The following is a 55,221-nucleotide window of genomic DNA, read 5'->3' on the forward strand; positions in this document are numbered from 1 at the left end:
TCAGGTCGCATGCCCGGTCGCGCCCGCGAGGGGCTCGGGCACCTGCTCCAGCAGCTCACCCACCCCTGACCCGGCCCGGTCGGTCGGTCGCGGCCGCTGCCTCACTCCGCCCGTCCTCCGCCCGTCCTCCACCCGCCGTCTCGGCGTGCGTCCTCCGTCTCGGCGACCATCTCCCGTCTTGTGCGGCAGCCCGAGACGGGGAGCGGCAGCCGAGACGGGGAGCGGCAGCCGAGACGGGGAGCGGCAGCCGAGACGGGGAACGGCAGCCGAGACGTCGGCGGCAGGCCCAGACGGGCGGTGCCGCCATACGAGCAGGCCGCGGACCGGCCGCACATCGACCGGCCTGGGGCACATCGACCGGCCTGGGGCACATCGACCGGCCTTCGACACGTCGACCCACCCTCGACACATCCGCCTGGCGGGCGAAGGCGGGTGGATGTGACTACCTGAGGTAGGTCGGGGGTTTGTTCCATCGTGGAAGTGGTATGGCGAAGGTCATGAGCAGCGCAGCCCAGACCGTCATGTCCCCGACGACCGACTCCGCCCGCGACCTCATGGGCGGGCAGCAGCCGGTCGCCCTCGTGGCCGGCGCCTCCCGCGGCCTCGGCCTGCTGGTGGCCCACGAGCTGGGCCGCCGCGGCTTCCGCGTGGCGATCTGCGCCCGTAACCAGGACGAGCTCGACGACGCCCGCGCGCAGCTGACGGCCGAGGGCGCCGACGCGCACACCTATGTCTGCGACGTCACCGACCACGAGCGCGTCGAGCAGATGATCGCCGAGGTCGAGCGCGAGGTCGGCCCGATCACGGTGGCCATGCACGTCGCCGGGATCATCCAGGTCGGGCCGCTCGAGGCCACCGACCGCAGCCACTTCGAGCAGGCGATCGACGTCATGCTCTGGGGTCCGATCAACCTCTCCCTCGCCGTGCTCCCGGCGATGCGCGCCCGCCGCCGCGGTCGCATCGGCGTCGTCACCTCCATCGGCGGCAAGATCAGCGTGCCGCACCTGCTGCCCTACAGCACGGCCAAGTTCGGGGCGGTGGGCTTCACCGAGGGGCTGCACGCCGAGCTGGCCGGCACCGGCGTCACCGCGACCGCGATCGTCCCCGGCCTCATGCGCACGGGCTCGCACCTGCAGGCGCAGTTCATCGGGGACCAGGCCAAGGAGTACGCCTGGTTCGCGCCCGGCGCCTCCCTGCCGCTGGTGTCGATGAGCGCCGAGCGCGCCGCCGCGCAGATGGTCGACGCGACCCTCGCCGGCGACCCCGTCGCCCTGCTCTCCCCGCTCAGCAAGGTCGGCGCGCGCGTCGCCGGGCTCCTGCCCTCCACCACGGTCCGCGCGCTCGGTCTCATGTCCCGCATCCTCCCGTCGGGCACGGGCGACGGCGAGACGATCACCGGCCACGAGGCGCGCCGCCGCCTCAGCAACCCCGTGGTCGAGGTCCTCACCACGCTCGGCACGCGCGCGGCCCACCGCAACAACGAGCACCACCGCGCATGACCCTGCCGTATGCCGACCTGGTCGCCGCCTCGCACGCCGTGGCGGCGACGAGGTCCCGCACGGCCAAGACGACCCTGCTCGCCGAGGTCCTGCGTCGCGCCGACCCCGAGGAGGTCGGCGTCGTGGCCGCGCACCTCGCCGGCGTGCTGCCGCAGGGCCGCGTCGGCGTCGGCTACCGCGCGATCAGCACCCCGCCGTCTCCGGCGGCCGAGGCCAGCCTGACCGTGCAGGACGTCGACCGCGCGGCCACGCAGCTCGCCGGCCTGTCCGGGGCCGGGTCCGCGGCCGCCCGCGCGCAGGCCCTCACCACGCTGCTCGAGACGGCGACCGCCGACGAGCAGGAGTTCCTGCGAGCGCTGCTCGTCGGCGAGCTGCGGCATGGCGCGCAGGACGGATCGCTCGTGGCGGCCGTCGCGGCGGCATACGACCTCCCCGAGGCCGTGGTGCGCCGGGGCGCCATGATGGCCGGCCACCTGGGTCCGGTGGCCGAGGCCGCCGCCACGGGTGGTGCGGAGGCCGTCGAGGCGATCGGGCTCGAGGTCGGGCGCCCGGTGCGGCCCATGCTGGCCGGGTCGGCGCCCAGCGTCCCCGAGGCCTTCGACGAGACCGGCGGCGAGCGCGTCGTCCAGTGCAAGCTCGACGGCATCCGCATCCAGGTGCACCGGGACGGCGACGACATCCGCGTCTACACCCGCAGCCTGGACGACATCACCGGCCGCGTGCCCGAGGTCGTCGAGGTCGCGCGCTCGCTCGACGTGCGACGGGTCGTGCTCGACGGCGAGGCGATCGCGCTGCGCCCCGACGGGCGTCCCCACCCCTTCCAGGTCACCGGCGCCCGGACCGCCTCCTCCGCCGACGTCGAGGCGCTGCGGGAGCGGACCCCGCTGACCGCCTACCTGTTCGACGTGCTGCACCTCGACGGGATCGACCTCGTCGACGAGCCGCAGCACGAGCGGGACGCGACCCTGCGGCGCATCGCCCCCGACCACCTCGTCCCCTCCCTCCTGACGGGTGACGGGGAGGCGGCCACCGCGTTCTTCGCCGACCTGGTCGCCGCCGGGCACGAGGGGGTCGTGGTCAAGGACCCCGAGACCCGGTATGCCGCCGGCCGCCGCGGCAGCGGGTGGATCAAGGTCAAGCCGCGGCACACCTTCGACCTGGTGGTGCTCGCCGTGGAGTGGGGCAGCGGGCGACGCTCCGGGCTGCTGAGCAACATCCACCTCGGCGCGCGCGACACCGAGGCCGGTGGGTTCGTCATGCTCGGCAAGACCTTCAAGGGCATGACCGACGAGATGCTCGCCTGGCAGACCGAGCGCTTCCTGGCTCTCGAGACCTCCCGGTCGGGCCACGTGGTGCACGTGCGCCCCGAGCAGGTCGTCGAGATCGCGATCGACGGGGTGCAGACCTCCCGGCGCTACCCGGCGGGGATGGCCCTGCGGTTCGCGCGGGTGCTGCGCTACCGCGACGACAAGACCGCCGCCGAGGCCGACACCGTCGACGCGGTCCGGGCGCTGTACGAGCGGGGCTCGTCATGACCGCCCGGCGATCGCCGAGCCCGCTGCAGGTGCTCCGCACGGTGGGGTCTGCGGCTGGTGGGCTGGGCCTCGCGGCCGGGCTGGGCGCCGTGGCGGTGGTGCGGCGGGACAAGCCGCTGCACGCCTACGGCCGGGTGGGGACGGGCACGCTCACGGCGCTGGGCGAGGGGCCCGCGTCGGGCGTCCCGCTCCTCGACCACCCCGGACGGCACCGGTGCACGGTGCGGTCGTCGCGCGCCATGTCGCTCGCCCACCACGGCCCCGACGTCATGGGCGTGGCGCTGCGGATCGAGGGCGCGGCCGACGACGGCGGCCCCGCCGACCTGCTCCTCGCGTCGACCGGCACCGGCGCTCTGACCCGGTGGCTGCTGACGGTGCACCTGCACGAGGCGGGCGGCCCGCTCACCACCCTGCTCCCCCAGCTCGGCTCCCGCGGCGCCGTGTGGCTACGGCTCGACCCGGCGGGCCGGTCGGCATACGACCTGTCCTGGTCGGGCACGCACGACCACTGGCACCGCGTCGGTCAGCTCGAGCTCGACGGACCGTGGGGCGAGGACCGACCGCTGCGGTTCGCGCCCGTCGACCGGCCCCTCGCCGGGCTGCGACCACCGACCTGGGTGCGGGTGCTGCGGCGCCCGGCCTACCAGGCGGCGCAGGACCTGACCGATCCCGCCACCCGCCCGACCAACCGATCACACCGATGAAACCGACGCAGAGGAGAAGCACATGACCGACGAGCAGCACGAGAAGGTCGCCGAGATCATCAAGAGCACCCGCATCGCGATGATGACCCAGGCCGACGCGACCGGCCGCCTGGTGTCCCGCCCGATGGCGACGCAGGACGTCGACTTCACGGGCACCGTGTGGTTCATCGCCGAGCGCAACACCGAGAAGGTCCGCGACCTGCAGGCCAACCCGCAGGTCAACCTCGCGTATGCCGGCAACGGCTCGTGGGTGTCCCTGTCCGGCACGGCCCGCGTCGTCGACGACCGCGCCAAGCTCGAGGAGCTGTGGGGCACGTTCACCGGCGCGTGGATGGAGGGCGGTCCGGAGAACCCCGAGAACATCCTGATCGAGGTCACGGGGGACACCGCGGAGTACTGGGACGCGCCCGGTGGCAGCAAGGTCGTCCAGCTCGCCAACCTGGTCAAGTCCGCCGTGACGGGCAAGCGCGTCGAGGGTGACAACGAGACGGTCGACCTCTGACGGTCCCACGCCTCACCCGCCCGGCGTGACCGGCCGAGCGGCTCCACCGATCCAGACAGCAAGGAGAGACAGATGAGCGAGAACCCCAACGAGGTCCAGGCGGCCAAGGACGAGGCCGTCGACAACGTCGTGGAGCGCGTCGAGTCCTGGCAGGAGGGCGCCGAGGAGCAGACCGTGGCGCAGGAGCTGCGCGAGGGCTTCGACGAGGCGGGGGTGGACGTGGCCGAGGCCGACGTCGACCAGCTCGCCGAGCAGATCCACGAGGACGGCAAGGCCGACACCGGCTCGGTCGACCCGTCCTGACCTGCCTCAGGTCGTCACGTCCGCCTGGGTTCGCACCCCAGGCGGACGTGACGACCTCAGGCGGATCCCCCGAAGGAGGAGCCACCCCGTGACCAGCGTGCTGTGGCTGCGCCGCGACCTGCGGCTCCACGACCACCCCGCCCTGATGGCCGCGACCGAGGACGGCTCCGTGCTGCCCCTGGTGGTCGTCGACCCCGCCCTCGACCGGGCCGGCGGGCCGCGCCGCGACGCCTATCTCGGCGCGGTCCGGGCGCTGCAGGAGGCCACCGACGGTGCCCTCGTGGTGCGGCGCGGGCGCCCCGAGCAGGTCGTGCCGGCCGTCGCCGCCGAGGTAGGGGCGCGCCGGGTGCACGTGTCGGCCGAGGCCACGCCCTACGGCCGGCGCCGGGACGAGCAGGTGCGTGCCGCCCTCGAGTCCGCCGACGTGGCGATGGTCGCCACGGGATGCCCGTATGCCGTCGGCCCCGGCACCCTCACGACCGGCTCCGGCACGCCGTACAAGGTGTTCACGCCGTTCTCGCGGGCCTGGCGCGACCACGGCTGGCCGGCCCCCGCCCCCGTCCCGACGGACCTGCACTGGCACGCCGGCGCGGACTCCGACCCCCTGCCGGACGCCGAGCCGATGCACCCGGTGGGAGAGGACGCGGCGCGGGCGGCCTGGGCGGACTTCCTCGACGGCCCGCTCGAGACCTATGGCGAGGACCGCGACCGCCCCGACCTGGACGGCACCTCGCGGATGTCGATGCACCTCAAGCACGGCACCATCCACCCGCGCACGCTGCTGCACGACCTCGCGAGGCACCCTGCAGCACAGGGCGACTCGGCGCAGCGCTATGTCAACGAGCTGTGCTGGCGCGAGTTCTACGCGGACGTGCTGTGGCAGCGGCCCGACTCCGCCTGGGGCGACCTGCGCCGGGAGCTGTCGTCGATGCCGTATGCCGACCCCGCCACGGACGAGGACGCCGCCGGGCTCCTGGACGCGTGGCGCGAGGGGCGGACCGGCTATCCCATGGTGGACGCCGGGATGCGCCAGCTCGCACGAGAAGGCTGGATGCACAACCGGCTTCGCATGGTCACGGCGTCCTTCCTGGTCAAGGACCTGCACATCTGGTGGCCCCACGGCGCCCGCCACTTCCTGGACCTGCTGGTCGACGGCGACCTCGCCTCCAACAACCACGGCTGGCAGTGGGCGGCGGGCACCGGCACCGACGCCGCCCCCTACTTCCGGGTGTTCAACCCGGTCGAGCAGGGCAAGCGCTGGGACCCGCAGGGCGACTACGTCCGCCGCTACGTGCCCGAGCTGGCCCACGTCGCCGGCAAGGCCGTGCACGAGCCGTGGAAGGTACTCGACGGCTACGCGCACGGCTATCCCGAGCCCGTCGTGGACCACGCAGAGGAGCGGCGAGAGGCGCTGCGGCGCTACGAGGAGACCCGGCGCAGCTAGCGGCAGCGCTTCGATGTACATCTCAGCGTTTCCGGCGCACCATGGTGTCATGACCGAACTCACCGTCAGCGACGCCCGCGCGCGACTTGCCGATGTCGTCGACGAGGCACGGGTGCGCCACGACCCCGTCTATCTCACGCGACGCGGGCAGCGGGTCGCGGCCGTCATCGATGCCGACGACCTCGACCGCCTCATCGAGGCCGCCGAGGACCTGGCCGACATCCAGGCAGCCCGCGCTGCCCGCAGCGAGATGACCTCCGAGGGCGCCGTCCCGTGGGACCAGGTCAAGGCGGACCTGGGCCTGGCATGAGCTACCGCATCGAGCTGAGCCCCGCTGCAGCCCGACAGCTCCGCAAGCTCGATGGCGCCGCACGCCGGCGTGTTCAGGCCGCCGTGGAGCTCCTGGCGTCCGACCCCCGTCCTCCGAGCGCGAAGAAGCTGGTCGGCGGAGACGGCGAGTGGAGGGTGCGGACCGGGGACTACCGCATCGTGTACGAGATCCACGACGGCGTCCTCGTCGTCCTGGTCCTGGCGGTCGGCCACCGACGAGAGGTCTATCAGCGCCGCTGAACGCACGCGAGCCGCTGAGCGGTCAACCCATCGCTGCGCTCGGTCCGGCTAGGCGTTGCGGCGCGTGAGCTCGGCGGTCAGTGCTGCGGCAAAGGCCGTCCACGCCGCGTATGGCGCGAGGATGACCCCCTTCTCGGGGCTGGCCCCGGCCGCGCGCCGCACCAGGTCGGCCGAGCTGGCGGCGAGAGCCACGGCCTCGACCGTCGACACCCGCAGCTGCTTCGCGCCGAAGAACAGCGCGCTCCACCCGGCGTTGAGCACCAGGTTGGTCCCGAGCGCCACGGCGTACTCCCGGGCCTCGTCCTCGCGGCCGGACTCCTGCAGGTCCGCGATCGTGAGGGCGGAGACGAGGGCGATGTCGGCATACAGCGCGGTCCAGGCCACCGGGAAGGCCCACGACGGGGGCTGCCAGGAGGGCTTGGACAGGTGGCGGTACCACCGGCTGCTGGGGTCGGTGACGAGCGAGCCCACGACCGCGGTGGCGGTCACGGCGGCACCCGTCCAGGCCAGCGTTCGGCGCCAGCGCCGGGTGTCCGACCCCCGGGCCGCGCGACGCACGGCCTCCTCGAATCCCGTTGCCCCACCGCTGGGCTCGCCCACCAGGTCGGCGAGGTCGTGCTCGGACGCGACGGTGTCGTGCAGCAGCGACCCCACGAGCGGCTTGGCCAGCTCGTAGTCCACCGGCGTCACGAGCCCGATCCAGCGCGCGGCGGCCCGCGGGGTCGTGACCGGCGCGGTCAGGACGAGGCGCGGCCCGAGGCCGAGGGCGGAGGCATAGCGCTTCATCATGTCGGCATAGCTGACGACGTCCGGCCCGGCGATGTCAAAGGTCCGGTTGACGTCGGCCGGCAGGTCAGCCGCGGCGACGAGGTAGTGCAGCGCGTCGTCGACGGCGATCGGCGCGATGGTGTTGCGCAGCCAGCTGGGCGCGATCGCCCCCGGGAGCCGCTCGGACAGGTGCCGCAGCATCACGAAGGACTGCGACCCGTCACCCAGCACCACCCCGGCCTGCAGCGCCGCCGTGGGGACGCCCGACCCGAGCAGGATCTCGCCGACCTCGACCCGCGACGCGAGGTGCTCGGACAGCTCCTCGCCCTCGGGGTGCAGCCCACCGAGATAGACGATGCGCGACACGGACGCCTCGCGGGCTGCGGTCGCGAACGCCTCGGCCATGGACCGCTCCTCGTCCTGGAAGTCGTCGCCGTCCCCCATCGAGTGCAGGAGGTACCACGCGACGTCGACGTCCCGCAGCGCCGTCGCCAGGTCCTCGGGGGAGGACGCGTCGCCCTCGACCACCTCGACCTGACCGGGCCCGGCCGTGCCGTCGACGACGGCGTCGCCCCACTCGGCGTCGCGGACCTTGTCGGCGCTGCGCGACAGGACGCGCACCCGCCAGCCGCGCTCGATCAGCGCGCCGACGACCTGGCCGCCGACATAGCCGGTGGCGCCGGTGACGAGCCCGAGACGGGTCTCCGGGTGAGCAGCAGTCATGACATCTCCAAGAGCTCGAGGGTGGGGCCGAGCAGCAGGAGCATGCCTATCGACCAGGTCAGGTGGGCGACGATGGGGGCGAGCACGCCCTGGGTGAGGCGGCGCAGGACGGCGACGGCGAGCCCGACGAGCAGCCCGGCGAGCGCGAGCAGGGGTATGCCGGCCAGCGCCGTCACGACGGTGTAGACCACGGTGCTGCCCACCACCGCCCAACGTCCGCCGAAGGCGTCGTAGAGCGCCCCGCGGTAGAACAGCTCCTCGACCACGCCGTTGAGCGCCGTGATCGCCACGACGATGGGCAGCGAGCCCCAGCGAGCGTGGGCCAGCAGCTGCTCGACGGGCTCGCGGAGCGCCGGCACCTGGGCGACGATCCCGGCGCCGATCAGGAACACGACGAGGAGCACGGCCCCGACGCCGAGCCCGACGAGCACCAGGCGAGGTGCCCGGCGCTTGCCGAGCTCCTCGGTGGCACGCAGGGGGCGACCGGCGACGAGGGCGCCGACGAGCAGGACGGCCGCGAGGCCGAGGGTGGCGGGGTAGAAGAGCTCGTCGCCGGGCTTGATCCGCAGCGCCCAGGCCAGGACCGAGGCAGCCACGACGACGGTGAGCGCGGCGACCACGCGGCGACGCGTCCGGGCGGACGGGTCCTGCGCACCAGCGGCCGAGCGCTCGGCCTGCAGATGACGTGCGAAGGCCTCGCGCCAGTGCTCCATGACCTCACCCTATCGGGATATCTTTCGGTCATGGAACGATCCGACCCGACGACCTCGCTGCCCCGCGTGTCGGTGGTCGTCCCCGTCCGCGACGATGCGGAGCACCTGCGCCGCTGCCTCACAGACCTCGCCCGGCAGTCCGTCGCCCCGTGGGAGGTGGTCGTCGTCGACAACGGCAGCTCCGACGGCTCCGCCGCCCTCGCCCGGTCGTATGGCGCCCGCGTGGTCACCGAGCCCGTGGTGGGGGTGCCCGCCGCGGCGGCCCGGGGCTACGACAGCGCGACCGGTGAGGTGATCGCGCGCTGCGACGCGGACTCCCGGCTGCCACGCGACTGGGTGGCCCGGGTCGCGGGCCGGTTCGCGAGCGACGAGCACCTCGACGGGCTCACGGGTCCCGGCGTCTTCTACGACCTCGCCCCGCGCCTCGCGCCGCTGGCCACCGTGGCCTACCTGGCCGGGACCTTCGCCGCGACGGGTGCGGCCATGGCCGGCATACCGCTGTGGGGGTCCAACATGGCGCTGCGGCGCAGCGCCTGGGAGCGCGTGCGCCATCTCGTGACCCGCGACGACCCCGAGCTGCACGACGACCTCGACCTCAGCCTCGCGCTCGGGCCGCGCGCCCGGATCGTCCTCGACCCCTGCCTCCGGGTCGGGGTGGCGGGCCGGATGTTCCACTCCCCCAGCCAGGCCTCGCGCCGCGTCCGGATGGCGATGCGCACGCTGCGCCACGGGTGGGCCTCGGGCGGGTCCCCGGGGCTGAGGTGGGTCGACCGGCTGGGCGTGCCCATCGGTCCCGGCCTCCCGGCGCGACCGGCCGTCCCGGACACCCCCGGCGCCGAGCAGGTCGTCCTGCTCGACGCGGCCGGCCACGCCATCGGCACCGCCCCCAAGCGCGCCGTCCACCACGAGAGCACGCCCCTGCACCTGGCGTTCTCCTGCTACGTCGTCGACGACCAGGGGCGGGTGCTGGTCACCCGCCGGGCGCGCGACAAGGCGACCTTCCCCGGGGTCGTGACCAACTCCGTCTGCGGCCACCCGGCGCCCGGCGAGGACCTCGCCGCGGCGGTCGCGCGGCGGGCCGCCGACGAGCTGGGGCTGCGCATCGGCGTCGCCCGGGTGGTGCTCCCCGGCTTCGCCTACCGCGCCGAGATGGACGGCGTCGTCGAGCACGAGCTGTGCCCGGTCCACGTCGCCGAGCTCGTCGGAGCGGCGACCGACCTCGCGCCCGACCCCACCGAGGTCGACGACGCGTGGTGGGTGCCCTGGCCCGAGCTGCGCGACGGCGTCCTCGACGGGTCGACCACGGTGTCGCCGTGGTGCGCGGACCAGGTCGCGCTGCTCGCGGACCTGCCGGACGACCCGCGCGACTGGCCCGTCGGCGACCCGGCAGCGCTCCCGCCGGCGGTCCGAGACCTCCGGCGCCCGGCCTCGTGACGCGGCACGACTGGCTGGTCGGCCAGGGCCGGTGGCGCTGGGGCGATCTCCTGCGCCTCGTCGCGGCCGTCACGGTCCCGCTGGCGTGGACGCTGCACGGCGGCCCGGCCGCGGCCGCGATGTTCCTGGTGCTGGGCGGGGCGATGGCCCTGCGCTTCGTCGACGCCGACACCCCCACCGACCTCGTCGCGCAGGTCGTCCTGCTGGCCTCCGGGTGGTGGGCCGCGGCCGGGACCTACGACCAGGTCCGCGGACTCGACCTGGTGGCCCACGCCGGCTGCGGGGCCGTGATCGCCCTGCTCCTGCTGCACCTGCCGACGCGCCGGCCCCGCCCCGCCCTCGGCACCGTCATGAGCACCACCCTCGCCGTCCTCCTGCTCGGCGTCATCTGGGAGCTCGGTGAGTGGGCCGGTCACCTCTGGGTCGACCCCGCCATCCACGTCACGTATGCCGACTCGCTCACCGACCTGGTCGCGGACGGGGTCGGGGGGCTCGTGGCCGCCCTGGTCGCGACGCGGGTCAGCCGACCAGCCAGCGAGCGATCAGCAGCTGGGTCAGCAGGAACCCCACGACGTAGTTGATCCACAGGAACCTGCGCCACCCACCGTTGGCGCGCGGCGCCTCCTCGTCGGAGAGCGAGCGATAGGGCCACACCATCCACAGGTAGGGCAGGACGAGCAGCGCGGCCAGCAGGCCCCAGCGTCCCGTGGTGGCGAGCAGGAGCCCGGTCGCGGCATACAGCCTGGCGCTGAGCCGCACGGTGGCCTGCGCCCCGATGACGGTCGCGACCGACCCGATCCCGGCGGCGCGATCCGCCGTGACGTCCTGCACAGCCCCGAACGCGTGGCTCGCCATCCCCCACAGGAAGTACGCGAGCAGCACGACCCAGCCCTGCCAGGGCAGGGCGACCCCCGCCAGCACGACGCCGTAGACCGCGGGCGACACGAAGTGGGTGCTCGAGGTCATCGAGTCGACGAACGCCCGCTCCTTGAACCGCAGCCCGGGCGCGGAGTAGGCCACGACCGCTGCGACCGACACCGCCAGCACGATCCCGGCCGCGAGCGACCCGTGCGCGAGCAGCCAGAGCACGAACGGCACGGGCAGCAGCACGGCGGCCCACAGCGTCAGCCGGTGCAGCGACCGGTCCAGGACGATGCCCTCCACGCCGCCCTTGCGGGGGTTGCGCAGGTCGGACTCGTAGTCGAAGACGTCATTCACGCCATACATGAGCAGGTTGTAGGGGACGAGGAAGAAGACGATCCCGACGACGGCCCGCAGGTCCAGCCGCCCGGCGGTGAGCAGGTAGGCCGCCCCGAAGGGGTAGGCCGTGTTGACCCAGCTGAGCGGGCGGGAGGAGGCGACCAGGCGCCCCAGCCGACTCTGCTGGCTCTGCTGACTCATCGCCGGATCTCCTTGTCCCGCAACCAGACCCACAGGGCCGGCAGCAGTATGGCGGCGCCCAACGGGTAGGCGAGGTCCTCCACGGGGGCGAGCCCGAGCTGGAGCCCGCTGCGGTGCTGGTCGCCGTAGTCGAACAGGTCGGCGGCGATCATCAGGTTGTCGAAGACGACCGTGAGCAGGGCCAGCCCGACGAGCGTGAGCAGCAGGGGGCGCAGCCACGGGTCCCGACGCCCCACACCGCCACGACGGCCCGACGCCCGCAGCGCCACGGCAGCCCCCACGACGGCGAGGCCCAGCATGACCAGGTTGACGAGGGCGAAGGTCATCGCGCGTCCCCCCGGTGACGGGCCCAGCGCCGCCCGCCGCACCACAGGCACATCGTCGACCAGCACAGCAGCACGAGGAAGAACAGCTCCTCGACGGGCAGCTCGGGGGCGACCTGCAGGCCGGTCATCCAGCGCGTGTCGCCCCGGTGGAAGAGCCCGAGCGCGATGCCGGCGAGGTCCCACAGGACGAAGTACGCGAGCCCCACGACCAGCACCACCACCGCTGCGCGAGGGCGGTCCCAGACGAAGAGCCGCCACCGTCGGTCGATGGTCGCGACCCCGGCCAGCGACACGAGCAGACAGGCGAGGTAGGCGAGCCCCTCGAGCCCGGCCAGTCCGCTCACGCCCCCGCTCCCCTGGGCCGCCGCACCAGGGCTGCCGCGGCCGTCGCGGCCTTGATCCGGGTCGGCACGCGCACGCGCTCGGTGAAGACGTCGTGGTCCGCCGCCTCGATCCGGTCGAGGATCTGGGAGTAGAGGGTGCGGGCGGTCGCCACGCAGCGCGCCGACGTGTCGGGCAGCATCGGGATGCCGCGGTCGGCCTCGGCATACAGCCCGCGGTTGCGCTCGATCTGCTCGGCCATGAAGGACCGCCACTGCGGGGTGACCCGGCGCAGCGCGGGGTCGGCCCCGTGGGCGCGCAGGTCGGCCTGCGGCAGGTAGACCCGGCCGCGGTCGAGGTCCTCGGCCACGTCCCGGATGAAGTTGGTCAGCTGGAAGGCCAGGCCGAGCGCACGGGCGGGGGCGAGGGCGTCGGGCGTCGTGGGTCGCAGCACGGGAAGCATCATCTCGCCGATCACGGCCGCGGACCCGTCCATGTAGCCGAGCAGGTCCTCCCAGGTCTCGTAGCGCGTCGTCGTGAGGTCGGCCGCCATCGCCCCGAAGAAGCGGTCGAGGACGGCCTGCTCGAGCGCACAGCTGCGCAGGGTCCGGACGACGGCCGCCAGCACGGGATCCTCCACCGGGGCGCCGTCGACGGCCTCCAGGACCGTATGCCGGAAGGCCGCGAGCCGCCGCTCGGTGTCGCGGACCTGCCCGGGCGTGGTCGCTCCCGGCTCGTCGACGATGTCGTCGGCCGCGCGGCACAGGGCATAGACCGCGTGCACGTGACGTCGCCGCTCGACGGGGAGCAGGGCCACGCCCCAGTAGTAGGTGGTGCCGTGGCGGCGCGTGATCGCGGCGCACCGGCGGTAGCCCTCGCGCTCGAGGGGGGCCAGGGGTGCGGTGGCCGGCGTGGCGGCCGGGGCGCTCACCGAGCGCCTCCCGGTGCCGCCGCCAGCGCATCGACGCGGTCGGCTGCGAGCTTGCCGCTGACCAGGACCATCGGGACGCCGACGCCGGGGATCGTGCTCGACCCGGCGAAGACGAGGCCGGGGACCCGGCGCTCGAGGTTGGACGGTCGCAGCGGCCCGGTCTGGGTGACGGTGTGGGCGAGGGCGAACGGCGTGCCGCGGGCGTGGCCGATCCGCGCCCAGTCGGCCGGGGTCCACAGCTCCTCGGCGACGACGTCCGTGGGATAGCCCTGGGCGCCGAGGAAGGCGTGGAGCCGCTCGCGCATCGGGCCGGACTCGCGGTCCCAGTCCTGGCCGCCCTCGAGGTTGGGGACGGGCTCGAGGACGTAGAGCGTGGAGCCACCGGGGGCGGCGAGCGCCGGCTCGGTGACGGTGGGGACGGTCACGAGGCGCGAGGGGTCCGGCATGAGCTGCTTGCGGCCCAGCAGCGCGTCGAAGGACTCGTTCCACTGCTCGCCGAAGTGGATGTTGTGGTGCGAGAACTGCTCTCCCACCGGCGATCCCGTGCCCACGTGCCACACGACCGCGGACGGGGAGTAGGTGCCCTTGCGCACCGCGCGCGGCGGCCGCAGCCCCGGCAGCAACCGCTCGTAGGCCACCGGCAGGTCGAGCGTGCAGACCACCACCGGGGCGTGGAGGCGCTCGCCGTCGACCAGCTCGACGCCGGTCACGGCGCCCCCGGCGACGCCCTGGGCGTCGGTGCCGGAGCGCAGCAGCCGGGCGACCTCGGCGCCGTAGCGCACCTGCACGCCGGCGCGCTCGGCCGCGGCGGCCATGGCCACCGGGATCGCCCCCATGCCGCCCTCGGGGAAGTAGACCCCCTCGACCGTGTCCATGTAGGTGATGACCGCGTAGATGGCGAGGGCGGACTCGGGCGGCAGCCCGGCATACATCGCCTGGAAGGTGAACAGCCGGTGCAGGCGAGGGTCCTGGAAACGGTCCCGGATCAGCGGCCCGAGGCGCCGCAGCGGCCCGAGGCGCAGGAGGCGGGCGACGGCGCGCGGCTCGGTCAGCATGTCGGCCACGGAGTCGAAGTTCCGCTCGATGAAGTGCGGCATCTCGACGGCGTAGAGCTCGCGCAACCAGGTGACGAAGCCGTCGTAGGCGGCGGCGTCGACGCTGCCGCAGGTGCGCCGGATCTCGTCGCGCATCGCCTCGTGGCCGTGGCGCACGTGGATGGTGCTGCCGTCGTGGAAGGTCGCACGGTAGGCGGGGTCCAGGGCTCGCATGGGGACGCTGTCGGCGACGCTGGTCCCCACGGCGCGCAACGCCTGGTCGAGCAGGTCCGGCATGGTCATCACGGTGGGGCCGGTGTCGAAGGTGTAGCCCTCGTGGCGGGAGCGCCCGGCGCGCCCTCCGGGGCCGGCGTCACGCTCGACGAGGGTCACGTGGTGGCCACGTCCTCGCAGGTGGCAGGCAGCGGAGAGCCCCGCCAGGCCTGCGCCGACCACGATGACGTCGGTCTGACGGTCCGGCATACGGTCCAACCTCCTGGGAAGTAGGATCGGGCCGCCTGCCCTTGCAGACCACGCCCTCGTCGCAAGAAAGGTTCTTTCGACGGTCGAGTCATTCCACCATCGAAATACGTCATGGTCAACCGCCACCAGCCACAGCCGGATCCGCAGCAGCGATCCCAGCAGACGCCGACGGACCACCTCGTCAGCGAGGTGGGCGACGCCGTCCGCCGGCTCGGCCTGCAGGTCAACTCGTACGTCGCCGCGGTGGCGCGACAGACCGGCCACCACGCCGCGGACCTGCACGCGGTCGCCGTGGTGCGGCGGGCCGCCGAGCATGGGGCACCGATGGGCGCCGGCGACCTCGGCCGCACCCTGGGCCTCTCCCCCGCCGCGGTCAGCGCGATGCTCCACCGGATGGAGCGAGCCGGCCACGTGCAGCGCACCCGCGCCGGCGACGACGGCCGGCGCGTCCTGCTCGTCCCGACCGATCGGACCTTCGAGGACAGCAGCCACCTGTTCGAGCCCATGACGGACGGGTTCCGGGACGTCCTGGACGACTACTCGCCCGAGCAGCTCGCCGTGGTCACCGAGGTCCTGGACCGGCTGCGTGCCGCGACCGCCGACGCGGAGCACGAGATCGGCCACCGCGAGCGGGGGCTCGGGCCGGCGTGACCGACCCGAGCCCAGCCCGTCAGAAGACCGGCTTGCCGCCCGTCACGCCGAGGACCGTCCCGGAGACATAGCTCGCCTCGTCCGACGCCAGGAAGACATAGGCCGCCGCCACCTCGACCGGGTGACCGGCGCGACCGAGCGGGGTGTCGGAGCCGAAGCCCTCGACCTTCTCCACGGGCATGGTCGCCGGGATCAGCGGCGTCCAGATCGGGCCCGGTGCCACGGCGTTGACGCGGATGTCCCGCTCGCCCAGCTGGCCGGCCAGGTTGACGACCATGTTGTTGAGCGCCGCCTTGGTGCCGGCGTAGTCGAGCAGGTTGTCCGACGGGCTGTAGGCCTGGACGCTGGTCGTGATGATGATCGAGCCGCCGCGCAGCTCCTCCGCCAGCTCCTGCACCAGCCAGAACGGCCCGAACACGTTGGTCGCGAAGGTCCGCTCGATCTGCTCCGGCGGGAAGTCCTCGATGCGCTCGTGGGTCATCTGGTAGGCCGCGTTGGCGATCAGCACGTCCAGGCCGCCCAGGGCCGCGACGGCGGCCCGCGCCACGCGCTGGTTCTCGTCATACGTCCGCAGGTCCGCCTCGATCAGCTCGCAGGTGCCACCGGCCTCCTGCACCGCGGCCTGCGTCGCCCGGGCGTCCTCGGCCTCCTCGGCCAGGTGCGTGACGACGACCTTGGCGCCCTCCTTGGCAGCGACCACGGCCGTCGCACGGCCGATCCCGGAGTCGCCTCCGGTGATCAGGATCCGCTTCCCGGTCAGACGATCCCGACCGACCCACGACGCCTCGCCGTGGTCGGGCGCCGGGTCCAGGTCGGCGACGGTGCCGGGCCACTCCTGCTTCTGCTTCGGGATGGCGGACAGGTCTGGGGTGCTCTGGGGCATGGTCGTCCTCGCTCCGTCGTGATGCGGGTTGGGGTTGGGGGCAGGTTCTTGTCAGGTTCGGGTCAGCGCGGGGGTCAGCCGGGCTGGCAGGTGACAGCAGGTGTGGGGCCGCGGCTGGTGGCTGAACCGCGTGAGCGCCGACCGGTGTTGCCTCATAGGCCGGTTCGCCCCACACGACTCTCACGTACCCGGCGGAGACGAGCCTTACCCTGTGGGACGAGGTGAACGTGGTTCGCTCGGTGAGTAGCATTGCCCCGATGACCCGATCGAGGAGCGAGCCCATGGACCAGCTGCCACCCGAGGCGTCGCAGGTCTTCGCCCGCCTCAACGAGATCGTCCACTCCGGCGCCACCACGCAGGACGTCTACGACGCCATCGTCCACGCCACCGTCGAGCTCGTGGACGGGTGCGACCGCGCGGCCATCCTCCTGCGCGACCGGGAGCGGCTGACCAGCGTCGCCGCCACCGACCCGATCGCCAAGGGGATCGACGAGCTCGAGGTCAGCATCGGCGACGGACCCTGCCTCGACGCGATCCTCGACGAGGCCGTCCAGTTCGACCCGGACCTGTCCACGCCCACGGCGTGGCCCGAGCTGGCCGCGCGCGTCGTCGCCGACACGCCGGTGCGCGGGATGATCGGGTGCCGGCTCCTCATCGACGGCACCAAGGTCGGCGCCCTCGACCTCTTCTCCGACACGCCTGGCGCCCTCACCCAGCGATCCGTCGACCAGAGCGCCATCCTGGCGTCCCTCGCCTCGGTCGCCATCATGACCGTGCGCGCCCGCGGCGAGGCCGCCAACCTGACCAAGGCCCTGGACAACTCCCGCGCCATCGGCAAGGCCGTCGGGCTGATCATGGCGGCCCGCAAGATCGACGACGAGCAGGCCTTCCAGGTGCTGCGCAGGACGAGCCAGGAGCTCAACATGAAGCTCTCCTTCGTCGCCGAGGAGATCGTGCGCGGCCAGTCCCAGCAGGCGCACCGGTGAGCACCCGCCGCCGCGGCTAGACTGGCTCCTCGCGCCGACCACCACCTCACCGGGGTGGCGGTGCACGGGCCTCTAGCTCAGCTGGTCAGAGCAGCGGACTTTTAATCCGCGGGTCGTGGGTTCGAGCCCCACGGGGCCTACCGACATACCCGCAGGTCACATGCCTGCAGGGTGCGGGTCGTCCGACGCTGATAGGCCTCAATCGGGGCGCGGCGGGCCAGGGTCCCCCACAGGCGGTCTCGCTCGGCGCCGTGACTCTCCCGGGGGACGACCCGCACCCGCCGCCCGTCGACGACCACGATCGCCTCGCCGGCGGACCGCAGGTTGCACCACCAGTCGGGCTGCCGGTCGGCACCGGCGTTCGTGGCGGCGACCACCAGGTCCTCGCCGCTGCGCACAAAGACCAGCGGCGTGCTCCGCAGCCGTCCGCTGCGCCGTCCGATCGTCTCCAGGACGAGCAGCCGGGCGCCGAACCACTGGTCGGGGACCCGACCGTCCCAGCACCGAAGGAGACGGGCATGAGCCCCGGAGAGCACGCGCAGGACCGCGGGCGCACCGGCCGCCAGCGATGCCAGACCTGACAACGCACCCTGGAGCGCGGACAACGGGGAGACCGCGGGGACCGGGCGCAGGGACGGCGACATGGCCCTAATATACGGTTACGTATATCCTCCTGTGCAGCCCCTCATCCCGACGGCGGCGGCCACCGGGCTCGGGTCGTCCGGAGGTCGCGTGGTCGACCCCGACCCGTTGACGGGTGGGCCGGGCGACGATCTACTAGCTGGTAGCGCCCAACGGCGGGCGCAGACCGCACGGTCGCTCGACGACGAGACACCGGAGGACATCGTGACCGAGACGCCATCCATGCACGAGCTGCTCAAGGACGCACCCACCAACTGGGGCCGGTGGGGACCGGACGACGAGGTCGGTGCCCTGAACTTCCTGACCGACGACGAGGTGATGCGGGGGATCCGGAGCGTCAGGTCGGGGCGGGTATTCACCCTCCAGCGGATGATCGGTCACCCCAAGGGCGACCCCGTCTGGCCCGGTCGCGCGCCGGCGGTCCGCACCCAGATCCTGGACGAGTCGAGCTGAGACGAGGGCGCGGGCGGACCGGCCTTCCCCGGCGGGCTGCACTATGCCGACGACAAGATCGACGCCTTCCTGCAGGGGTCCACGCAGTACGACGCCCTCGGCCACGTGTGGTACGACGGCCAGATCTGGAACGGCTACGACGCCCGGACGACCGTCGGCGGGCTCGACAAGGCCAGCATCGGCCCCATCGCCGAGCGGGGCGTCGTGGGACGCGGCATCCTCATCGACATCGCGCGCTGGCGCGGCAAGGAGGCGCTCGACCCGGCCGAGACCTTCACCCACGAGGACCTCGTGGCCTGCGCCGAGGACCAGGGGACGCCGATCGAGAAGCACGACGTCCTCGTCGTGCGCACCAACTTCCTCAAGCACTTCTTCGACCAGGGCGAGCGCTTCTACGACGACTTCTGCGAGCCGGGGCTGGTCTACTCCCCCGAGCTCGTCCGGTGGTTCCACGAGATGGAGATCCCCAACCTGGCGACCGACACGATCGCCAACGAGATCACCTACGACCCCAGCAACGGCGCCGCCCTGCCGCTGCACTGCGCGCTGATGCGCAACCTGGGTGTGGCGCTCACCGAGATCTGCGACCTGGAGGAGCTCGCTGCCGACTGCGCGCAGGACCGGCAGTTCACCTTCATGTATGCCGCGGCGCCGCTGAAGGTCGCGAAGGCCGCGGGCACGCCGGTCAACCCCATGGCCATCAAGTGACCACCAGCACCGACCGTCCCTGGCTGTCGCTCTACCGCCAGGGCGTGCCGGCCGAGATCGACGCCGGGCACGGCTCGGTGCTGGCGGCCTTCGCCGCGACCGTCGCCCGCGACGGCGGCGCCCCGGCGATCCGCTACTTCGACGGCGTCCTCACCTACGCAGACCTCGACGCCCGCTCCTCGGCCCTGGCCGCGCACCTCGTCGACGAGGGGTTCGCGGCCGGGGACCGGCTGGCCGTCTACACCCAGAACGGCCCCGCGTTCGTCGTGGCGCTGCTGGCCGCGTGGAAGGCCCGCGGGGTGGCCGTGATGGTCAACCCCATGAACAAGACGGACGAGCTGGCCTACCTGCTGGGTGACTCCGGTGCGACGGCGCTGGTCTGCCTCGACGAGCTGTGGGAGTCGGTGGCCGCACCCTTGGTGGGGTTGGGCGCGACCCAGGTGCGTTGCGTGATCACGGTGGCTGCCACCGACGACCAGACGCGCGACGACACCCGCGTGATGAGCACCACGGCCGGCACCTCGACCGCGGGAGCGGTGCCGCTGCGCGAGATCCTGGACCGGGCGCGTGCGACCGGCGGCGTCACCCTGCCGCGGGCGGAGCCCGGCAGCGACGAGGTCGCCGTCCTCACCTACACCTCCGGCACCACCGGCGAGCCCAAGGGTGCGATGAACACCCACGGCAACCTCGTCGTCAACGCCGAGGTCTATCGCACCTGGATGGACCTCGGCCCCGACGACGTCGTCCTGGGCGTGGCCCCGCTGTTCCACATCACGGGTCTCGTCGGGCACGTCTGCCTGTCGCTGCTGGCCGGGGCGTCCCTGGTCCTCACCCATCGGTTCGACGCCGCCGTCATGGTCGACGCGATGCGCGAGCACCGGCCGACCTTCACCGTCGGATCCGTCACCGCGTTCATCGCCCTGAGCGGTGTTGACGGGATCGCCCGGGACGACTGGTCGAGCTTCCGGTCCATCTACTCCGGGGGCGCGCCGATCGCTCCGGCGGTGGCCGACCGGTTCGAGGCGGCCACCGGCCACTACCTGCACAACATCTACGGCCTGACCGAGACCAGCTCGCCGTCGCACGCCGTGCCCCGCGGCGCGCGCGCTCCCGTCGATCCAGGCAGTGGCGCCCTCTCGGTGGGGGTTCCGGTGTGCGGCACCACGGTTCGCGTGCTGGGGGACGACGGCGAGGCGCTCCCGCCGGGAGAGGCCGGCGAGCTCGCCACGAGCGGCCCGCAGGTGGTGCCGGGCTTCTGGCAGCGGCCGGAGGCCACCGCCGAGGGGATCCGCGACGGCGAGCTGCGCACCGGCGACGTGGGGATCATGACCCCCGAGGGCTGGTTCTTCCTGGTCGACCGCAAGAAGGACATGATCAACGCCGCCGGCTACAAGGTGTGGCCGCGCGAGGTCGAGGACGTCCTGTACTCCCACGACGCGGTCCGTGAGGTCGCGGTCGTGGGGGTGCGCGACGACTATCGCGGCGAGACCGTCGAGGCGTTCGTCTCCCTCGTCCCGGGCGTGACCGTCACGGGCGAGGAGATCGTGGCCTGGGCCCGGGAGCGCATGGCCGCCTACAAGTACCCCCGCGCGGTGGAGATCGTCGACGAGCTGCCCAAGACGACCACCGGCAAGATCCTCCGACGACAGCTACGCGACACGCAGGAGCAAGCACCATGAGCTATCACCCCGCCGACCCCGAGAGCATCTTCACGTATGGCGCCCCCCGGCTGAAGTTCGGCAACGGCGCCTCGGAGGAGATCGGCTACGACCTGTCCCTCACGGGCGCGAGGCGCGTGCTCGTGGTGACCGATCCCGGCATCGCGGCGACCGGCACGCCCCAGCGCGTCGCGGACCAGATGGCGACGTTCGGGATCGAGGCGCTGGTCTACGACCAGGTGCACGTGGAGCCCACGGACGCGAGCTTCCAGCATGCTATCGACCACGCGCGTGCCGCCGGACCGTTCGACGCCTACGTCGCGGTGGGCGGCGGCTCGAGCATCGACACCGCCAAGGCGATCAACCTGCTCACCACCAACCCCGGCGAGCTGATGGACTACGTCAACGTGCCGGTCGGTCAGGGACGGGCGCCGTCCCAGCCGTTGCACCCGCTCGTGGCGGTCCCCACGACCACCGGGACGGGCGCGGAGAGCACCACGATCTGCGTGCTCGACGTCCTCGAGCAGCAGGTCAAGACCGGGATCAGCCACGCCGCGCTGCGCCCCACCATGGCGGTCGTCGACCCGCGGCTCACGCTCACCCAGCCGGCGGGCGTGACCGCGAGCGCGGGCATGGACATCCTGTGCCACGCGCTCGAGAGCTGGACCGCGAGGCCCTACACGACCTACGAGCGCAAGACGCCCGAGGATCGCGTTCCCTACTGCGGCGCGAACCCGGTCTCGGACATGTGGTCTAGCCGCGCGATGCAGCTGCTCGCCACGTCCTTCCGGCGGGCGGTGCACCACGGTGACGACGAGCAGGCCCGCACCGACATGGCCCTGGCCTCGACCTTCGCGGGCATGGGGTTCGGCAACGCCGGCGTGCACATCCCGCACGCCAACGCCTACCCGATCGCGGGCCGGGTCAAGGACTTCCACCCGGAGGGCTACCCCCGCGAGGAGCCGATGGTGCCGCACGGGATGTCGGTGTCGCTGACGGCTCCGAAGGCCTTCCGCTTCACCTTCGACACCAACCCGCAGCGTCACGTCGAGGCCGCCCGCATGCTCGACCCGCAGGCCGAGATGACCGACGACCCGGCCGACCTCCTCCCGACCGTCCTCGCCCGGCTGATGCGCGACATCGGGATCCCCGACGGGTTGGCCGCCGTCGGCTACGACGAGAGCGACGTGGACCACCTCGTCGGCGGCACGATGAAGCAGCAGCGCCTGCTCGCCGCCGCGCCCAAGGACGTGACCGAGGACGACGTCGCGGCGATCTTCCGGGGGTCCTTCGCCAACTGGTGACCCGCACCCGTGGTCCCATGGGGTCATGACCCGACGCCCGAGGCGCAACGCCGGCAAGCCCCAGAGCGCCGACATCATCGGCCACCTCACGACCCTCGCCGCGTGGGAGGAGGGCCGGGATGCCGGCGCCTACACCACGTCGACGCACGGACGCACGCTCGACCAGGAGGGGTTCATCCACTGCTCCTCCCCCGAGCAGCTTCCCGCGACGGCCCGGCGCTTCTACCGCGACGTGCCGGGACCGTTGGTCGTCCTGATCATCGAGCCGGCGCTGCTGGGCCGCAGCCACCTCAAGCTGGAGGCGGCGGAGGAGGGCGGCGAGACCTTCCCGCACGTCTATGGCCCCATCCCGCCGGAGGCCGTGATCTCGGCCGTGCCCGCCCACTTCGAGGACGGCGAGCTGCGGCTGGCGAGGTGAGGGCGTCCGCGACCCTCGCGACCGGCTGACGACACCACGGCTACCGCCTGGCGATCCGATCGATCAGGACTCCCCGTTCGCCGTGCGAAGGAGTAGGCCTGGTGGTACACGCCGGGCAGCCGCTCCGACGCGCACGAGCCGCGAGTCCCCAGGAGTCGCCATGTCGTCCACGATCCGGGTGCGCCGCCTCGCCGCCGCCACCCTCGCCACCCTCGCCACCGGAGCGTTGCTCCTTGCACCCGTGCCCGGCGCCTCCGCGTCCGTGGCTCTTGCCACCGGTCCGCCGGCCTCCACCTCGTCGAGCCTCGTCTCGTCCGCGCTGGGCGCTGCGGCGATCCCGCCTCCGGCCCCGGCGCCCGCGCCCGCCCAGGTGCCCGCCGCCCGACCACGCGGCCAGCGCACCCTCGGGGAGAGCGGCGACCTGCGCTTCGGCTACCTGCGGGGCGCGATCATGCTCGCCACGATGTTCGCCATGGCGGGGTACTTCCTGCCCAACCCGCGCAAGGACCCGCACTGACCGGTCAGCGGTCAGCGGTCTCCGGGCGAGCGGTCGAGCGGTCGCCGGCACGCATAGAGCACGTCCGGCGAGGCGTCCGCGCGCCCCACGTCGAAGCGCCCCACGTCGACCCGCTCGATGTCGGCGTAGACCTGCCGCAACCGCCCCTCGAAGGCGTCGGACGGTGAGGCCGACCAGTAGACGCAGCTGCCGCCCGGCGCCAGGCGCCGGGCGGCCACGAGGAGGGCGGGGACGGCATACAGACCCGCGTTGCGCTCGTGGACCAGCCACTCGGGACCGTTGTCGGTGTCGAGCACGATGGCGTCGTAGGTCTCCTGCGTCGTTGAGAGGTGCTCCCCCACGTCCGCCCGGATGACCCGCAGCCGGTCCAGGTCCCGGCCGGACAGCCCCCAGTGGGCCCGGAAGTAGCGCTCCCACCACCGGACCACGAGGGCCTCGACCTCCACGACGTCGACGCGCCCCACCCCCGACTCCAGGGCCTGGACCACCGACGCCCCGACGCCGAGACCGCCGACGAGCAACCGCGCGCCCGGCCGCACCCGGGCCAGCGTCGCGCTGACCATCAGGCGCTCGGAGACCGTGAGGCGGGTGTCCATCAGGAACACGCCGTTGGCGATCACCTCGAGGTCTGCCCCGTCGGTCCGCAGCACGAGCTCGCCGTTGACCCCCTGGCCCCGGTCGAGCACGACCAGCGAGCCCCCGGCACCCTCCCCGAATCCGCCACCAGCGGTCACCGACGGCATGAGCCGCGTCCGCCGGGGTATGCGCGACGGGACCAACGAGTGCCCAGCCGAAGGAGATTCACATGTCCTCCCGCACCTGGATGCGCCGCGCGGCCGTGACCGCCCTGGCCGCCGCCGTCCCTCTCGCCACGGTCCCCGCCGCGTCTGCGGCACCGTCCGCGACGCCGCAGCGCCTCGTCGTCGCCGTGCCGGCCGACACCACCAGCCCGACCCCCAGCAGCACCACCGAGCGCCCGGTCACCAAGGGCGAGCAGGGAGACCTCAGCTTCGGCTACCTGCTCTTCGGCGTGATCCTCGCGCTCGGCCTGGCGCTGGGCGCGTGGTTCCTGCGGACGCGACGCGGCCGCCCCCAGTGACGGGCTCACCCCTGTGAGCTGCGGTGGCCGTTCTTGAGCTCCATCACCAGCTCGTCCAGGGCACGCGCCAGGGTGGGCATCGCCGCACGCACGCTCTCGTGCTGCTGCGCGGTGTAGTCGGGATTGCTGCCGTTCTCCGTCCACGCCCGGACCACGGCGTCCAGGACCTTGACGCGACGCTCGTCCATGGTGACCTCCTCGTCACTGGTTGGTGCAGGTCATCCTCGCACCTCGACGAGGATGCGGCGCACCCACCCCCGGTGTCGGCCGCGTCCTTCTGGAGACCCGGCACCCGACCGACATACGGGCACCGGTTGGGCGCCCTGTCACCCTCGGTTACGGTCGCGACATGGACATCTCGATGGAGAGCTTCCACGTGGGGGGACGCAAGGTCGGTGCCCTCGTGCGACGTCTGACCTCCACCCAGCTGCGCAGCCTCCTCGTCTATCGCGACGGGCAGCGGCTGCAGCGCACCGACCACCTGCTCACGCACACCGGTGACGTGCGCGACTGGACGTCCTGCTCGATGAGCACCCCTGAGGGATCCACGTCCGCCCGGCGCACCGACCGCACGACGGTCGACGTCGACGGCGCCTCCCACGCGATCCCCCGCGACACGATCCCGAGCAGCGCCCAGTCCGTGGTGCTGGAGCAGATGCTGGCCGGCTCGCACACCGACGAGGAGTTCCACGTGCTCGACGAGTCCGCGCCCGAGCACGCACCCCGCAGCGCCCACCTGAGCGTCGGCAACCCCGAGACCGTGCAGCTGCCCGGGCGGCCCGACCAGCAGCTCGGCACCGTCACGCTCTTCGTCGACGAGTCACCCTCGCACCACTTCTGGTTCGACAGCCACCACGTCCTCGCGGCCGACTGGCAGGGGCCACGGAGCTACCGCGTCACCTCGCACGACGAGCTCCTCGCCGGGCTCGACGACGAGGTCGCCGCCGCCGTGCGGGAGTTCATCGCCTGACCAGCGGACGACCTGCCCCGTATGCCGGAGCCCGCCCCCTACCTCGTCGAGGCAGGCGGCGGGCTCCGGCATACGGAGTGAGTCGTCAGGCCAGGGAGGCCTGCTCCTCGCGCAGCGCGTCGACGAGTCGGCCCTGCGGCAGCTCGACGTCCGCGTAGGTGAAGTACTCGTCCTTCTTGACGTCGCGCCTGAGGACGCAGCCCTCGGCGACGCCCATAGGCAGCAGGCCCTCGTCGGCGGTGACGCCCGCGGCCTCGCACTGGCCGTAGGTGTCGTAGCCGCCGAGACCGTCGATCGTGTCGCCGGCCTTGAGGTCGCGCTTGGCGACCGTGATGACCTCGACGGTGGGCTTCCCGGCCGGGGTGATCGCGTAGTCCCCGAAGAGGACGGCGCGCGCGACGGTCAGCGGCACCTCGAAGTGGCACAGGTGGTACGGCGTGTAGAAGGAGTACAGGGGCCCGTCACCCAGCTTGTAGAGCTTGAGGTAGTGCTGCTGCTTGGGGTCGTCGTGGGTCGCGAAGCAGTACACGCCGGGACCCGGCTGGGCGCCCACGACGTAGTCCACGACGCCACCGAGCTCCTTGAGCTGCTCGACGTCGTAGAGCTTGGTCGCCGTGTCGATGTGCTCACGGTGGTCGGCGCCCTTGAGGCCACGCTTCTCGACCGTCATGCCCGTGGCGTTGGCGACCAGCGCCTGCTCGAAGGACACCTTGGTGCCGTCCGCGAAGCTCGTCACCATGTAGGGGTCCTGGCCCCACTGCTTGGCGAACCCCTCCTGGGTGGTCGGGTTGCGGTACTCGTCCTGCAGGCCCTTGATGTTGCCCATGACCAGCGGCGTGAGCCCGATGGACTTCACGAAGCGGTAGAGGTTCATCTGGACGCCCGGCTGGTCGCCGTCGCAGCCCGTGATGATGACGCCCTTGGCCAGCGCCCGCTGCTTGAGCGCGTAGCCCACGGTCCCGTCGACCTCGGCGTTGAGCAGCACCACGTGCTTGCCGCCCTCGATGGCGTCGGCGACGACGTGCGCGCCGTACTCCACCGCGCCGGTGGCCTCGACGATCGCGTCGATGGACCCGGCCTCGGTGACGGCCTTGTGGTCGCTCGTGATCACGGCCTTGCCGGCCTCGACCGCGGCGTCGACGGCCGTGGCGTCCTCGCAGACCTCCCACTCCGAGGTCCCGGCCTCGGTGTAGGCGCGCTCGGCGTTGGCCTGGGTGCGGTTGACGATGGCGGCGACGACCATGCCGGGCACCGAGTTGGTGACCTGGTTGACGAAGCCGCGACCCATGAACCCGGCGCCCACGAGGGCGACGCGGATCGGGTTGCCCTCGGCCTCGCGCTGGGCCAGGGCGGTGTCGACGATGATCATGCATCCTCCTTGAGCTGCGCCTGGCGCGGGGCCGGGAGCGTCGCGGGCTTCTCGACGTCGTCGCGCTCGGCGAAGAGCGGCCAGGCCGCGTCCTTGTCCGAGATGACCTCGACCTCGCGGCCCCAGTCGATCCCGAACGCCGGGTCGTCGTGGCGGAAGCCGCGCTCGGTGTTGGGCGTGTAGGCGTGCGAGACCTGGTAGGTCACCTCGCAGTCGTCCTCGAGCGTCAGGTAGCCGTGCGCGAAGTACTCGGGCACGTACAGCGCCTGACGGTTGTCCGCCGTGAGCTCGACCTTGACGTGCTGCAGGTAGGTCGGGCTCTCGGGGCGCATGTCGACGATGACGTCGAGGATGCGGCCGCGGATGCAGCGGACCAGCTTGGCCTCGGGGGCCGGGTCGATCTGCTGGTGCATGCCGCGGATCGTGCCGGCCTTGTAGTTGTAGGACATGTTGCACTGGATCACGGCCGGGGTGAGACCGGCGTCCTCGAACTCCTGGGTGCAGAAGGTCCGGGCGAAGAAGCCTCGCTCGTCCTGCAGGAGCTTGAGGTCGATCAGGGCAGGGCCCTCGATGTCGAAGGTGCGGAACTCCATCAGACGATGCTCCCCGCAGGCTTGGTCCAGAACATCTGGTCGTCGATCTGCTTGGTGCGCATGAGGTGCTCCAGCTGCTTCAGGCGCGTGTGGCCGCGACCGGTGAAGGTCGCCTCGTCCAGGTCGATGGTCGTGAAGACCTCGGCGAGCTGCTGGGCGCCACGCTCGGCGTCCCAGTCGCTCGCGTAGCCCGGCAGCTGCGACGCGATCTTGTCGAAGTTGACCTTGTAGGAGCGGTTGTCCCCGGCGTTGTCGCCGAAGGTGACCTCGCAGCCCGGGAAGGCCGCGCCGACGATCTCGGCGATCTCGCGGACGCGCCAGTTGTGCTCGGTCTTGCCGACGTTGAAGATCTGCTGGTGCACGGCCTCGCGCGGCGCGGTGATGGCGCAGCGGATCGACTTGGCGATGTCGAGGGCGTGGACCAGGGGACGCCACGGGGTGCCGTCCGAGGTCATCGCGATCTTCTTGGTGGTGTAGGCGAGGCCCGACAGGTTGTTGAGCACGATGTCGAAGCGCATGCGCGGGGAGGCACCGTAGGCGGTGGCGTTGCGCATGAACGTGGGCGAGAAGTTGTCGTCACCCATCGGCAGGACGTCGCGCTCGACCATGGCCTTGCACTCGGCGTAGGCCGTCTGCGGGTTGACCTGGGACTGCTCGTCGACGACACCGTCGGCGACGCCGTAGACCGAGCAGGAGGACATGTAGACGAACCGGGAGACGCCGGCCTGCTTGGCCAGCTCGGCCAGCTTGACCGATCCCTTGTGGTTGACGTCGTAGGTGACGTTGGGGATCAGCGCGCCCAGCGGGTCGTTGGACAGCTCGGCCATGTGCACGATCGCGTCGTGGCCGCGGACGTCCTCGACGGTCAGGTTGCGGATGTCCTTGCGGAGCGTCTTGGCGCCGAGGTCGACGCCGTTGTAGAGCCATCCCTGGGCGTAGAAGCCCGTGTCGACGCCCGTGACGTCGTGGCCGTCGCGGATGAGCTCCGCGGCGACGAGACAGCCGAGGTAGCCCTCGGTACCAGTGACCAGAACCTTCATGTGTGTCAGCCCTTCCAGATCTTCCAGGGAGCCTTGTCGGCGTCCCACAAGCCGTTGAGTTCCTTCCAGTCGCGGAAGGTGTCCATGCCCATCCAGAAGCCCTCGTGCTCGTAGACGGCGAGCTCGCCGTCGCGCGAGACCTGCTGCAGGGGCTTCTTCTCGAGCATGTCCTCCTCGTCGATGTCGGCGAGGTAGCGGTCCACGAACTCCCGCTTCATCATGAAGAAGCCGCCGCTGACCCAGCCGGTCGCGAGGGTGGGCTTCTCGTTGAACTCGGTGACCATCTCGCCCTTGTCGTCCACGTGCATCTCGCCGTAGCGGCTCGCGGGGTGGACGCCGGTCACGCAGGCCATCTTGTCCATGCGCACGGCGTGCTGGACCTCCGCGCTGATGTCGATGTCACCGATGCCGTCGCCGTAGGTCAGCATGAACCAGGGTGCGTCGAGGTACTTGCTCACGAGCTTGACGCGACCGCCGGTCCCGGCGTCGAGGCCGGTCTCGACCAGCGTGATGGTCCAGTCCTCCTCGATCTCCTCGCCACCGACGAACTCCGGCTCCGCGCCGGGTCGCAGGACCACGTCGGCCGAGAGGCGGCGCCGGTCCAGGAAGTAGCTCTTGATGACGTCGGACTTGTAGCCCAGGCACAGGACGAAGTTGCGGAAGCCGTGCTCGTAGTAGGTCTTCATGATGTGCCAGACGATCGGCTTCTCGCCGATCTCGATCATCGGCTTGGGCAGCTTCTCGCTCGCCTCGCGGATGCGGGTGCCCTGGCCACCGCAGAGGATGACGACGGGGATCTGGGAGACGTCCACGGGAGCGCCCCCGGCTCCTGCTGGCTGTGCGTGGTCGACAGTCACGTGCTCTGCTTCTTTCTCTCGGACGAGAACGCCCGGCACCATCCGGTGCCCGGGCCAGCCGCGCCCCACCGACAGGGACGTCCCGACGTCGGGACGGTCACGTCTCTCCCCCGACCTCCGAGCCCGTCGCACCAGGTGCGGCGGCACCCCCCTTCGAGATCTCGGGGAGATCACGGCCACTCATGACTCTAGGTGCGCCGCCGGGAGCCTGACGGGTGAGCCGGTTTTTCTCACAAGGATGCGCCAATCCGTGCGCGGAGAGTAGTTATCGACCCCGCAGCGTAGTGCCCGGGATGTCCCAGGACGTCCTTCGCCGTCACGCTTGCGAGGATCGTGCCCACAGGTTGATGCCGGCGTCGACGGCGTCGCGATCGATCTCCTCGAGCTCCTCGGGGGTGAGGTCGAGATGCCGCAGGGCGTCGAGGTTCTGGTCGAGCTGCTCCACGCTGGAGGCCCCGACCAGCGTCGACGTCATCCGGGGGTCGCGCAGCACCCAGGCCAGAGCCAGCTGGGACAGGGACGTCCCGCGTCGCTGCGCCACACCGGCCAGCGCCCGGACGTGCCGCAGGGTCTGGTCCGAGAGCTGGTCCGTCGACAGGCTCGACCCCGCCCGCGCTGCCCGGCTGTCGTCCGGAACCCCGTCGAGATAACGCTCCGTGAGCAGGCCTTGGGCCAGTGCGGTGAACGCAATACACCCCATACCCTGCCTTTCCAGCTCATCCAGCAGATCCTCCTCGATCCACCGGTTGAGCATCGAGTACGACGGCTGGTGGATGAGCAGCGGGGTGCCGAGGTCCCGCGCGATCTCGGCGGCCTCCCGGGTCTTGGCCGCGGAGTATGACGAGATCCCGACGTAGAGCGCCTTGCCCGACCGCACGGCGTGGTCCAGCGCCATCATCGTCTCCTCGACCGGCGTCTCCGGGTCGAAGCGGTGGCTGTAGAAGATGTCGACGTAGTCCAGGCCGAGCCGCTGCAGGGACTGGTCCAGGCTGGCGAGGACGTACTTGCGGGCGCCACCGCCCTGCCCGTAGGGGCCCGGCCACATGTCGTAGCCCGCCTTGGTGGAGATGACGAGCTCGTCGCGGAGCCCGGCGAAGTCGTCGCGGAGGTACTCCCCCATGTGGATCTCGGCCTGGCCGTAGGGCGGCCCGTAGTTGTTGGCCAGGTCGAAGTGCGTCACGCCGCGGTCGAAGGCGCGCCGCAGGATGGCCCGCTGGGTCTCGCGCGGCCGGTCCGTGCCGAAGTTCTGCCACAGACCGAGCGAGATGACAGGGAGCCGCAGGCCGCTGCGCCCGCAGCGTCGATAGAGCATGTCGCCGTCGTAACGGTCCTGCGCGGGGCGGTAGGCGTTCGTCATACGACCATCCAAGCGCACCGAGCCGGGGCGTGCCGGGTCAGCACTCGATGACGTTGACCGCGAGGCCGCCTCGGGCCGTCTCCTTGTACTTCACCTTCATGTCGGCGCCCGTCTCGCGCATGGTCTTGACGACCTTGTCCAGCGAGACGATGTGCGTCCCGTCGCCGCGCAGCGCGGTGCGGGCCGCCGTGACGGCCTTGACCGCCGCGACGGCGTTGCGCTCGATGCAGGGGATCTGGACGAGCCCGCCGACGGGGTCGCAGGTGAGGCCGAGGTTGTGCTCCATCCCGATCTCGGCGGCGTTCTCGACCTGTCCGGGCGTCCCGCCGAGCACCGCCGCCAGGCCGGCCGCGGCCATCGCGCAGGCGGAGCCCACCTCGCCCTGGCACCCCACCTCGGCGCCGGAGATCGAGGCCCCCTCCTTGATGATCATGCCGATCGCCGCCGCGGTCAGCAGGAAGCGGACCACCCCCAGGTCGTCGGCACCCGGCACGAACCGCACGTAGTAGTGCAGGACAGCGGGGATGATCCCGGCGGCGCCGTTGGTCGGCGCGGTGACGACGCGTCCGCCGGCGGCGTTCTCCTCGTTGACGGCGAGGGCGTAGAGGGTGATCCAGTCGAGCCCCCGCAGCGGGTCGACGTTGCCCTCCTCGAGGGCGAGTCGCAGCGCCAGCTCGGGGGCGCGCCGACGGACCCGCAGCCCACCCGGGAGCACCCCCTCGGTGGTGATGCCGTTGTCCACGCACTCCTGCATGACGCGCCAGATCTCCAGGAGCCCCGCCCTGACCTCGGCCTCGCTGCGCCAGGCGCGCTCGTTGTCGAGCATGACCTGGGCGATCGAGCGGCCGGTCTCCGCGCAGACCGCGAGCAGCTCGTCACCGGTCCGGAACTCGTGCGCGACCGGGGTCTCGTCCTCGACGATCCGGTGGCCGCCGGACCCGTCCTCGACCACCACGAAGCCGCCACCCACCGAGTAGTAGGTGCGCTGCACCGGCTCCTCCAGCCCCTCGACGACGGCCTCGCAGGTCATGCCGTTGGAGTGACCGGGCAGGGACCGGGTCCGGTGCATGACGAGGTCGGTGGCCTCGTCGAAGTCGATCTCGTGGCGTCCCAGCAGCGCCAGCCGCTTGGTCGCGCGCATGTGCGCGAGACGGCCCTCGACGGCGCGGGGGTCGACGAGCTCCGGCGCCTCTCCGGACAGCCCGAGCAGGACCGCCTTGTCGCTGCCGTGGCCGTGGCCCGTCGCGCCCAGCGACCCGTAGAGCTCGACCCGCAGGCTCGTGACCCGGTCGAGCTGCCCGTCCGCCTCCAGCGACCGGACGAACATCAGCGCCGCGCGCATCGGGCCCACCGTGTGCGAGCTCGACGGCCCGATACCGATCGAGAAGAGGTCGAAGACGCTCAGTGCCATGCCCTGACCGTAGGTGACCCGCGCCACCTCGGCCAAGCCACCCCCTGCGGTGCGACGATGGCCGTATGCCGAAGCCCGCCGCCACCGGACCCCAACGCCACGGCTCCGCCTCCGCCGAGCCGATCGCCGACACCCTGACCCCCGACGCCGCCGGGGTCGTCCTGGCCCTGCGCCGCATCTCGTTCCTGCTCGAGCGGGCGCTGGAGTCCAGCTACCGCATCAAGGCCTTCCGCGGGGCCGCGGCCACGCTGGGGGCGCTCGGCGACGACGAGCTGACGACCCGCGCCGCTGCCGGGACGCTGCAGGACCTGCCCGGGATCGGCAAGGGCAGCGAGGCGATCGCGCAGGCGGTGCTGCGCGGCGAGGAGCCCGTCTACCTCGCCCAGCTCGAGGAGCGCGAGTCCGCACCCCTGGCCCGCGACGGCCAGGAGCTCGTCGTCCTGCAGCGCGGCGACCTGCACAGCCACTCTGACTGGTCGGACGGCGGGTCCCCCATCGACGAGATGGTGATGACCGCGGTCGAGCTGGGGCGGGAGTACCAGGTGCTCACGGACCACTCCCCCCGCCTCAAGGTCGCCAACGGCCTGTCGCCCGAGCGTCTGCGCAAGCAGCTCCAGGTGGTCGCCGGTGCCAACCAGATCGTGCCCGGCAGCTTCCGGCTGCTGTCGGGGATCGAGGTCGACATCCTCGACGACGGATCGCTCGACCAGGAGCCCGACCTGCTCGAAGAGCTCGACGTGGTGGTCGCCTCGGTGCACTCCAAGCTCAAGATGGAGTCCGCCGCGATGACGCGCCGCATGGTCGCGGCCGTCAGCAACCCGCGCACCAACGTGCTGGGGCACTGCACGGGCCGGCTCGTCACCGGAGGCCGAGGCAAGCGGCCGCAGTCGTCGTTCGACGCCCGCGTCGTCTTCGAGGCGTGCGCCGCCCACGACGTCGCGGTCGAGATCAACTCCCGGCCGGAGCGGCAGGATCCGCCGGACGACCTGATCACGCTGGCGCTGGACGCCGGGTGCCTGTTCGCGGTCGACACCGACGCGCACGCGCCGGGGCAGCTGGACTTCCAGCAGCTGGGGGCCGAGCGGGCCTGGCACCTCGGGGTCCCAGCCGAGCGCATCGTCACCACCTGGCCGCGAGATCGCCTGCTGGAGTGGGCCGCTCGACGCTGACTCCGACCCGATTAGGAGTTCTCCGCCGCCGTCCCCTATGCTTTCGGAGTCCTCGACGGGCTCGAGCTACTAGAGCGCTAGCGGCAGAGGGCCCGAGAGATTCGGGTCCCCATCGTCTAGCGGCCTAGGACCCCGCCCTTTCACGGCGGTAGCACGGGTTCGAATCCCGTTGGGGATACAGAGCATGTACGATGGACAAGTTGGTCACGGCCAGCGAGTTGTCGGAGTGCTTGAGGTAGTCACTCCTCACCCTTTGGCCCCGTAGCGCAGTTGGTTAGCGCGCCGCCCTGTCACGGCGGAGGTCGCCGGTTCGAGCCCGGTCGGGGTCGCCAGTCTCTCCCTCGGGAGAGACTTCGCGATATCTTGAGGATGTCGCGAGGCCAGGTAGCTCAGTTGGTACGAGCGTCCGACTGAAAATCGGAAGGTCGGCGGTTCGACCCCGCCCCTGGCCACCAGCAAGCCGCATCCCGACCGGGGTGCGGCTTCGTCGTTCTCGCTGCGGCTCCCCCCGCCTGCGTGCGCCTGGGGCCGCGCATCCCCCTCGTCGGCGCGGCCCCGGCGCAGCACCATGACATCCCGCCCGGCACTCAAGTGCGACGCCCACCTTTTGAGGGGTGCTCACTCGGGGTCGGTGGTGCGCGGCGTGCGCCTCGTCGTTGAGCACCATGTCGGCGACCGGCGACGACTCGGCGATGTCGATGGCCGCCTGCACGTCGGGGGCGCGCTCGTAGCCCTGGGCCGCCCAGTCGATCGAGGCCCGGCGCGAGGAGAACGTCCAGGGCTGGGTCACCGCCCGCACGAAGGTCTCACGGTCCTGGTCGACCTCGAAGTGGTCGAAGACGTAGTCGACCCCCGCCTGCACGATCCGGCGCGAGATCAGCTCGTTCTCTCGGGCGTAGGCGCTGATCAGGATGATGCTGGTGACGCCGGCGGGAGTGTGCCGGCGCACCTCCTGCGCGAGCCGCGCGCCCGGGAAGTGGTCGTGCGCCGGGATCGAGTCCACGCCCGAGCGCCGCGCCGCCGCGGCCCGGCGCTCGGGAGACCTGCGGTCGTGCCCGTCGAGCACGGCGATGTCGACCTGCCCCCAGCGGGTGCCGAGCGCGAGGGCACCCTCGAAGTCGAGGGCGTCGACCTGGGCGTCGGTCGCCTCCCGCAACCACAGCTGACGGGCGTCCCGGACGCTCGGGCTGTCGTCGACGATCACGATCCTCATCCGCGCCCGCCCGTCCTCATGCCAGCCTCGCGCGGGTCTCGGCGAGCAGCCTGCTCACCCGGCGCAGGTCGTCCGCGACCCCCTCGCGCAGCTCCCCGGCGTCAGCCCCGGCGACCAGTCGCTGCCCCTGCTCCACGACCGTCGTGAGGTAGTCGAGCTCGGCACCGGCCGCCGCACGTCGGGCCGCCTCGGTGCGGGCCTGCGCCTGGGCGCGGGCCTCGACCTGGACCTCGTTGCACGCGTCGTCCAGGGTGCGGCTGACGCACTGCGACCCCACATAGGCCATGAGCGGCCACACGAGCTCGGGGATCGCGAACCTCAGGGTGCCCTCGGTCGCCAGAGCGGTCAGCACGAGGCCGAGCACCAGTGCGGCGCGGCAGGCCAGGACGGCCCGTCGCGGCCGCACGACGAGACCAAGCATCATCGCCCACCCCACCATCGGCATGTTGAGCATCATGTCCTCCGGCCCGCGCGGCCCGTGACCGGCGAACCAGAGTCCCCCGAGGCAGGCTATCGGCACGGCACCGCTCAGGGCCACCAGGGGTTCCCCGGCGGTCCCCAGCGGCGCAGGACCCGATGGGCGACCACCGTGGAGAGGAGCAGGAGCGCGGCGACGGGCAGCGCGATCGCCGCCGGCACGACGGAGTGCTGGGGCACCGCGAGGATCAGCACGTATGCCGCCATCGCCGCCACGCCGGCCGCCGTCACCGACAGGGACAGCGGCTGCCCGTCCACCGCGGGCAGCACGACGGTCTCGTCGTCGACCTGCACCGAGACCTCCCCGTTCGGGCCGACCGTCGCGCTCCGGACCCGGACGACCCCACCTCCGCGTCCGGCGAGGTGCTGCCACAGCAGGCGCGCCTGAGACCGGCTCACGACGACCGTGCCGGCCGACGGGTCGACGTCGAAGAAGGTGAAGCGCGAGGCGTCGGGCTCGCTGGACCGGGTGGCCTGGGAGTAGACGTCGCAGGCGTCCCGCAGGTAGTAGGCCTCGGCGCGGGTCGCCCGGCCGAGCTGCTGCTTGTGCTGGGACACGGCCTTGCGCAGCTCGGTCGCCTCGTCCACCCCGGCGCCTCCCAGGGCGAAGATGGTCACCTGCAGCTGGTCGATGGCCTCCGCACCGACCCCCGTCACGACGGCGTTGCGCCCCGCCAGGCGGGCGGCGGCCAGCGACGCCTGCGCCGAGCGCTCGACGAGGGCCTCGTGACGCCGGACCTCCTCGGCGACGAGCCACACGAGGGACCGGCCGAGCAGCACGCCGATCAGCACGAACCCCGTGGTGACCACCAGGTAGGGCTCCGAGCCGACCAGCGACCTCGCGGCCGCCGTCACGCCGATCGTCACGGCGGTCAGCACCAGGCCGGTCGACAGGCGCCGCGCCGACACGAAGGCGACGAGCGGGATCACGACCATCACGGCGGCCGTGTGGGGGTAGTGCGCCCAGCCCAGCAGCGACCACACCGTCGCGTCGACGAGGTCCGCCGCCACTCGCCACCGGACCCCGGGGCCGCGCCCGGCCCGCAGCCGCGACCACAGCCACAGGTCGTGGACCACGCACAGGGCCAGCAAGGCCCAGCGCCGGGGGTGTCGGCCCACCCCCACGTCCCCACCAGCAGCCAGAGGCGCGCGGTGAGTCGCACGACGAGGGTGACCGTCGCCTCGTTGCGATGGACGGCCCTCAGGGCCACGGCGCTCAGGCCGCCGACTGGTGGTGCCACGTCGTCAGGATCGCACCTGCCGCCCGCAACTCGGAGCAGCGGCACTTGAGGCCTTCAGCAGCGTCAGGCGGCGGGGAGCGCGCCGGCCACGACGTCGGCCGCCGACGTGATGGACTGCGCGGTCTCGCTGGAGACCGACCCGTCCTGGACACTGCTCTGGACCGCGCCGCTCAGCTCACCCAGCGCCGCGCGCGCGGCACCGGCATCCTGCTGACGGATGGCCTTGTCGAGCGAGCGCAGGCTCTTGGACGCGTCCTTGCCCGAGGACCCGGACAGCTGCGCACCCTGGACGACGTCGCCCAGCGTCGACGCGGCCGCGGAGGCCGAACCGGTCCAGGTCGGCGCCGGGTCGCTGGGCTCCTCGGTCGGGGTCGACGGCTGCTCGGTCGGGGTCGTCGGCTGCTCGGTCGGGGTCGTCGGCTCCTGCGTCGGGGTCGTCGGGGCACTGGAGGTCGGCCTCTGGGTGGGGGTCTGCGTGACGGTCACCGTCGGGGCCGAGGTCGTCCTCGTGGGGGCGGTCGTGCGGGCGGTGGTGCTCGTCGCCGTGGGGGTCGGGACGGTGGGCGTGTCGGTCGAGGGGCCGGTCCCCCGGAGCACGAACCACCACAGGGCACCGACCGTCGCCGCCAGCAGGAGGAGCATCACCCACAGCGCCCCCATGCCGCGGCGCCGCGGGCGGTCGGGCTCGTCACGGTAGGCCGTGGCCTGCGTGACCGTGCGCGGTGCGGGCTCGGGGGCCCGCACCGCGGGAGGGAGCACGGTGGTGGCGGCCGCCGCGGCTCCGGCGACCGGCAGCACCGTCGTGGAGGGCGCGGCGCCGCGGCGGATGGCAGCGATCCGGCCGGCGACGTCAGCGGCGCTGGCGGGTCGGTCCTGGGGCGACTTGGCCAGCAGCTGGGCGACCAGGTCGTCGACGGCCTGCGGCACCCCGGGGCGGCGCTCGGACGGCAGCGGCGGGGGCGTGCTCAGGTGGTGGTGCAGGATCGACAGAGGGTGCTCGCCCTCGAACGGCGGCTCGCTGGTCAGCAGGGTCATGAGGACGCAGCCGAGGGAGTACAGGTCGCTCTGCGGGGTGGCCGTCCCGCCGGTGGCCTGCTCCGGAGACAGGTATGGCGCGCTGCCGATGACCGTGGCGGTCGCCGTCAGCTGGCTGGTGCGAGCCTGGTCCAGGCGGGCGATCCCGAAGTCCACCATCTTGAGGGTGCCGCGCTCGTCGAGCATGAGGTTGCTGGGCTTGACGTCACGGTGCACGACGCCCGCCCGGTGCGCGGCGCCGAGGGCGGAGGCCACCTCCTGGGTGTAGGCGAGCGCCCGGTCGACCGGGAGCGGCCCCTGGTCGCGGACCAGCTCGTCGAGGCTGGGCCCGCTCAGCAGCTCCATGACGAGATAGGCCGTGTGGCCGTCGACGCCGTTGTCGAAGATCGTGACGATGTTGGGGTGGGACAGCGCCGCGGTGGCGTGGGCCTCCTGCTGGAACCTCTCGGCCGCCACCTCGTCGCCGGTGGCCGCCAGGTCGACCGTCTTGACGGCCACCCGGCGTTGCAGCCGGGTGTCGACGGCAGACCAGACCTGGCCCATCCCGCCGCGGCCGATCTGGCGCTCCAGGCGGTACCGGTTGGCGAGGACGATGTCTCCACTCATGGACGCCATTGTCACGCATGGCCCGGGGCGTGGGCCCCGATCGGCCCGGCGCGCCTGGTCAGAGCGCGAGCAGGGCGCACCCGAGAGCCACCAGCCACGAGGTGAAGCTGCCCAGGAGGAAGTACTCGGTCACGACGTCGATCCGTTGACCCGGCCCGCGCTGGTCCTGCAGCTCGGGGAAGCGCAGGATCCCCTTGGCGGCGATGACGACGGAGGCTGCGGTCGCCTGGCCCGCGAGGGCGAGCCCGACGACGAAGACACGCTCCATCGGGCCCAGCCAGCGCCCGCCGCGCAGGACCCCGGGCTGGCTGTGCGCGCCGGCCGCGTCGAGGACGAGACGCACGACGACGTTGCCGGTGCCGATCTGCGCCAGCATCACGGCGAGGACCATCAGCGCGCGGTCGAGCGGCACCCGGCCGAGCCGGGGCAGGCCGAGCGAGCCCCACCACCGGGCCAGCGGCCCACCGGCGGCGGCGTCGACCCCGGCCAGCGCGAAGAGTGCCACGAGTCCCACCAGGAGGGAGGCGCCGGCCACCAGCCGGTGCCGTCCGGCGCTCCGCAGCAGAGCGGCGGCCGCGGCCGAGGGGTCGTGGGCGCGGTCGTCGCCGTCGCCCTCGCCGTCGCCGTGGTCGCGTGCCCGGAGCCCGCTGCTCACGGCGGCCGCCGACGAGCGGGCCCACACGACGAGCAGCAGCACGATCCCGAGCAGTGCGAGCAGGTGCCAGCCGCCACGCTGCCCGAGCAGGGGCCAGGACAGCACGGCCACGGGGACGGAGACCAGGACTGGCAGCCACGAGGGCCGCCGACCCCCGAGCTCCGCGCCGGGGCGCGCCAGGTCGCCGGCTCCCAGCGCCAGCAGCCACACGGCGAGATAGGTCATGGTGCTCCTCAGCGGTCGCGGGCAGGCTGGGTGAGGATCTCGTGCGCCTCCCTGATGGCTCCGAGGCTCTCTCGCGCCACCAGCTGGGAGACCGCCGACTGCGTGATCCCCTCCTGCTCGGCCACCATTGTCTGCGTGAGGTCTGACATGACCCCCAGGAGCACCCGCAGGGGCCGCGCGTCCAGCCTGGAGACGAGCTCGTCGCGCAGGACCAGCGTGGCGAGGATGGTGGCTGCGGCGCCGGAGGGCCGGTCCGGGTCCTCGACGTACCACGTGCGGCAGGACCGCGTGCCCGCCGAGGCGGCCCGGCGCTCGGCCTCCTCCACGGCCTCTCGGGCGGCCCACCAGGCGCTGCCGTCCTGCAGGGGCGGGACGTGGCCGTGGTCGATCACCTGCACCAGGCCGCGCCCGATGCCACACCTGACGTCGACCTGCGGCAGCGTGTGCAGCCGGACGAGCAGCGAAGCAAGGACGGCGGACCCGACGTCGGCGTACACCCCTTGGAACTCGTCGCTGACCGTCGTGGTGAGCGGCTCGAGCGCGGGCACCACCTGCTCGACCTGGCGGAGCGCGGCGCCGAGGTGCTCGTGCAGGACGCGCCGGTTGCCGGCACGCCGGGACCCGACGACGTCCCCCAGCAGCGCGTAGACCGCGGGGTCGGACGATCCGGAGGAGGTCACGACATCAGAGAATAGCTCATTTCCGACTCAGTATCAGTCATCTGCTGATATCGAGGAGGACATCAGTGGCGCAACCGGCCACCGCTGGGTCACGCGCCTGCAGCGGCTCAGGTCGCCTGCCTCATGCGGGCGGTCTCGCCGACACCGTCGAGCAGCTGGCGGATCTCGCTCTCGCGGTAGCGCCGATGCCCCCCGAGCGTGCGGATCGAGTTGAGCTTGCCCGCCTTGGCCCACCGGGTCACGGTCTTGGGGTCGACCCGGAAGAGCTCGGCGACCTCGGCCGGGGTCAAGAGCTTCTCGCTGTCCTGCTCGCGGTGTGGCATGTGATCTCCCCGCTCTCGACGGAAGGTGCTCCCCCCGTGCAACGACGCCCCCCGGCGCCTCACCACCTGGCCGCTTCCATCTCAGAAGTGACCCTGGGTAGTCGAATCGGGCTACGGGTAGACTCAATTTCCTTCTTAGAATACTACGTATCGTGACATATGCGGGTTCTGTGCATCTCGATACGCCCGTATGGGTGCATCAACGCCCGAACCAACGCGAATCCAGTCAGCCCGGACATCACGTCCCGTGACTGCCCGTGGGCACGCGAGGATGCTCGACTCCACAGATGGCCCTCCCAGCATGTACCGTGTCCCTCACGAAGACACGAGATTCCCGGGGTCGCTCCGCCCGCTACGGCACCAGCCGCAGCCAGCGATGCCACTCCGGCAGACGCGCGAGGGGGTCACGCCATGGGGCGCGGCCGGGCCAAAGCCAAGCAGACCAAGGTTGCCCGGGAGCTGAAGTACTTCTCTCCCGACACCGACCTGAGTGCTCTTGAGCGAGAACTGCACGCATCGACGCAACGGGACACCGGCGAGCCACGCCGTGAACCGGATGACGACGACGGCTACGACGACTACGACCGGTGGTCCGCCGGTGGGCGCTGACCCATCGGGCCCGACCTGCCTCCTCGGCGGGTGGGTGACCCGATGTCGTCAGGTCGTCGCGCCGCCCGACCCCTGACGGGCGGGTCGGCATACCGCACATCGGACGGGGAGGGTGTCACCAGCTGGTGACACCCTCCCCGTCCGTCCGCCGTCCCCGTCTCAGACGCGGCTCCGGACTCGCTCTCAGACCCGGTGGGCGCCGACCAGCTGGACCGATCCCCCGTCGACGCCCTTGGCGCCCCGCACGACCTCGTGCCCGGGGTCTGCCGCGACGTCAGCGGCGTCCGACACCCGACCCATGACCCACGCGGGCAGGTCGCGCTCGCTGCACAGGTCCAGGGCGCGGTCGACCGCCGTCTCGGGAAGCACCGCCACGAAGCCCACCCCCATGTTGAGGGTGCGCTCGAGGTCGGACTGCGGCACCCGGCCGAGCTCCTGGACCAGACCGAAGATCGGCGGCGGCGTCCACGTCGCACGGTCCACGGTGACGAGCACCCCCTGGGGCAGGACCCGCGCGAGGTTGGCGGCGAGCCCACCCCCCGTGACATGGCTCAGCGCGTGGACGTCCACGCCGTCGGCCCGGATCAGCGCGAGCAGGTCGCGGGCATAGACCCTGGTGGGTGTCAGCAGCGACTCGCCCAGGGTGCTGCCGAGCTCGGGGACGTCCCGGTCGTAGTCCCACGACGCGTGGGCGAAGACACGTCGCACCAACGAGTACCCATTGGAGTGAAGCCCCGACGAGGCCAGCCCCAGCACGACGTCGCCCGCCCGCACCCGCTGGGGGCCGAGGACCTCGTCGTGCTCGACGACCCCGGTCGCGGCGCCCGCGCAGTCGTACTCGTCGGGTTCGAGCAGACCGGGGTGCTCGGCGGTCTCCCCGCCGACCAGGGCGACGCCCGCCTGCTCGCACGCGGCCGCGATGCCGGAGACGATGGCGGCGATGCGCTCGGGCACGACCTTGCCGGTGGCGATGTAGTCGGTCATGAAGAGCGGCTCGGCCCCGCACACCACGATGTCGTCGACGACCATGCCGACGAGGTCGAAGCCGATGGTGTCGTGCCGGTCCATGGCTTGCGCGACGGCGACCTTGGTCCCCACCCCGTCGGTCGACGTGGCCAGGACCGGGCGGCGCATCCCGGCGAGCGCCGAGGCGTCGAACATCCCCGCGAACCCGCCGAGCCCGCCGAGCACCTCGGGACGGGTCGCGCGTCGCACCGACGCCTTCATCAGCTCGACGGCCTTGTCGCCGGCCTCCACGTCGACCCCTGCCGACGCGTAGGTGATGGGCTCGCTCACGAGGGACCTTTCGTTGCGGGTGTGCAGGTGGGCCGTCCGGCTCCGGGCAAGACGCGGACGGTCAGGCGTGGGCGGGGTCGAGGACGACCGCCTGGTCGTCGGGGACGCCGAGGGGGTACGTGCCCGAGAAGCACGCGGTGCACAGCTGCTCGCGGGGCTGGTGGGTCGCGGCGATCATGCCGTCCTCGCTGATGTAGCCGAGGCTGTCGGCTCCGACGGACCGCCGAACGCCCTCGACGTCGATGCCGGTCGCGATCAGCTCGGCCCGGCTCGCGAAGTCGATGCCGTAGAAGCAGGGCCAGCGCACCGGCGGCGAGGAGATCCGGACGTGGACCTCGGCCGCCCCGGCCTCGCGCAGCATGCGGACCAGCGCCCGCTGGGTGTTGCCGCGCACGATCGAGTCGTCGACCACGATCAGCCGCTTGCCCTTGATGACGTCACGCAGCGGGTTGAGCTTGAGCCGGATGCCGAGCTGCCGGATGGTCTGGGACGGGGCGATGAAGGTGCGGCCGACATAGGCATTCTTGACCAGGCCCTGGCCGTAGGGGATCCCCGACTCCTCCGCGTAGCCGATCGCCGCAGGGGTGCCCGACTCCGGGGACGGCATGACCATGTCCGCCTCGACCGGGTGCTGGCGCGCCAGCTCGCGCCCCATGTCGACCCGCGCCTCGTAGACGCCGCGCCCCGCGATCGTCGTGTCCGGTCGGGCGAGGTAGACGTACTCGAAGACGCAGCCCTTGGGCTCGGGCTCGGCGAAGCGCCGCGTGCGCAGGCCCTGCTCGTCGACGACGACCAGCTCGCCCGGCTCGACCTCGCGCACATAGCTGGCGCCGACGATGTCCAGGGCGGCGGTCTCGGACGCCACGACCCAGCCGCGCTCCAGCCGTCCGATCACCAGCGGCCGGACGCCCTGCGGGTCGCGCGCGGCATACAGGGTGTGCTCGTCCATGAAGACGAAGCAGAAGGCGCCCTTGACCAGGGGCAGCTGCTCCATGGCCGCCTCCTCGAGGGAGACGTCCTCGGCCCGGCTGCCCAGCAGCGAGGTGACGATGGCGGTGTCCGTCGTGTTGCCACGACGCAGCTCCCCGCCCGCCGTGCCGAACCCGTCGACGTGACGGGCGGACAGCAGCCCGCGCAGCTCGGAGGTGTTGATGAGGTTGCCGTTGTGGGCGAGCGCGATCGTGTGGTGGGCCGTGCCGCCCAGCGTGGGCTGGGCGTTCTCCCACTTGCTGGCCCCAGTGGTGGAGTAGCGGGTGTGCCCGATGGCGAGGTGCCCGGTCAGGGACCCGAGGGCGGTCTCGTCGAACACCTGGGACACCAGCCCCATGTCCTTGTAGACGAGGACGCGCTCTCCGTCGGACGTCGCGATCCCCGCCGACTCCTGCCCGCGGTGCTGCAGGGCGTAGAGACCGTAGTAGGTGAGCTTGCCGACCTCCTCGCCGGGCGCCCAGACGCCGAAGACCCCGCAGGAGTCCTGGGGCCCGGTCTCGCCGGGAAGGATGTCGTGATTGAGTCGACCGTCACCTCGTGTCACGGGCCCAGTGTCCCACAGCGCGGTCGACCCGTCGTCGCCTCGGCGTCAGCGCCTCAGCGTCGGCGGTCGAGGAGCACGGCCACCAGGGCGCCGAGGAGGGCACCCAGGCCACCGCCGAGGACGCCGAAGAACATCATGACGCGCCCTATGCCATAGGTCGCCGTCTGGCTGGCGCCGCTCACCGCGACAGGGTCCGGCCGCAGCAGCAGCGCCACCCCGGTCGCCAGCGCGAAGCCGAGAACCGCGCCGACGACGATGAAGCGGGAGAAGATCGGGCGCCGCCCACCCCGCGCCGGGGAGGGGTCGGTGGCGGGGGCCGGCACGGGGTCCTTGCCGGCGTCCGTGCTGACATCAGGGCGGTCGCTCACCGCCGCAGTCTATCCGCGCGCGGCGGCGAGCCCGGTCGCGACGGGGGGCAGCCCGGGGGCCCGCTCGGCGCCGGTGAGCTTGACCTCGCCCGGGACCGCTTCCTCCATCGCAGGCACCTCGTCGCCCCGCCGGGCGCAGAGGCGGTCCGCCTCGGCCACGACCGCGTCGTCCACGTCCGCGGGCAGCTTGCGGGCGAAGGCGGCCGGGGTCCGGGCCGCGAGGGCCAGCTCGTCGAGATCGAGCCAGGTGGGGCTCCACTCGTCGTAGCGGAACCGGGCGAAGGTCGTCGGGCAGTCCATGATCCGCAGCTGCGCGTCGGCCAGCAGCAGGGACTGGATGTAGGACTCGTCGGGGATGCGGACGGTGCGGAAGAAGGTCTGCGTGAGCCGGTCGTCGTGGTGGCGGCGCAGGAGGCTCTCGACGGCGCGACCCGTCAGGGTCACCCACAGCGCCCCCTTGAGGACATCCACCGGGGCGGGGCGCCGCAGCAGCTCGGGACGTCGCAGACCGAGGATCCACCGGGGGTCCCGCCGACCTTGATAGAACATGACGACCGACCGGAAGCGGCGCGCCACGAGGCGCCAGGCGAGCTTGACGACCCGGCGGACCAGCACCGGCCCCACGTGCGGCAGTTCGACGGTCCACCAGCGGTAGTGCCAGTCGTCGGTCATCGGGGGGTAGACGTCGATCAGCGCGTCGACGCCGGCGCGCCGCACCTCGTCCTCCCAGGCGGCGAGGTCGCGGATCGGGTAGTCCTGGCCGGAGAGCAGCACCACGTGCTCGGCGTCGACGGTGCGCCTCACGTGCTCAAGCACCTCGAGAGCCGCCCGGGTCATCGACCAGTCACCCCAGACGATGTCGATGTCGCTGCGGTGCACGGTCGCGCCGAGCGGCTCGAGGTCCTCGCGCGAGACGAGGCCGGGCACGCTGTGCCGCACGACGATGGCGGCGTCGGGACTGAGCTCGCGGATCCGGCCCACGACGCGCAGGATCCCCCCAGGATCGGCGTGGCACATCAGGACGTAGCAGAACCGCGACGATGTCATGGTCGTTCTCCCCCCCCCCCAGGAAGCGTCCTCCCTCGGACGCCTCAGGACGAGACTAACGGAGCGTCACCTGCCCCGTGAACGGTTGTGCACAGGGAACGCGTCAGACGGTCACCGACGCGTCAGGAGGCGTGCCGCGACCTGCTCGAGGACGGCCGGGTCCCCGGCATATGGCCCGTCTGGTCGCGGCCAATGGGTGATCACGTCGGTGAACCCCAGCTCGGCCACCCGCCCCACCACCTCCTCGAAGCGGTCGACGGACGAGAGGGACAGGTCACCGGACGGGTCGACGTGGACGTAGCGGCGGAAGCCCTGCGGCGGCCCGAGGTCGTCCATCCGCCGCGACAGCTCCTCGAGGCTGCGCCACCAGGCCTCACGGTCGTCGCCGTGGGTTCCGGTCGTGACCCAGGCGTCCCCCAGCGCGACGGCGAGCCGCTGCGACCGTGGGCCGTTGGCGGCCATCACCACCGTGGGGCGGGGGTCCGCGACCGGGAGCGTCCGGGCGTCCCGGCAGGTGAAGTACTCCCCCTCGTGGTCGACGTGGTCCTCGCGCAGCAGCCGGTCGAGCAGGCGGGCGAACTCCTCGAACCGGTCGACCCGCTGACGCACCGTCAGCTCCGGCCCACCCAGCACGCGCGAGTCGAGGTCACCACCGGTGCCGAGACCGAGCAGCAGCCGGCCGTCGCTGACGTCCTGCAACGACTGCACGTCCCGGACGAACGCCGCCGGGTGCCGGAAGTTGGGCGACGCCACGAAGGTGCCGATCCCGACGTGCCGGGTGACCAGGGCGGCGGCCGTCAGGGTCGAGACGGTGCCGTACCACGGCGAGTCCGGCAGACCGCCCCACGTGAGGTGGTCGTAGGTCCACAGGTGGTCGAAACCCATCTCCTCGGCGGCCCGCCAGCGGGGCTCTGCCTCCCTCCAGCGCACCTCCGGCAGGATGGTCAGGCCGATGCGCGGCGTCATACGAGATCCTCCTGGTCGGACGAGGCGCCGGCCGTCCCGGCGCCGGGCGCCAGCGGCAGCAGCGAGGTGAGGTCGGAGCGCTGGCCGCTCGCGCGGACCCGGCCGCCCGAGACCGCGGCCGTCCAGGTCAGGGCCCCGGTCGCCAGCTGCAGCCAGGTGGTCGCGTCGGTCTCGACCGTGCTGGGCGGGGTGCCGCGGGTGTGCACCGGGCCCTCGACGGCCTGGACCGCGCCGTATGGCGGGACGCGCACCTCCAGGGAGCGCCCGGGGTATCGCGCGCCGAGCTCCTCCAGCGTGTATCGCACGGCCGTGGCCACCGTCTGGCGCGGCGCTGCGGGATCGGCCTGCCAGGCGGCGAGCGCCTCGGCGCCCTGGTCGGCGGGGATGCGGCGACGGGTTGGCATGTCACGATGGTGGCATGCGCGCAACGATGATCCATGCAGCCCGTGACATCCGTCTCGAGGAGGCCCCCGCCCCATCGGTCCTGACCCCCACCGACGCCGTGGTCCGGGTCGTCCGGTCCTGCATCTGCGGGTCAGACCTGTGGCCCTACCGCGGCGAGAACCCCACCGACGAGCCCCACCCGATCGGTCACGAGTACGTCGGCGTCGTGGAGGAGGTCGGCGAGGAGGTCAAGAACGTCGCGCCCGGCCAGTTCGTCATCGGCGGGTTCACATACTCCGACAACACCTGTGAGATCTGCCAGGCCGGGGTGCACAGCGCCTGCCTGCACGGTGGGTTCTACGGCTCCAAGGACCGCGCCGGCCTGCCCGTGGGTGGCTGCCAGGCGGAGTACCTCCGCGTCCCGCTCGCCGACGGCACCCTCGTCGCCACCCCCGAGATGCCGTCCGACGACCTGCTGCCGTCGCTGCTCACGCTGTCCGACGTCATGGCCACCGGGTGGCACGCCGCGGTCTCCGCCGACGTCCGCGAGGGCCACACGGCGGTGGTCGTGGGCGACGGCGCCGTCGGTCTGTGCGGGGTGCTGGCCGCCCGCGAGCTCGGCGCCGAGCGCATCATCGCCATGTCCCGCCACGCGTCCCGGCAGGCCATCGCCCGGGAGCTCGGGGCGACCGACGTCGTCGAGGAGCGTGGCGAGGAGGGCGCGGAGCGCGTGCGCGAGCTCACCGGCGGCCTCGGTGCCCACAGCGTCCTGGAGTGCGTCGGCACCGGCGGCTCGATGGAGCAGGCCTTCGCCGCGGCGCGTCCCGGCGGACGCGTGGGGTTCGTCGGGGTGCCGCACGGCGTCGAGCTCCCCGTCGAGCGGATGTTCCGCAAGAACATCTCCCTGGCCGGCGGCATGGCCCCGGTGCGGCGCTACCTCCCCCACCTCGTCTCCTCCGTGCTCGCCGGGCAGATCGCCCCGGGCGCGGTCTTCGACCTGACGCTGCCGCTCGACGACGTCGCCGAGGGCTACCGCGCGATGGACGAGCGCCGCGCGATCAAGGTCATGCTCACGCCGTGACGGCGACCTGCGAGCAGCGGTGAGCGACAACGGCATACGCATCGACTGGGTCGAGGGGCGAGCCGCCGGGCGCGCCGCGACGGTGATGCGCGACGGCCACCCGCAGTCCTTCGTCGACCTCGATGACCCGACCGTCCTGGCGTTCGAGTACGTCCAGCACCTTGCGTGCGTCCTGGACTCCCTCCCGCCCGGTCCGCTGGGCGTGACGCACGTCGGCGGCGCTGGGCTGTCGCTGGCTCGCTACGTCGAGGCCACGCGCCCCGGGTCGCCCCAGATCGTGCTCGAGCCCGACGCCGAGCTCACCGAGGTGGTCCGCCGCGAGCTGCCCCTCCCCCGACGGCACCGGATCCGGGTGCGGCCCGTGGACGGCCGGTCGGGGGTGGCAGCCCTGCGGGACGGGTCGGCTGATGTGGTCGTGGTCGACGCGTATGACGGCGGCCGGGTGCCCCCCGAGCTCGGCACCGTGGAGTTCCTGACCGACGTGCGTCGCGTCCTGCGTGCTGACGGGCTCGTCCTGCTGAACCTCGCCGACGAGCCGTCGTGGCGCTATGTCGCGGCCGTGGCCGCCGGGGCGGGGGTGGCGGGGCTCGACCACCAGGCCGTGCTGGCCACTCACGACGTGCTCAAGGGGCGACGCTTCGGCAACTCGGTGCTGGTCGCGGCGGGCTCGACCGCCGACCTCGACCTGGTCGAGCTGCGCCGCCACGTGGCCCGGTCACCGTTCCCCACGGGCATGTGGTCCGGTGCCGAGCTGGCCCGCCGCGCCCGGTCGGCGCGTGCGCTCACCGACGCGCTCGCCGCCGCGGACCCCGACGCCGCCTCGTCCCCGCGGCCTCCGGACCTCGGACGCTGGCGCCTGCGCTGACGGCCTCGGGGCGACCTCACCGCAACGGCACGAACCGGCAGTGGCCGTGCGGACTCGTGCGCAGCTGCCCCGCCTCGAGCACCACCAGCATCATCTGGCCGCGTGCACCACGTCCATGAGACCTACCCTCGCACACGCCGGCGCGCCAGCCGCGACCTGCCGAACCGGCCCGTCCGCCATACCGGTTCGCGGTCAGCCGAGGTGGCTCCGGGCGTTGCGGAACATCCGCAGCCAGGGGCTCGGCTCGTCGACCGGGCCATCGGTCCACGACAGCTGGATGTTGCGCTGCACCCGCTCGGGGTGCGGCATCATCGCGGTGAACCGCCCGTCCGGCGTCGTCACGGCGGTCAGCCCCCCGGGCGACCCGTTGGGGTTGGCCGGGTAGGTCTCGGCCGGCGCGCCGGACCCGTCCAGGTAGCGCATCGCCGGCACCACGTCCGTCGGCGACCCGTGCCGGGAGAAGTCCGCGCGACCCTCGCCGTGCGCCACCGCGATCGGCAGGCGCGACCCGGCCATCCCGGCGAAGAAGATCGACGGGCTGTCGAGCACCTCGACCTGCGAGAGGCGGGCTTCGTACTGCTCGCTGCGGTTGCGCGTCCAGCGGGGCCAGGCCTGCGCCCCGGGGATCAGCTCGGCCAGCTCGCCGAACATCTGGCAGCCGTTGCAGATGCCCAGCCCGATCGTGTCGCCCCGCTCGAAGAACGCGCGGAACTGGTCGGTCAGGCGCGGGTCGAACAGCACCGACCGCGCCCAGCCCGCACCGGCGCCGAGCGTGTCGCCGTAGGAGAAGCCGCCCGCCGCGACGAGGCCCGTGAAGTCCGACAGGTGCGCGCGGCCCGACTGCAGGTCGGTCATGTGCACGTCGTAGGTCTCGAACCCGGCCCGGTCGAACGCGAACGAGGTCTCGACGTGCGAGTTGACCCCCTGCTCGCGCAGCACCGCCACGCGGGGACGCGCTCCGCGCGAGAGGTATGGCGCCGCCACGTCCTCGCCCGGGTCGAAGGCCGGGGCCACCACCAGACCGCACGACTGCGTCCCGAACGCCGCGTGCTCCTCGTCGGCGCAGTCGGGGTTGTCGCGGAGGCGGGCGATGCGCCAGGACACCTCGTCCCACGCCTGCGCGAGGTCGTGCAGGGGCTCGTCGAGCACCTCGTCCTCACCCACGCGCACGCGGACGCGCCGGTCGTCGGTGGTGCGTCCGACGACGGTCACCAGCTCGGCCAGCCCGTGGTCGGCGAGGACGCGCAGCACGGCGTCCAGGTCGCCCTCCGAGCACTCGAGCAGGGCGCCGAGCTCCTCGGCGAACAGCCCGGCGAGGGACTCCGCCGCGAGCTCCAGGCCCGTGGCTCCGGCGAAGGCCATCTCGCAGGCCGCCGCCCACAGGCCGCCGTCGGAGCGGTCGTGATAGGCGCTGACGAGCCCGCGCGCTCGCAGCGCGCCCAGGGCGGAGGCGAGCGCGAGCAGCCGCGCCGGGTCGTCGAGATCGGGCACCTCCTGCCCGAACGCCCCGCTGACCTGCGCGAGCATCGACCCGCCGAGGCGGTCGCGCCCGGCGCCGAGGTCAACCAGCACCACGAGCGATCCGCCACCAGCCAGCTGCGGGGTCCAGGTGCCGCGGACGTCCTCCATGGAGGCGAAGGCGGTGACCACCAGCGAGACCGGCGAGGTCACCTGCTTGTCGACCGGGTCGGCGCCGCCGGACGCCTCCGAGCGCCCGGACGCGTGCGGTCCCTCGGTCCAGCGGGTGCGCATCGACAGCGAGTCCTTGCCGACGGGCACCCCGATGCCCAGCGCCGGGCACAGCTCCATCGCCACGGCCGAGACGGTGTCGTAGAGCGCGGCGTCCTCGCCCTCCTCGCCGCAGGCCGCCATCCAGTTGCACGACAGCTTGACCCGCGAGAGTTCGACCGGGGCGGCGAGCAGGTTGGTGATGGCCTCGGCCACCGCCATACGGCCCGAGGCGGGGGCGTCGACGGAGGCGAGGGGCATCCGCTCCCCCGTCGCCATCGCCTCCCCGGCGAACCCGGCCAGGTCCCCGAGCGTCACCGCGACGTCGGCCACCGGCACCTGCCACGGCCCCACCATCTGGTCACGGTGGGTGAGCCCACCGACCGTCCGGTCGCCGATCGTGATCAGGAACCGCTTGCTCGCGACGGAGGGGTGGCGCAGGACGTCGTAGGCCGCCCGCCGCACGTCGACCGCCCCCACGTCGAACGCGTCCCCCTGCCGGACGACGCGACTCACGTCACGGGTCATCCGCGGTGGCTTCCCGAGCAGCACCTCCATCGGCATGTCGATGGCCCGCTCGGAGACGGGCTCCGTCACGTCGTCGCCGAGGCGGTCGTCCGTCAGGCGCAGCTGCCCGTCGTCCGTGGCGACCCCGACCACGGCGTACGGGCAGCGCTCCCGGTCGGCGAGCGACGCCAGCAGGCCGAGCGAGGCCGGCGCGATGGCCAGGACGTAGCGCTCCTGGCTCTCGTTGCACCAGATCTCCTTGGGCGCGAGGCCGGTCTCCTCCAGCGGCACCGCCGCGAGGTCGAACCGCGCCCCCAGCCCGGCGCCGTCCACGAGCTCGGGGAAGGCGTTGGACAGGCCGCCGGCCCCCACGTCGTGGATGGCCAGGATCGGGTTGTCCTCGCCCATCGCCCAGCAGTGCGAGATGACCTCCTGCGCCCGCCGCTCGATCTCGGGGTTGCCCCGCTGCACGGAGTCGAAGTCCAGCTCGGCCGCGTTGGCGCCCGCCGCGAGGGAGGAGGCGGCGCCGCCACCCATGCCGATCCGCATCCCCGGACCGCCGACCTGCACCAGCAGGGTCCCCGGGGGGAAGACGACCTTGTCGGTCTGCGAGGCCGAGATCGTCCCGAGCCCGCCGGCACTCATGATCGGCTTGTGGTAGCCGCGGCGCACCCCGTCGACGGTCTGCTCGTAGACGCGGAAGAAGCCGCCCAGCGCCGGACGACCGAACTCGTTGTTGAACGCCGCCGCGCCGATCGGGCCCTCGACCATGATCTGCAGCGGGCTCGCGAGGTGGCCGGGGGCGCCGTACGGCGACTGCTCCCACGGCTCGGAGGTGCCCGGCAGGTGCAGGTTGCTGACCGCGAAGCCGGACAACCCCGCCTTGGGGGCCGAGCCGCGCCCGGTGGCGCCCTCGTCGCGGATCTCGCCGCCCGCTCCGGTCGCCGCGCCGGGGAACGGCGAGATGGCGGTGGGGTGGTTGTGCGTCTCGACCTTCATCAGGACGTGGACCTCGTCCTCGTATGCCGCGTAGCGCCCCGGCCCGTCCTGCTGCTCCGGCACCCAGCGCGTGCGGCGGCCACCCTCCATCACGGACGCGTTGTCCTTGTAGGCGATGACCGTGCCCTGGCCGTTGGCCTGCTCGGTGTGCCGGATCATCCCGAACAGCGACCGCGGCTGCGGCTCGCCGTCGATGACGAAGTCGGCGTTGAAGATCTTGTGCCGGCAGTGCTCGGAGTTGGCCTGGGCGAACATCATGAGCTCGACGTCGGTCGGGTTGCGGCCCAGCCCCGTGAACGCGTCGACCAGGTAGTCGATCTCGTCGTCGGACAGCGCGAGCCCGAAGCGCCCGTCGGCCTCCACCAGCGCCTCGCGTCCCGCCCCCAGGACGTCGACGTGCTCGAGCGGCTCGGCCTCGCGCTCGGTCGCGAGCAGCGCGGCGTCCTCGCGGCGCAGCAGGACGGTCTCGGTCATCCGGTCGTGGAGGACCGCGGCCGCGGCGGCCCACTGCTCGTCGTCGAGGGCCGGCCCGTGCAGGGAGTACTCGACGACGCGCTCGACCCGGTGCAGGTCCAGGGCACAGCTGTGAGCGATGTCGGTCGCCTTGGACGCCCAGGGGGACACGGTGCCGAGGCGTGGCGCCACGACCACCAGGGTGCCGTGGGTGCCGTGGGCGCCGTCGGCACCCTCCGAGCCGTTCGCCCAGGGCTCGCCATAGGTGAGCAGGCTCTCGAGGGTGGCCCGGTCCTGCGGCGTCAGCTCCTCGGCGCTGGACACCCAGTGCACGAACCGCGCGTCGATCCCGGTGACCTGCGGCACGACGGCCTGCACCCGGGCCAGCAGGGCGGCGGCCCGGAAGTCGGAGAGCGCCCGACCCCCCTCGACGACGGAGAGGACGTGGGCGGGCGACGACATGGAGGCTCCTCGGGGGCGCGGCGATCGAGCGCCCTCAGGCTACCGGCTCGGGGTCAGTCGTCCTCACCGGTGTAGACGCCGGTGCTCGAGGTGTCCGTGGCCCGGGCGAGGTCGACGTCGTGGTGGGTGGTGCGACGCGCCTCGTGCCGTCCAGCACCCTCGGGGATGGGGGCGACGGCGCCGATCCCCGCCTCGTAGGCGTCCCAGTCGTCGTCGTAGTCACCCACCGTGATGGTGGCGCCCTCGGCGTGCACCCCGGCGACCTCGTGGTGCTCGGGGGCCAGCGCCCCGCCCAGCTCACGCGCTCGGGCGAGGAGCTCCGCCGTGACCTCGCCGGGGACGCTCAGCACGAGGCGGCGGCCCTGGCGGATGCGCGTGAACTCGCCGTAGCCCAGCTCGGCCGCCCGCGGCAGGGCGTCGTGGCCCTCGGCGTCCGGCGCGTCGCTGGTGGGCATGACGTTGACGACGATGCGTCCCATGTCGGGGGTCTCCTGGGTCCGGCGGGCGGGTCCCCCCAGGATATCGACGACCCCGTATGCCGTCCTGGCGCCCCCGGCATACCGCTCCGGCGTCTCGATCTGCCCCCCTGTGGAGGAGCGGCTCAGCCGAAGCGGCGCCCCGTCAGCGCCTCGTAGGCCTCGACGTACTTGGCGCGGGTCCGCTCGACCACGTCCTGCGGCAGGGGCGGCGGCGCCTCGCCGGAGTCCTTGTCCCAGCCGGAGGCCGGCGAGGTGAGCCAGTCGCGGACGTACTGCTTGTCGTAGGACTCCTGCCGGGCGCCCGGCTGCCAGGTCGCGGCGGGCCAGAAGCGGGAGGAGTCGGGGGTGAGGACCTCGTCGGCGAGGACCAGCTCGGGCTCGGCGCCCTCGCGCCGGCGCACCCCGAACTCGACCTTGGTGTCGGCGATGAGGATGCCGCGGTCGGCGGCGATCGCGTTGCCACGGGCCAGGATCCGTCGCGTCAGGTCGCCGACCCGGGCCGCGAGACCGCGGCCGATCTCGGCCTCCACCTCGGCATAGGTCATGGGCAGGTCGTGCTCGCCCATCGGCGCCTTGGTGGTGGGGGTGAAGACCGGCTCGGGCAGGGCGGACCCGTCGACCAGGCCCTCGGGCAGGGGGATGCCGCACACCGCGCCGGTGGCGCGGTAGTCCTCGAGGCCGCCGCCGGTGAGGTAGGCGCGGCCGATGCACTCGACGGGCAGCATCTCGAGCCGCTCGCACAGCACCGCCCGCCCGGCCACGGCGGCCGGCACGTCCGTCGACAGGACGTGGTCGGGCACGACGTCGGCGAGCTGCTCGAACCACCACAGGCTCAGCTGGGTCAGGACCGCGCCCTTGTCGGGGATGGGGGTCTCGAGGACGTGGTCGTAGGCCGAGAGCCGGTCGCTGGCCACCAGCAGGAGCTGGTCGGTGCGTGCCTCACCGGTCGCCGGGTCGAGCGGGGCATAGAGGTCGCGCACCTTGCCGGAGTAGACGTGGGCGTAGCCGGGGAGCTCGAGCGTGGGTGCCACAACAGGCCTCTCGTGGGTGGGTCTCAGACGACGACCTCGCCGCGCTGGGCGGCGAGGGCGATGTCGGTGCGGTGGTGCGATCCGGGCAGGTCGATCCGGTCGACGGCCGCGTAGGCGCGCACGCGGGCCTCGGCCAGGTCGGCGCCGAGCGCCACGACCGACAGCACGCGTCCCCCGGCGGAGACGAGCAGGCCGGCGTCGTCGAGGCGGGTGCCGGCGTGCAGGACGTAGGCCTCCGTCTCCTCCTCGAGACCGCTGATGGGGCCGCCCGTGACCGGGTCGGCGGGGTAGCCCTCGGACGCGACCACCACGGTCACCGCGTGCTCGTCGCGCCACTGCAGGTCGGGCTGCTCGTCGAGCCGCCCCGTGGCGGCGGCGCGCAGCAGGGCGCCCAGCGGGCTGGCCAGGCGGGCCAGCACGACCTGGGTCTCGGGGTCGCCGAAGCGGGCGTTGAACTCCACCACGCGCGGTCCCCGAGACGTGAGGGCGAGCCCGACGTAGAGGACGCCGACGAACGGCGCCCCGCGGCGCGCCATCTCGTCGATCGTCGGCTGCGCGACCCGCGCCACGACGTCCTCGACCAGCCCGGCCGGGGCCCAGTCGAGCGGCGAGTAGGCGCCCATGCCACCGGTGTTGGGGCCGCTGTCGCCGTCGCCCACGCGCTTGAAGTCCTGGGCCGGGGCCAGCGGGACGACCGTCTCGCCGTCGCAGAGGCAGAAGAGCGAGACCTCGGGCCCGTCGAGGAACTCCTCCACGACCACCTGCCCGCCAGGCTTGTCCAGACAGACCTTTGCGTGCGCCAAGGCGGCGGCCCGGTCGTCGGCGACCACGACCCCCTTGCCGGCCGCGAGGCCGTCGTCCTTGACCACGTATGGCGTCCCGAACCCGTCGATGGCGGCCGCCACCTCGTCGACGGTGGTGCACACGTGGGCCATCGCGGTGGGGACGCCCGCAGCCGCCATGACCTCCTTGGCGAAGGCCTTGGAGCCCTCCAGCCGGGCCGCCTCGGCCGAGGGACCGAAGCACGCGATGCCCCGCTCCCGCACGACGTCCGCCACGCCCGCCACGAGCGGCGCCTCCGGACCGACGACGACGAGGTCGACGCCCAGCTCCTCGGCCAGGTCGGCGATCCCGGCCCCGTCGGTGATCCCGCCCGGCAGGTCGCGGCAGAGCGCCACCTGGTCGATGCCGGGGTTGCCGGGAGCGGCGACGACCGCCTCGACGGTGGGGTCCTGGGTCAGCGCGTGGACGATGGCGTGCTCACGGGCACCGGTGCCGATGACGAGTACCTTCACGCGCTCAACCCTAGTAGGTCCCTGCTGAGGGCGACGCTGCCCGCAGGCCAGGGCGTCGGGACGCCGTCAGCCCCTCCGGCATGCGCCCAGGAGTAGGTCCGCAACGAGGTCAAGGTCGTCCATCGAGATGTCAGCATCTCCAGACTGTCTCAGAGCGCGCAGCGACTGGGCACGCCGACGGACGAACCACAGGTCCACGTGCAGCGCGACGTCCGCAGAGACACGCTGCGAGAGATCTGCCAGCCCGGCCCTGACCAGGGGACCTGACCCGGCATCCAGGGCAAGCCGCACGATGTCCATCAGGTCCGTCGCCTGCTTCTCCGCAGACCGGTTCATGATGGCTTGCAGCTTCATGGCCACGAGCGGCCCCGGCTGCGAGACGCGGGCGACCACGACGACCGGAGGCCCGTCCGAGGGGATCGCCTCGAGCATCAGCGGCGTGGCGGTGTCGTTGGCCCACGCGTGCGCCGAAGCGTGCCGATCTCAACACCTCGAGGTGCGGCGCATCGCGAGACCCTCGGTCGACGATGTCCAGGTCCACCGTGGCTCGATACGGACGAGCCAGGCGCGGGAGGACCGCCAACCCCCCGACGACCACCGGGGGCTCCCCGAGGAGATGGGTGACCTCGCGCACCCCGTGCACCACGGTCGTCATGGCGTCGCCGAAGAAGACGACCCGGTCACCAGACACGCGTGAACTCCTCTGCCGGGTCCCAGTGCTCGAGGACCTCGCGTCCCCGCCCAGCGTCCTTGGCCAGGTCCAGAGCGACGAAGAGAGGATGCGCGAGCGGCCAAGGCCCCCCAGAGCCCGCTGGCGTTCTCAGCGTCACCACGGAGGGCACGGGCGCCAGGCGCAGCGTGATCCGAGCCTCGTTCCCTGACGGTG

General features: G+C 72.7%; 59 protein-coding genes and 4 tRNA genes (1 of these 63 only partly in view). 28 read left to right on the forward strand and 35 right to left on the reverse strand.

Annotated features, from left to right (window positions below; genetic code table 11):
• The first annotated feature begins 497 nt into the window (after positions 1-497).
• The 8 genes from K313_RS0105420 to K313_RS0105455 all read left to right on the forward strand — a co-directional run bounded on the left by K313_RS0105420 (position 498) and on the right by K313_RS0105455 (position 6,557).
• Positions 498-1,499, forward strand: coding sequence for an SDR family NAD(P)-dependent oxidoreductase (locus K313_RS0105420; protein ID WP_240483938.1), 1,002 nt, complete (start codon positions 498-500; stop codon positions 1,497-1,499).
• Positions 1,496-3,034, forward strand: coding sequence for an ATP-dependent DNA ligase (locus K313_RS0105425; protein WP_034251965.1), 1,539 nt, complete (start codon positions 1,496-1,498; stop codon positions 3,032-3,034). Before K313_RS0105420 ends, K313_RS0105425 begins: the two co-directional genes overlap by 4 nt.
• A complete protein-coding gene (locus K313_RS0105430) occupies positions 3,031-3,738 on the forward strand; it encodes a hypothetical protein (protein WP_029210754.1) in 708 nt (235 codons plus the stop codon). The genes K313_RS0105425 and K313_RS0105430 overlap by 4 nt, the downstream gene beginning before the upstream one ends.
• Before the next feature lie 22 nt (positions 3,739-3,760).
• Positions 3,761-4,240, forward strand: coding sequence for a pyridoxamine 5'-phosphate oxidase family protein (locus K313_RS0105435; RefSeq protein WP_029210755.1), 480 nt, complete (start codon positions 3,761-3,763; stop codon positions 4,238-4,240).
• A 72-nt stretch (positions 4,241-4,312) separates the two neighbouring features.
• A complete protein-coding gene (locus K313_RS0105440; RefSeq protein ID WP_019286914.1) occupies positions 4,313-4,543 on the forward strand; it encodes a hypothetical protein in 231 nt (76 codons plus the stop codon).
• 88 nt (positions 4,544-4,631) lie between these two features.
• Positions 4,632-5,987, forward strand: a complete 1,356-nt coding sequence (locus tag K313_RS0105445; protein WP_029210756.1) for a cryptochrome/photolyase family protein — start codon at positions 4,632-4,634, stop codon at positions 5,985-5,987.
• A 49-nt stretch (positions 5,988-6,036) separates the two neighbouring features.
• Complete coding sequence (locus K313_RS0105450; protein ID WP_029210757.1) at positions 6,037-6,297, forward strand: type II toxin-antitoxin system Phd/YefM family antitoxin; 261 nt, start codon at positions 6,037-6,039, stop codon at positions 6,295-6,297.
• Positions 6,294-6,557 carry a type II toxin-antitoxin system RelE family toxin gene (locus K313_RS0105455; RefSeq protein WP_019286911.1) on the forward strand — a complete coding sequence of 88 codons (264 nt, stop codon included), beginning with the start codon at positions 6,294-6,296 and terminating at the stop codon, positions 6,555-6,557. Before K313_RS0105450 ends, K313_RS0105455 begins: the two co-directional genes overlap by 4 nt.
• Before the next feature lie 48 nt (positions 6,558-6,605).
• Here K313_RS0105455 and K313_RS0105460 read toward each other — a convergent pair whose 3' ends face one another.
• Both K313_RS0105460 and K313_RS0105465 read right to left on the reverse strand, forming a co-directional pair.
• Complete coding sequence (locus K313_RS0105460; RefSeq protein ID WP_029210758.1) at positions 6,606-8,048, reverse strand: tryptophan-rich sensory protein; 1,443 nt, start codon at positions 8,046-8,048, stop codon at positions 6,606-6,608.
• Positions 8,045-8,761, reverse strand: a complete 717-nt coding sequence (locus tag K313_RS0105465; RefSeq protein ID WP_029210759.1) for a CPBP family intramembrane glutamic endopeptidase — start codon at positions 8,759-8,761, stop codon at positions 8,045-8,047. Before K313_RS0105465 ends, K313_RS0105460 begins: the two co-directional genes overlap by 4 nt.
• A gap of 30 nt (positions 8,762-8,791) precedes the next feature.
• On the opposite strand from K313_RS0105465, the gene idi reads away from it, so the two are divergent.
• Positions 8,792-10,195 (forward strand): isopentenyl-diphosphate Delta-isomerase, encoded by a 1,404-nt coding sequence (idi, locus tag K313_RS24410; protein ID WP_240483939.1) that lies wholly within the window; start codon positions 8,792-8,794, stop codon positions 10,193-10,195.
• Complete coding sequence (locus K313_RS0105480; protein ID WP_029210760.1) at positions 10,192-10,776, forward strand: DUF2238 domain-containing protein; 585 nt, start codon at positions 10,192-10,194, stop codon at positions 10,774-10,776. The genes idi and K313_RS0105480 overlap by 4 nt, the downstream gene beginning before the upstream one ends.
• Here the strand turns inward: K313_RS0105480 and K313_RS0105485 are convergent.
• From K313_RS0105485 to K313_RS0105505, 5 genes are read right to left on the reverse strand one after another with little or no spacing between them, the layout of a single operon-like run.
• Complete coding sequence (locus tag K313_RS0105485; RefSeq protein ID WP_019286902.1) at positions 10,715-11,596, reverse strand: prenyltransferase; 882 nt, start codon at positions 11,594-11,596, stop codon at positions 10,715-10,717. The genes K313_RS0105480 and K313_RS0105485 overlap by 62 nt on opposite strands.
• Positions 11,593-11,922, reverse strand: coding sequence for a lycopene cyclase domain-containing protein (locus K313_RS0105490; RefSeq protein WP_029210761.1), 330 nt, complete (start codon positions 11,920-11,922; stop codon positions 11,593-11,595). The genes K313_RS0105485 and K313_RS0105490 overlap by 4 nt, the downstream gene beginning before the upstream one ends.
• On the reverse strand, positions 11,919-12,266 hold the full coding sequence (locus tag K313_RS0105495) for a lycopene cyclase domain-containing protein (protein WP_019286900.1): 348 nt from the start codon (positions 12,264-12,266) through the stop codon (positions 11,919-11,921). The genes K313_RS0105490 and K313_RS0105495 overlap by 4 nt, the downstream gene beginning before the upstream one ends.
• Complete coding sequence (locus K313_RS0105500) at positions 12,263-13,174, reverse strand: phytoene/squalene synthase family protein (protein ID WP_240483940.1); 912 nt, start codon at positions 13,172-13,174, stop codon at positions 12,263-12,265. The genes K313_RS0105495 and K313_RS0105500 overlap by 4 nt, the downstream gene beginning before the upstream one ends.
• Complete coding sequence (locus K313_RS0105505; RefSeq protein ID WP_019286898.1) at positions 13,171-14,691, reverse strand: phytoene desaturase family protein; 1,521 nt, start codon at positions 14,689-14,691, stop codon at positions 13,171-13,173. The genes K313_RS0105500 and K313_RS0105505 overlap by 4 nt, the downstream gene beginning before the upstream one ends.
• 111 nt (positions 14,692-14,802) lie before the next feature.
• Between K313_RS0105505 and K313_RS22125 the strand changes: the two genes are divergently transcribed.
• Complete coding sequence (locus K313_RS22125) at positions 14,803-15,342, forward strand: MarR family winged helix-turn-helix transcriptional regulator (RefSeq protein WP_029210763.1); 540 nt, start codon at positions 14,803-14,805, stop codon at positions 15,340-15,342.
• Between the two features lie 19 nt (positions 15,343-15,361).
• Here the strand turns inward: K313_RS22125 and K313_RS0105515 are convergent, their stop codons facing one another.
• Positions 15,362-16,225, reverse strand: coding sequence for an SDR family oxidoreductase (locus K313_RS0105515; RefSeq protein WP_019286896.1), 864 nt, complete (start codon positions 16,223-16,225; stop codon positions 15,362-15,364).
• 281 nt (positions 16,226-16,506) lie between these two features.
• Here K313_RS0105515 and K313_RS0105520 point away from each other — a divergent pair, with 281 nt between their 5' ends.
• Positions 16,507-17,211, forward strand: a complete 705-nt coding sequence (locus K313_RS0105520) for a GAF and ANTAR domain-containing protein (protein ID WP_034251968.1) — start codon at positions 16,507-16,509, stop codon at positions 17,209-17,211.
• Between the two features lie 66 nt (positions 17,212-17,277).
• Positions 17,278-17,351, forward strand: a tRNA-Lys gene (locus K313_RS0105525).
• Here the strand turns inward: K313_RS0105525 and K313_RS22905 are convergent.
• The gene (locus tag K313_RS22905) at positions 17,349-17,855 is read right to left on the reverse strand and encodes a nitroreductase/quinone reductase family protein (RefSeq protein WP_029210765.1); all 507 of its coding nucleotides are present in this window, start codon (positions 17,853-17,855) and stop codon (positions 17,349-17,351) included. The two genes, K313_RS0105525 and K313_RS22905, sit on opposite strands and share 3 nt — an antisense overlap.
• A gap of 31 nt (positions 17,856-17,886) precedes the next feature.
• On the opposite strand from K313_RS22905, the gene K313_RS24415 reads away from it, so the two are divergent.
• From K313_RS24415 to K313_RS0105555, 6 genes are all read left to right on the forward strand, one after another.
• A complete protein-coding gene (locus K313_RS24415) occupies positions 17,887-18,306 on the forward strand; it encodes a hypothetical protein (RefSeq protein WP_239261331.1) in 420 nt (139 codons plus the stop codon).
• A gap of 57 nt (positions 18,307-18,363) precedes the next feature.
• Positions 18,364-19,014 carry a cyclase family protein gene (locus K313_RS24420; protein ID WP_338021325.1) on the forward strand — a complete coding sequence of 217 codons (651 nt, stop codon included), beginning with the start codon at positions 18,364-18,366 and terminating at the stop codon, positions 19,012-19,014.
• Positions 19,011-20,693, forward strand: a complete 1,683-nt coding sequence (locus K313_RS0105540; RefSeq protein ID WP_029210766.1) for an AMP-binding protein — start codon at positions 19,011-19,013, stop codon at positions 20,691-20,693. The genes K313_RS24420 and K313_RS0105540 overlap by 4 nt, the downstream gene beginning before the upstream one ends.
• On the forward strand, positions 20,690-21,976 hold the full coding sequence (locus tag K313_RS0105545; RefSeq protein ID WP_029210767.1) for a hydroxyacid-oxoacid transhydrogenase: 1,287 nt from the start codon (positions 20,690-20,692) through the stop codon (positions 21,974-21,976). Before K313_RS0105540 ends, K313_RS0105545 begins: the two co-directional genes overlap by 4 nt.
• A 25-nt stretch (positions 21,977-22,001) precedes the next feature.
• Complete coding sequence (locus K313_RS0105550) at positions 22,002-22,394, forward strand: DUF952 domain-containing protein (protein ID WP_019286890.1); 393 nt, start codon at positions 22,002-22,004, stop codon at positions 22,392-22,394.
• Positions 22,395-22,554: 160 nt separating this feature from the next.
• Positions 22,555-22,911: a hypothetical protein gene (locus tag K313_RS0105555; protein WP_029210768.1), complete on the forward strand. Its 357-nt coding sequence runs from the start codon at positions 22,555-22,557 to the stop codon at positions 22,909-22,911.
• A gap of 11 nt (positions 22,912-22,922) precedes the next feature.
• Here the strand turns inward: K313_RS0105555 and K313_RS0105560 are convergent, their stop codons facing one another.
• Complete coding sequence (locus tag K313_RS0105560) at positions 22,923-23,654, reverse strand: polyamine aminopropyltransferase (RefSeq protein ID WP_029210769.1); 732 nt, start codon at positions 23,652-23,654, stop codon at positions 22,923-22,925.
• A 62-nt stretch (positions 23,655-23,716) separates the two neighbouring features.
• Here K313_RS0105560 and K313_RS0105565 point away from each other — a divergent pair, with 62 nt between their 5' ends.
• A complete protein-coding gene (locus tag K313_RS0105565; RefSeq protein WP_019284941.1) occupies positions 23,717-24,010 on the forward strand; it encodes a hypothetical protein in 294 nt (97 codons plus the stop codon).
• A gap of 5 nt (positions 24,011-24,015) precedes the next feature.
• Here the strand turns inward: K313_RS0105565 and K313_RS0105570 are convergent, their stop codons facing one another.
• Complete coding sequence (locus K313_RS0105570) at positions 24,016-24,198, reverse strand: hypothetical protein (protein ID WP_019284942.1); 183 nt, start codon at positions 24,196-24,198, stop codon at positions 24,016-24,018.
• A 161-nt stretch (positions 24,199-24,359) separates the two neighbouring features.
• On the opposite strand from K313_RS0105570, the gene K313_RS0105575 reads away from it, so the two are divergent.
• Positions 24,360-24,980 carry a hypothetical protein gene (locus tag K313_RS0105575; protein ID WP_019284943.1) on the forward strand — a complete coding sequence of 207 codons (621 nt, stop codon included), beginning with the start codon at positions 24,360-24,362 and terminating at the stop codon, positions 24,978-24,980.
• Positions 24,981-25,065: 85 nt separating this feature from the next.
• Here the strand turns inward: K313_RS0105575 and K313_RS20170 are convergent, their stop codons facing one another.
• The 6 genes from K313_RS20170 to K313_RS0105605 form a co-directional block, all read right to left on the reverse strand.
• The gene (locus tag K313_RS20170) at positions 25,066-26,349 is read right to left on the reverse strand and encodes an NAD(P)H-dependent oxidoreductase (RefSeq protein ID WP_034251971.1); all 1,284 of its coding nucleotides are present in this window, start codon (positions 26,347-26,349) and stop codon (positions 25,066-25,068) included.
• The gene (rfbC, locus tag K313_RS0105585; RefSeq protein ID WP_029210770.1) at positions 26,346-26,942 is read right to left on the reverse strand and encodes a dTDP-4-dehydrorhamnose 3,5-epimerase; all 597 of its coding nucleotides are present in this window, start codon (positions 26,940-26,942) and stop codon (positions 26,346-26,348) included. The genes K313_RS20170 and rfbC overlap by 4 nt, the downstream gene beginning before the upstream one ends.
• Entirely contained in the window at positions 26,942-27,982 is a 1,041-nt protein-coding gene (locus tag K313_RS0105590) for an NAD-dependent epimerase/dehydratase family protein (RefSeq protein ID WP_019284946.1), read from the reverse strand. Before K313_RS0105590 ends, rfbC begins: the two co-directional genes overlap by 1 nt.
• 5 nt (positions 27,983-27,987) lie before the next feature.
• Complete coding sequence (locus K313_RS0105595; RefSeq protein WP_051274011.1) at positions 27,988-28,839, reverse strand: sugar phosphate nucleotidyltransferase; 852 nt, start codon at positions 28,837-28,839, stop codon at positions 27,988-27,990.
• 316 nt (positions 28,840-29,155) lie between these two features.
• A complete protein-coding gene (gene mgrA, locus K313_RS0105600; protein WP_029210771.1) occupies positions 29,156-30,196 on the reverse strand; it encodes an L-glyceraldehyde 3-phosphate reductase in 1,041 nt (346 codons plus the stop codon).
• A 37-nt stretch (positions 30,197-30,233) separates the two neighbouring features.
• Positions 30,234-31,607 carry an L-serine ammonia-lyase gene (locus K313_RS0105605; RefSeq protein WP_029210772.1) on the reverse strand — a complete coding sequence of 458 codons (1,374 nt, stop codon included), beginning with the start codon at positions 31,605-31,607 and terminating at the stop codon, positions 30,234-30,236.
• Between the two features lie 65 nt (positions 31,608-31,672).
• Between K313_RS0105605 and K313_RS0105610 the strand changes: the two genes are divergently transcribed.
• The 4 genes from K313_RS0105610 (at position 31,673) to K313_RS0105625 (ending at position 33,231) form a co-directional block, all read left to right on the forward strand.
• Entirely contained in the window at positions 31,673-32,776 is a 1,104-nt protein-coding gene (locus K313_RS0105610; RefSeq protein ID WP_029210773.1) for a PHP domain-containing protein, read from the forward strand.
• Positions 32,777-32,881: 105 nt separating this feature from the next.
• A tRNA-Glu gene (locus K313_RS0105615) sits at positions 32,882-32,954 on the forward strand.
• A 77-nt stretch (positions 32,955-33,031) separates the two neighbouring features.
• Positions 33,032-33,108, forward strand: a tRNA-Asp gene (locus K313_RS0105620).
• A 46-nt stretch (positions 33,109-33,154) separates the two neighbouring features.
• Positions 33,155-33,231 (forward strand) — tRNA-Phe (locus K313_RS0105625).
• A gap of 774 nt (positions 33,232-34,005) precedes the next feature.
• Here the strand turns inward: K313_RS0105625 and K313_RS0105630 are convergent.
• The 6 genes from K313_RS0105630 to K313_RS0105655 all read right to left on the reverse strand — a co-directional run bounded on the left by K313_RS0105630 (position 34,006) and on the right by K313_RS0105655 (position 39,231).
• A complete protein-coding gene (locus K313_RS0105630; RefSeq protein WP_156911159.1) occupies positions 34,006-34,509 on the reverse strand; it encodes a hypothetical protein in 504 nt (167 codons plus the stop codon).
• 8 nt (positions 34,510-34,517) lie between these two features.
• Positions 34,518-35,585: a hypothetical protein gene (locus K313_RS0105635; protein WP_156911161.1), complete on the reverse strand. Its 1,068-nt coding sequence runs from the start codon at positions 35,583-35,585 to the stop codon at positions 34,518-34,520.
• Between the two features lie 185 nt (positions 35,586-35,770).
• Positions 35,771-37,348: a protein kinase domain-containing protein gene (locus K313_RS22130; RefSeq protein WP_169516826.1), complete on the reverse strand. Its 1,578-nt coding sequence runs from the start codon at positions 37,346-37,348 to the stop codon at positions 35,771-35,773.
• A 58-nt stretch (positions 37,349-37,406) separates the two neighbouring features.
• A complete protein-coding gene (locus tag K313_RS0105645) occupies positions 37,407-38,228 on the reverse strand; it encodes a hypothetical protein (RefSeq protein ID WP_029210777.1) in 822 nt (273 codons plus the stop codon).
• An 8-nt stretch (positions 38,229-38,236) separates the two neighbouring features.
• The gene (locus K313_RS0105650; RefSeq protein WP_051274012.1) at positions 38,237-38,908 is read right to left on the reverse strand and encodes a SatD family protein; all 672 of its coding nucleotides are present in this window, start codon (positions 38,906-38,908) and stop codon (positions 38,237-38,239) included.
• A 107-nt stretch (positions 38,909-39,015) separates the two neighbouring features.
• Entirely contained in the window at positions 39,016-39,231 is a 216-nt protein-coding gene (locus K313_RS0105655; protein WP_029210779.1) for a BldC family transcriptional regulator, read from the reverse strand.
• 411 nt (positions 39,232-39,642) lie between these two features.
• Between K313_RS0105655 and K313_RS0105660 the strand changes: the two genes are divergently transcribed.
• Positions 39,643-39,840 carry a DUF3073 domain-containing protein gene (locus K313_RS0105660; protein WP_019284959.1) on the forward strand — a complete coding sequence of 66 codons (198 nt, stop codon included), beginning with the start codon at positions 39,643-39,645 and terminating at the stop codon, positions 39,838-39,840.
• A gap of 183 nt (positions 39,841-40,023) precedes the next feature.
• On the opposite strand, the gene purM is transcribed toward K313_RS0105660, so the two are convergent.
• The 6 genes from purM to K313_RS0105690 form a co-directional block, all read right to left on the reverse strand.
• Positions 40,024-41,136, reverse strand: a complete 1,113-nt coding sequence (purM, locus tag K313_RS0105665) for a phosphoribosylformylglycinamidine cyclo-ligase (RefSeq protein WP_029210780.1) — start codon at positions 41,134-41,136, stop codon at positions 40,024-40,026.
• A gap of 61 nt (positions 41,137-41,197) precedes the next feature.
• Positions 41,198-42,670, reverse strand: coding sequence for an amidophosphoribosyltransferase (gene purF, locus K313_RS0105670; protein ID WP_029210781.1), 1,473 nt, complete (start codon positions 42,668-42,670; stop codon positions 41,198-41,200).
• A gap of 53 nt (positions 42,671-42,723) precedes the next feature.
• Positions 42,724-43,038 (reverse strand): hypothetical protein, encoded by a 315-nt coding sequence (locus K313_RS0105675; protein ID WP_029210782.1) that lies wholly within the window; start codon positions 43,036-43,038, stop codon positions 42,724-42,726.
• Positions 43,039-43,047: 9 nt separating this feature from the next.
• Positions 43,048-44,085 (reverse strand): beta-1,6-N-acetylglucosaminyltransferase, encoded by a 1,038-nt coding sequence (locus tag K313_RS0105680; RefSeq protein ID WP_029210783.1) that lies wholly within the window; start codon positions 44,083-44,085, stop codon positions 43,048-43,050.
• Between the two features lie 111 nt (positions 44,086-44,196).
• Positions 44,197-45,051: an LLM class flavin-dependent oxidoreductase gene (locus K313_RS0105685; protein ID WP_029210784.1), complete on the reverse strand. Its 855-nt coding sequence runs from the start codon at positions 45,049-45,051 to the stop codon at positions 44,197-44,199.
• Positions 45,048-45,455 (reverse strand): sterol carrier family protein, encoded by a 408-nt coding sequence (locus tag K313_RS0105690; protein ID WP_019284964.1) that lies wholly within the window; start codon positions 45,453-45,455, stop codon positions 45,048-45,050. The genes K313_RS0105685 and K313_RS0105690 overlap by 4 nt, the downstream gene beginning before the upstream one ends.
• Before the next feature lie 14 nt (positions 45,456-45,469).
• On the opposite strand from K313_RS0105690, the gene K313_RS0105695 reads away from it, so the two are divergent.
• Positions 45,470-46,516 carry a zinc-dependent alcohol dehydrogenase family protein gene (locus tag K313_RS0105695; RefSeq protein ID WP_029210785.1) on the forward strand — a complete coding sequence of 349 codons (1,047 nt, stop codon included), beginning with the start codon at positions 45,470-45,472 and terminating at the stop codon, positions 46,514-46,516.
• A 19-nt stretch (positions 46,517-46,535) separates the two neighbouring features.
• Positions 46,536-47,381 (forward strand): spermidine synthase, encoded by an 846-nt coding sequence (locus K313_RS0105700; RefSeq protein ID WP_276203026.1) that lies wholly within the window; start codon positions 46,536-46,538, stop codon positions 47,379-47,381.
• Positions 47,382-47,573: 192 nt separating this feature from the next.
• On the opposite strand, the gene purL is transcribed toward K313_RS0105700, so the two are convergent.
• The 6 genes from purL to K313_RS0105730 form a co-directional block, all read right to left on the reverse strand.
• A complete protein-coding gene (purL, locus tag K313_RS0105705) occupies positions 47,574-51,530 on the reverse strand; it encodes a phosphoribosylformylglycinamidine synthase (protein ID WP_029210787.1) in 3,957 nt (1,318 codons plus the stop codon).
• A gap of 53 nt (positions 51,531-51,583) precedes the next feature.
• On the reverse strand, positions 51,584-52,009 hold the full coding sequence (locus tag K313_RS22135) for a hypothetical protein (RefSeq protein WP_019284968.1): 426 nt from the start codon (positions 52,007-52,009) through the stop codon (positions 51,584-51,586).
• A 122-nt stretch (positions 52,010-52,131) separates the two neighbouring features.
• Entirely contained in the window at positions 52,132-53,040 is a 909-nt protein-coding gene (locus K313_RS0105715) for a phosphoribosylaminoimidazolesuccinocarboxamide synthase (protein WP_019284969.1), read from the reverse strand.
• Positions 53,041-53,063: 23 nt separating this feature from the next.
• Positions 53,064-54,335, reverse strand: coding sequence for a phosphoribosylamine--glycine ligase (purD, locus tag K313_RS0105720; protein ID WP_029210788.1), 1,272 nt, complete (start codon positions 54,333-54,335; stop codon positions 53,064-53,066).
• Positions 54,336-54,401: 66 nt separating this feature from the next.
• Positions 54,402-54,767 (reverse strand): hypothetical protein, encoded by a 366-nt coding sequence (locus K313_RS24150; protein WP_051274013.1) that lies wholly within the window; start codon positions 54,765-54,767, stop codon positions 54,402-54,404.
• Between the two features lie 248 nt (positions 54,768-55,015).
• Positions 55,016-55,221, reverse strand: the 3' portion of a protein-coding gene (locus K313_RS0105730; RefSeq protein ID WP_205621820.1) for a helix-turn-helix domain-containing protein. 727 nt of this gene lie beyond the right edge of the window; only the last 206 of its 933 coding nucleotides appear in the window; its start codon lies beyond the right edge, outside the window — the gene reads right to left on this strand; the stop codon is at positions 55,016-55,018.

The organism is Arsenicicoccus bolidensis DSM 15745 (assembly GCF_000426385.1).
Lineage (GTDB): Bacteria > Actinomycetota > Actinomycetes > Actinomycetales > Dermatophilaceae > Arsenicicoccus > Arsenicicoccus bolidensis.

Coding starts and splice junctions, on each gene's coding strand:
- K313_RS0105420 (WP_240483938.1), top strand. CDS start 498: ATGAGCAGCGCAGCCCAGACCGTCATGTCCCCGACGACCGACTCCGCC.
- K313_RS0105425 (WP_034251965.1), top strand. CDS start 1,496: ATGACCCTGCCGTATGCCGACCTGGTCGCCGCCTCGCACGCCGTGGCG.
- K313_RS0105430 (WP_029210754.1), top strand. CDS start 3,031: ATGACCGCCCGGCGATCGCCGAGCCCGCTGCAGGTGCTCCGCACGGTG.
- K313_RS0105435 (WP_029210755.1), top strand. CDS start 3,761: ATGACCGACGAGCAGCACGAGAAGGTCGCCGAGATCATCAAGAGCACC.
- K313_RS0105440 (WP_019286914.1), top strand. CDS start 4,313: ATGAGCGAGAACCCCAACGAGGTCCAGGCGGCCAAGGACGAGGCCGTC.
- K313_RS0105450 (WP_029210757.1), top strand. CDS start 6,037: ATGACCGAACTCACCGTCAGCGACGCCCGCGCGCGACTTGCCGATGTC.
- K313_RS0105455 (WP_019286911.1), top strand. CDS start 6,294: ATGAGCTACCGCATCGAGCTGAGCCCCGCTGCAGCCCGACAGCTCCGC.
- K313_RS0105460 (WP_029210758.1), bottom strand. CDS start 8,048: ATGACTGCTGCTCACCCGGAGACCCGTCTCGGGCTCGTCACCGGCGCC.
- K313_RS0105465 (WP_029210759.1), bottom strand. CDS start 8,761: ATGGAGCACTGGCGCGAGGCCTTCGCACGTCATCTGCAGGCCGAGCGC.
- idi (WP_240483939.1), top strand. CDS start 8,792: ATGGAACGATCCGACCCGACGACCTCGCTGCCCCGCGTGTCGGTGGTC.
- K313_RS0105485 (WP_019286902.1), bottom strand. CDS start 11,596: ATGAGTCAGCAGAGCCAGCAGAGTCGGCTGGGGCGCCTGGTCGCCTCC.
- K313_RS0105490 (WP_029210761.1), bottom strand. CDS start 11,922: ATGACCTTCGCCCTCGTCAACCTGGTCATGCTGGGCCTCGCCGTCGTG.
- K313_RS0105505 (WP_019286898.1), bottom strand. CDS start 14,691: ATGCCGGACCGTCAGACCGACGTCATCGTGGTCGGCGCAGGCCTGGCG.
- K313_RS22125 (WP_029210763.1), top strand. CDS start 14,803: ATGGTCAACCGCCACCAGCCACAGCCGGATCCGCAGCAGCGATCCCAG.
- K313_RS0105515 (WP_019286896.1), bottom strand. CDS start 16,225: ATGCCCCAGAGCACCCCAGACCTGTCCGCCATCCCGAAGCAGAAGCAG.
- K313_RS0105520 (WP_034251968.1), top strand. CDS start 16,507: ATGGACCAGCTGCCACCCGAGGCGTCGCAGGTCTTCGCCCGCCTCAAC.
- K313_RS22905 (WP_029210765.1), bottom strand. CDS start 17,855: ATGTCGCCGTCCCTGCGCCCGGTCCCCGCGGTCTCCCCGTTGTCCGCG.
- K313_RS0105545 (WP_029210767.1), top strand. CDS start 20,690: ATGAGCTATCACCCCGCCGACCCCGAGAGCATCTTCACGTATGGCGCC.
- K313_RS0105550 (WP_019286890.1), top strand. CDS start 22,002: ATGACCCGACGCCCGAGGCGCAACGCCGGCAAGCCCCAGAGCGCCGAC.
- K313_RS0105555 (WP_029210768.1), top strand. CDS start 22,555: ATGTCGTCCACGATCCGGGTGCGCCGCCTCGCCGCCGCCACCCTCGCC.
- K313_RS0105560 (WP_029210769.1), bottom strand. CDS start 23,654: ATGCCGTCGGTGACCGCTGGTGGCGGATTCGGGGAGGGTGCCGGGGGC.
- K313_RS0105565 (WP_019284941.1), top strand. CDS start 23,717: ATGTCCTCCCGCACCTGGATGCGCCGCGCGGCCGTGACCGCCCTGGCC.
- K313_RS0105570 (WP_019284942.1), bottom strand. CDS start 24,198: ATGGACGAGCGTCGCGTCAAGGTCCTGGACGCCGTGGTCCGGGCGTGG.
- K313_RS0105575 (WP_019284943.1), top strand. CDS start 24,360: ATGGACATCTCGATGGAGAGCTTCCACGTGGGGGGACGCAAGGTCGGT.
- K313_RS20170 (WP_034251971.1), bottom strand. CDS start 26,349: ATGATCATCGTCGACACCGCCCTGGCCCAGCGCGAGGCCGAGGGCAAC.
- rfbC (WP_029210770.1), bottom strand. CDS start 26,942: ATGGAGTTCCGCACCTTCGACATCGAGGGCCCTGCCCTGATCGACCTC.
- K313_RS0105590 (WP_019284946.1), bottom strand. CDS start 27,982: ATGAAGGTTCTGGTCACTGGTACCGAGGGCTACCTCGGCTGTCTCGTC.
- mgrA (WP_029210771.1), bottom strand. CDS start 30,196: ATGACGAACGCCTACCGCCCCGCGCAGGACCGTTACGACGGCGACATG.
- K313_RS0105605 (WP_029210772.1), bottom strand. CDS start 31,607: ATGGCACTGAGCGTCTTCGACCTCTTCTCGATCGGTATCGGGCCGTCG.
- K313_RS0105610 (WP_029210773.1), top strand. CDS start 31,673: ATGCCGAAGCCCGCCGCCACCGGACCCCAACGCCACGGCTCCGCCTCC.
- K313_RS22130 (WP_169516826.1), bottom strand. CDS start 37,348: ATGAGTGGAGACATCGTCCTCGCCAACCGGTACCGCCTGGAGCGCCAG.
- K313_RS0105645 (WP_029210777.1), bottom strand. CDS start 38,228: ATGACCTATCTCGCCGTGTGGCTGCTGGCGCTGGGAGCCGGCGACCTG.
- K313_RS0105655 (WP_029210779.1), bottom strand. CDS start 39,231: ATGCCACACCGCGAGCAGGACAGCGAGAAGCTCTTGACCCCGGCCGAG.
- K313_RS0105660 (WP_019284959.1), top strand. CDS start 39,643: ATGGGGCGCGGCCGGGCCAAAGCCAAGCAGACCAAGGTTGCCCGGGAG.
- K313_RS0105680 (WP_029210783.1), bottom strand. CDS start 44,085: ATGACATCGTCGCGGTTCTGCTACGTCCTGATGTGCCACGCCGATCCT.
- K313_RS0105685 (WP_029210784.1), bottom strand. CDS start 45,051: ATGACGCCGCGCATCGGCCTGACCATCCTGCCGGAGGTGCGCTGGAGG.
- K313_RS0105690 (WP_019284964.1), bottom strand. CDS start 45,455: ATGCCAACCCGTCGCCGCATCCCCGCCGACCAGGGCGCCGAGGCGCTC.
- K313_RS0105695 (WP_029210785.1), top strand. CDS start 45,470: ATGCGCGCAACGATGATCCATGCAGCCCGTGACATCCGTCTCGAGGAG.
- purL (WP_029210787.1), bottom strand. CDS start 51,530: ATGTCGTCGCCCGCCCACGTCCTCTCCGTCGTCGAGGGGGGTCGGGCG.
- K313_RS22135 (WP_019284968.1), bottom strand. CDS start 52,009: ATGGGACGCATCGTCGTCAACGTCATGCCCACCAGCGACGCGCCGGAC.
- K313_RS24150 (WP_051274013.1), bottom strand. CDS start 54,767: ATGCTCGAGGCGATCCCCTCGGACGGGCCTCCGGTCGTCGTGGTCGCC.